This is a genomic window from Terrabacter terrigena, assembly GCF_042676085.1.
Classification (GTDB): Bacteria; Actinomycetota; Actinomycetes; order Actinomycetales; family Dermatophilaceae; genus Terrabacter; species Terrabacter terrigena.
In genome coordinates, this window is the sequence record NZ_JBHTKH010000021.1 from 1 (window position 1) to 56,148 (window position 56,148).

49 protein-coding genes and 4 tRNA genes are annotated in these 56,148 nt (G+C 71.4%); 32 read left to right on the forward strand and 21 right to left on the reverse strand.

The window, feature by feature from the left end:
• The first annotated feature begins 79 nt into the window (after positions 1-79).
• The 3 genes from rph to ACFQ2V_RS19800 are packed head-to-tail and all read left to right on the forward strand — an operon-like array spanning position 80 to position 3,035.
• Complete coding sequence (gene rph, locus ACFQ2V_RS19790; RefSeq protein ID WP_386054661.1) at positions 80-853, forward strand: ribonuclease PH; 774 nt, start codon at positions 80-82, stop codon at positions 851-853.
• Entirely contained in the window at positions 850-1,470 is a 621-nt protein-coding gene (rdgB, locus tag ACFQ2V_RS19795) for an RdgB/HAM1 family non-canonical purine NTP pyrophosphatase (RefSeq protein WP_386054662.1), read from the forward strand. Before rph ends, rdgB begins: the two co-directional genes overlap by 4 nt.
• Entirely contained in the window at positions 1,467-3,035 is a 1,569-nt protein-coding gene (locus ACFQ2V_RS19800; RefSeq protein ID WP_386054663.1) for a molybdopterin-dependent oxidoreductase, read from the forward strand. The genes rdgB and ACFQ2V_RS19800 overlap by 4 nt, the downstream gene beginning before the upstream one ends.
• Here the strand turns inward: ACFQ2V_RS19800 and ACFQ2V_RS19805 are convergent.
• The gene (locus ACFQ2V_RS19805) at positions 3,022-3,420 is read right to left on the reverse strand and encodes a RidA family protein (RefSeq protein ID WP_386054664.1); all 399 of its coding nucleotides are present in this window, start codon (positions 3,418-3,420) and stop codon (positions 3,022-3,024) included. The two genes, ACFQ2V_RS19800 and ACFQ2V_RS19805, sit on opposite strands and share 14 nt — an antisense overlap.
• A 73-nt stretch (positions 3,421-3,493) precedes the next feature.
• Between ACFQ2V_RS19805 and ACFQ2V_RS19810 the strand changes: the two genes are divergently transcribed.
• From ACFQ2V_RS19810 to ACFQ2V_RS19825, 4 genes are all read left to right on the forward strand, one after another.
• Positions 3,494-3,574: transfer RNA gene (locus ACFQ2V_RS19810), tRNA-Leu, on the forward strand.
• A 165-nt stretch (positions 3,575-3,739) separates the two neighbouring features.
• Positions 3,740-4,213 (forward strand): thioredoxin-dependent thiol peroxidase, encoded by a 474-nt coding sequence (gene bcp / locus ACFQ2V_RS19815; RefSeq protein ID WP_386054665.1) that lies wholly within the window; start codon positions 3,740-3,742, stop codon positions 4,211-4,213.
• Between the two features lie 27 nt (positions 4,214-4,240).
• A complete protein-coding gene (locus tag ACFQ2V_RS19820; protein ID WP_386054666.1) occupies positions 4,241-4,495 on the forward strand; it encodes a DUF3618 domain-containing protein in 255 nt (84 codons plus the stop codon).
• An 80-nt stretch (positions 4,496-4,575) separates the two neighbouring features.
• Positions 4,576-4,917, forward strand: coding sequence for a GroES family chaperonin (locus tag ACFQ2V_RS19825; RefSeq protein WP_449343050.1), 342 nt, complete (start codon positions 4,576-4,578; stop codon positions 4,915-4,917).
• Positions 4,918-4,936: 19 nt separating this feature from the next.
• Here ACFQ2V_RS19825 and ACFQ2V_RS19830 read toward each other — a convergent pair whose 3' ends face one another.
• From ACFQ2V_RS19830 to rhaI, 11 genes are all read right to left on the reverse strand, one after another.
• Positions 4,937-5,434, reverse strand: a complete 498-nt coding sequence (locus ACFQ2V_RS19830) for a VOC family protein (protein ID WP_386054667.1) — start codon at positions 5,432-5,434, stop codon at positions 4,937-4,939.
• A gap of 7 nt (positions 5,435-5,441) precedes the next feature.
• Positions 5,442-6,257, reverse strand: a complete 816-nt coding sequence (locus ACFQ2V_RS19835; protein WP_386054668.1) for a maleylpyruvate isomerase family mycothiol-dependent enzyme — start codon at positions 6,255-6,257, stop codon at positions 5,442-5,444.
• 37 nt (positions 6,258-6,294) lie between these two features.
• A complete protein-coding gene (locus ACFQ2V_RS19840) occupies positions 6,295-6,960 on the reverse strand; it encodes a nitroreductase family protein (RefSeq protein WP_386054669.1) in 666 nt (221 codons plus the stop codon).
• A gap of 89 nt (positions 6,961-7,049) precedes the next feature.
• Positions 7,050-7,122, reverse strand: a tRNA-Lys gene (locus ACFQ2V_RS19845).
• A 289-nt stretch (positions 7,123-7,411) separates the two neighbouring features.
• Positions 7,412-8,050, reverse strand: a complete 639-nt coding sequence (locus tag ACFQ2V_RS19850; protein ID WP_386054670.1) for a LutC/YkgG family protein — start codon at positions 8,048-8,050, stop codon at positions 7,412-7,414.
• Positions 8,047-9,552 carry a lactate utilization protein B gene (locus ACFQ2V_RS19855; protein WP_386054671.1) on the reverse strand — a complete coding sequence of 502 codons (1,506 nt, stop codon included), beginning with the start codon at positions 9,550-9,552 and terminating at the stop codon, positions 8,047-8,049. The genes ACFQ2V_RS19850 and ACFQ2V_RS19855 overlap by 4 nt, the downstream gene beginning before the upstream one ends.
• Before the next feature lie 10 nt (positions 9,553-9,562).
• A complete protein-coding gene (locus tag ACFQ2V_RS19860) occupies positions 9,563-10,306 on the reverse strand; it encodes a (Fe-S)-binding protein (protein WP_386054672.1) in 744 nt (247 codons plus the stop codon).
• On the reverse strand, positions 10,303-11,343 hold the full coding sequence (locus ACFQ2V_RS19865; protein ID WP_386054673.1) for a LacI family DNA-binding transcriptional regulator: 1,041 nt from the start codon (positions 11,341-11,343) through the stop codon (positions 10,303-10,305). Before ACFQ2V_RS19865 ends, ACFQ2V_RS19860 begins: the two co-directional genes overlap by 4 nt.
• A 59-nt stretch (positions 11,344-11,402) precedes the next feature.
• Positions 11,403-12,830 carry a rhamnulokinase gene (locus ACFQ2V_RS19870; RefSeq protein ID WP_386054674.1) on the reverse strand — a complete coding sequence of 476 codons (1,428 nt, stop codon included), beginning with the start codon at positions 12,828-12,830 and terminating at the stop codon, positions 11,403-11,405.
• Between the two features lie 4 nt (positions 12,831-12,834).
• Positions 12,835-14,871 carry a bifunctional aldolase/short-chain dehydrogenase gene (locus ACFQ2V_RS19875; protein ID WP_386054675.1) on the reverse strand — a complete coding sequence of 679 codons (2,037 nt, stop codon included), beginning with the start codon at positions 14,869-14,871 and terminating at the stop codon, positions 12,835-12,837.
• Between the two features lie 61 nt (positions 14,872-14,932).
• A complete protein-coding gene (gene rhaI, locus ACFQ2V_RS19880; protein ID WP_386054676.1) occupies positions 14,933-16,099 on the reverse strand; it encodes an L-rhamnose isomerase in 1,167 nt (388 codons plus the stop codon).
• A gap of 269 nt (positions 16,100-16,368) precedes the next feature.
• Between rhaI and ACFQ2V_RS19885 the strand changes: the two genes are divergently transcribed.
• Genes ACFQ2V_RS19885 through ACFQ2V_RS19905 form a run of 5 tightly spaced genes read left to right on the forward strand, consistent with a single transcriptional unit; the run spans position 16,369 to position 24,235 of the window.
• Positions 16,369-17,670, forward strand: a complete 1,302-nt coding sequence (locus tag ACFQ2V_RS19885) for an ABC transporter substrate-binding protein (protein ID WP_386054677.1) — start codon at positions 16,369-16,371, stop codon at positions 17,668-17,670.
• Positions 17,664-18,629 carry a carbohydrate ABC transporter permease gene (locus ACFQ2V_RS19890; protein ID WP_386054678.1) on the forward strand — a complete coding sequence of 322 codons (966 nt, stop codon included), beginning with the start codon at positions 17,664-17,666 and terminating at the stop codon, positions 18,627-18,629. Before ACFQ2V_RS19885 ends, ACFQ2V_RS19890 begins: the two co-directional genes overlap by 7 nt.
• Positions 18,626-19,459 (forward strand): carbohydrate ABC transporter permease, encoded by an 834-nt coding sequence (locus ACFQ2V_RS19895; protein ID WP_386054679.1) that lies wholly within the window; start codon positions 18,626-18,628, stop codon positions 19,457-19,459. The genes ACFQ2V_RS19890 and ACFQ2V_RS19895 overlap by 4 nt, the downstream gene beginning before the upstream one ends.
• A gap of 50 nt (positions 19,460-19,509) precedes the next feature.
• A complete protein-coding gene (locus ACFQ2V_RS19900) occupies positions 19,510-21,804 on the forward strand; it encodes an alpha-L-rhamnosidase (RefSeq protein WP_386054680.1) in 2,295 nt (764 codons plus the stop codon).
• Positions 21,797-24,235 carry a beta-glucosidase family protein gene (locus ACFQ2V_RS19905; protein ID WP_386054681.1) on the forward strand — a complete coding sequence of 813 codons (2,439 nt, stop codon included), beginning with the start codon at positions 21,797-21,799 and terminating at the stop codon, positions 24,233-24,235. Before ACFQ2V_RS19900 ends, ACFQ2V_RS19905 begins: the two co-directional genes overlap by 8 nt.
• A gap of 144 nt (positions 24,236-24,379) precedes the next feature.
• Here ACFQ2V_RS19905 and ACFQ2V_RS19910 read toward each other — a convergent pair.
• Positions 24,380-24,455 (reverse strand) — tRNA-His (locus ACFQ2V_RS19910).
• 166 nt (positions 24,456-24,621) lie between these two features.
• On the reverse strand, positions 24,622-25,188 hold the full coding sequence (gene orn / locus ACFQ2V_RS19915) for an oligoribonuclease (RefSeq protein WP_386054708.1): 567 nt from the start codon (positions 25,186-25,188) through the stop codon (positions 24,622-24,624).
• Positions 25,189-25,323: 135 nt separating this feature from the next.
• On the opposite strand from orn, the gene ACFQ2V_RS19920 reads away from it, so the two are divergent.
• From ACFQ2V_RS19920 to ettA, 6 genes are all read left to right on the forward strand, one after another.
• Entirely contained in the window at positions 25,324-26,514 is a 1,191-nt protein-coding gene (locus ACFQ2V_RS19920) for a PrsW family intramembrane metalloprotease (RefSeq protein WP_386054682.1), read from the forward strand.
• Between the two features lie 67 nt (positions 26,515-26,581).
• Positions 26,582-26,654, forward strand: a tRNA-Arg gene (locus tag ACFQ2V_RS19925).
• Between the two features lie 93 nt (positions 26,655-26,747).
• A complete protein-coding gene (locus ACFQ2V_RS19930; RefSeq protein WP_386054683.1) occupies positions 26,748-28,457 on the forward strand; it encodes a dynamin family protein in 1,710 nt (569 codons plus the stop codon).
• On the forward strand, positions 28,454-30,169 hold the full coding sequence (locus ACFQ2V_RS19935) for a GTPase (RefSeq protein ID WP_386054684.1): 1,716 nt from the start codon (positions 28,454-28,456) through the stop codon (positions 30,167-30,169). The genes ACFQ2V_RS19930 and ACFQ2V_RS19935 overlap by 4 nt, the downstream gene beginning before the upstream one ends.
• Positions 30,170-30,443: 274 nt before the next feature.
• Entirely contained in the window at positions 30,444-31,046 is a 603-nt protein-coding gene (locus ACFQ2V_RS19940; RefSeq protein WP_386054685.1) for a single-stranded DNA-binding protein, read from the forward strand.
• A gap of 104 nt (positions 31,047-31,150) precedes the next feature.
• Entirely contained in the window at positions 31,151-32,833 is a 1,683-nt protein-coding gene (gene ettA, locus ACFQ2V_RS19945) for an energy-dependent translational throttle protein EttA (RefSeq protein ID WP_386054686.1), read from the forward strand.
• An 89-nt stretch (positions 32,834-32,922) separates the two neighbouring features.
• On the opposite strand, the gene yczR is transcribed toward ettA, so the two are convergent.
• Positions 32,923-34,368 (reverse strand): MocR-like transcription factor YczR, encoded by a 1,446-nt coding sequence (gene yczR, locus ACFQ2V_RS19950; RefSeq protein ID WP_386054687.1) that lies wholly within the window; start codon positions 34,366-34,368, stop codon positions 32,923-32,925.
• Between the two features lie 61 nt (positions 34,369-34,429).
• Between yczR and yczE the strand changes: the two genes are divergently transcribed.
• Complete coding sequence (yczE, locus tag ACFQ2V_RS19955) at positions 34,430-35,143, forward strand: membrane protein YczE (protein WP_386054688.1); 714 nt, start codon at positions 34,430-34,432, stop codon at positions 35,141-35,143.
• A 16-nt stretch (positions 35,144-35,159) separates the two neighbouring features.
• Here yczE and ACFQ2V_RS19960 read toward each other — a convergent pair whose 3' ends face one another.
• A complete protein-coding gene (locus ACFQ2V_RS19960) occupies positions 35,160-35,663 on the reverse strand; it encodes a 2'-5' RNA ligase family protein (protein WP_386054689.1) in 504 nt (167 codons plus the stop codon).
• Positions 35,664-35,722: 59 nt separating this feature from the next.
• Entirely contained in the window at positions 35,723-36,346 is a 624-nt protein-coding gene (locus ACFQ2V_RS19965; protein ID WP_386054690.1) for a TetR/AcrR family transcriptional regulator, read from the reverse strand.
• A gap of 98 nt (positions 36,347-36,444) precedes the next feature.
• Here ACFQ2V_RS19965 and ACFQ2V_RS19970 point away from each other — a divergent pair, with 98 nt between their 5' ends.
• The 11 genes from ACFQ2V_RS19970 to ACFQ2V_RS20020 all read left to right on the forward strand — a co-directional run bounded on the left by ACFQ2V_RS19970 (position 36,445) and on the right by ACFQ2V_RS20020 (position 50,533).
• The gene (locus tag ACFQ2V_RS19970) at positions 36,445-37,590 is read left to right on the forward strand and encodes an acyl-CoA dehydrogenase family protein (protein WP_386054691.1); all 1,146 of its coding nucleotides are present in this window, start codon (positions 36,445-36,447) and stop codon (positions 37,588-37,590) included.
• Positions 37,590-38,348 carry an SDR family oxidoreductase gene (locus ACFQ2V_RS19975; protein ID WP_386054692.1) on the forward strand — a complete coding sequence of 253 codons (759 nt, stop codon included), beginning with the start codon at positions 37,590-37,592 and terminating at the stop codon, positions 38,346-38,348. The genes ACFQ2V_RS19970 and ACFQ2V_RS19975 overlap by 1 nt, the downstream gene beginning before the upstream one ends.
• A gap of 213 nt (positions 38,349-38,561) precedes the next feature.
• The gene (locus tag ACFQ2V_RS19980) at positions 38,562-39,632 is read left to right on the forward strand and encodes an iron-siderophore ABC transporter substrate-binding protein (RefSeq protein ID WP_386054693.1); all 1,071 of its coding nucleotides are present in this window, start codon (positions 38,562-38,564) and stop codon (positions 39,630-39,632) included.
• Entirely contained in the window at positions 39,629-40,681 is a 1,053-nt protein-coding gene (locus tag ACFQ2V_RS19985; protein ID WP_386054694.1) for a FecCD family ABC transporter permease, read from the forward strand. The genes ACFQ2V_RS19980 and ACFQ2V_RS19985 overlap by 4 nt, the downstream gene beginning before the upstream one ends.
• 86 nt (positions 40,682-40,767) lie before the next feature.
• A complete protein-coding gene (locus ACFQ2V_RS19990) occupies positions 40,768-41,781 on the forward strand; it encodes a FecCD family ABC transporter permease (protein ID WP_386054709.1) in 1,014 nt (337 codons plus the stop codon).
• A 1-nt stretch (position 41,782) separates the two neighbouring features.
• Positions 41,783-42,643, forward strand: a complete 861-nt coding sequence (locus tag ACFQ2V_RS19995) for an ABC transporter ATP-binding protein (protein ID WP_386054695.1) — start codon at positions 41,783-41,785, stop codon at positions 42,641-42,643.
• Positions 42,640-43,623: a siderophore-interacting protein gene (locus ACFQ2V_RS20000; protein ID WP_386054696.1), complete on the forward strand. Its 984-nt coding sequence runs from the start codon at positions 42,640-42,642 to the stop codon at positions 43,621-43,623. Before ACFQ2V_RS19995 ends, ACFQ2V_RS20000 begins: the two co-directional genes overlap by 4 nt.
• Positions 43,624-43,777: 154 nt before the next feature.
• Positions 43,778-45,949, forward strand: a complete 2,172-nt coding sequence (gene glgX / locus ACFQ2V_RS20005; RefSeq protein ID WP_386054697.1) for a glycogen debranching protein GlgX — start codon at positions 43,778-43,780, stop codon at positions 45,947-45,949.
• Positions 45,946-48,399, forward strand: a complete 2,454-nt coding sequence (treY, locus tag ACFQ2V_RS20010; protein WP_386054698.1) for a malto-oligosyltrehalose synthase — start codon at positions 45,946-45,948, stop codon at positions 48,397-48,399. The genes glgX and treY overlap by 4 nt, the downstream gene beginning before the upstream one ends.
• Positions 48,396-50,210, forward strand: a complete 1,815-nt coding sequence (gene treZ / locus ACFQ2V_RS20015) for a malto-oligosyltrehalose trehalohydrolase (protein WP_386054699.1) — start codon at positions 48,396-48,398, stop codon at positions 50,208-50,210. Before treY ends, treZ begins: the two co-directional genes overlap by 4 nt.
• Before the next feature lie 113 nt (positions 50,211-50,323).
• Positions 50,324-50,533, forward strand: a complete 210-nt coding sequence (locus ACFQ2V_RS20020) for a dodecin (RefSeq protein WP_386054700.1) — start codon at positions 50,324-50,326, stop codon at positions 50,531-50,533.
• Between the two features lie 51 nt (positions 50,534-50,584).
• On the opposite strand, the gene ACFQ2V_RS20025 is transcribed toward ACFQ2V_RS20020, so the two are convergent.
• The 3 genes from ACFQ2V_RS20025 to ACFQ2V_RS20035 all read right to left on the reverse strand — a co-directional run bounded on the left by ACFQ2V_RS20025 (position 50,585) and on the right by ACFQ2V_RS20035 (position 54,030).
• Complete coding sequence (locus tag ACFQ2V_RS20025) at positions 50,585-50,779, reverse strand: hypothetical protein (RefSeq protein ID WP_386054701.1); 195 nt, start codon at positions 50,777-50,779, stop codon at positions 50,585-50,587.
• Between the two features lie 88 nt (positions 50,780-50,867).
• Positions 50,868-51,836 carry an acyl-CoA thioesterase gene (locus tag ACFQ2V_RS20030; protein ID WP_386054702.1) on the reverse strand — a complete coding sequence of 323 codons (969 nt, stop codon included), beginning with the start codon at positions 51,834-51,836 and terminating at the stop codon, positions 50,868-50,870.
• 52 nt (positions 51,837-51,888) lie between these two features.
• Positions 51,889-54,030, reverse strand: coding sequence for a RecQ family ATP-dependent DNA helicase (locus ACFQ2V_RS20035; protein WP_386054703.1), 2,142 nt, complete (start codon positions 54,028-54,030; stop codon positions 51,889-51,891).
• A 121-nt stretch (positions 54,031-54,151) separates the two neighbouring features.
• Between ACFQ2V_RS20035 and ACFQ2V_RS20040 the strand changes: the two genes are divergently transcribed.
• Positions 54,152-54,646, forward strand: a complete 495-nt coding sequence (locus tag ACFQ2V_RS20040) for an acyl-CoA thioesterase (protein WP_386054704.1) — start codon at positions 54,152-54,154, stop codon at positions 54,644-54,646.
• Positions 54,643-55,281: a hypothetical protein gene (locus ACFQ2V_RS20045; protein WP_386054705.1), complete on the forward strand. Its 639-nt coding sequence runs from the start codon at positions 54,643-54,645 to the stop codon at positions 55,279-55,281. Before ACFQ2V_RS20040 ends, ACFQ2V_RS20045 begins: the two co-directional genes overlap by 4 nt.
• A gap of 2 nt (positions 55,282-55,283) precedes the next feature.
• Here ACFQ2V_RS20045 and ACFQ2V_RS20050 read toward each other — a convergent pair whose 3' ends face one another.
• On the reverse strand, positions 55,284-56,075 hold the full coding sequence (locus ACFQ2V_RS20050) for a glycerophosphodiester phosphodiesterase (protein ID WP_386054706.1): 792 nt from the start codon (positions 56,073-56,075) through the stop codon (positions 55,284-55,286).
• Between the last annotated feature and the right edge of the window lie 73 nt (positions 56,076-56,148).

Below are 56,148 nucleotides of genomic sequence, written 5' to 3' on the forward strand. Positions count from 1 at the left end.
TCTTCCACCTCCTGACCGCCGACCACCACAACCGTCAAACCTCTTGCCTGCCGGCAGCGGCTTGACATAGGAGAAACTCATGACCAACCGACATGACGGACGTGCCCCCGACCAGACGCGCGAGGTGCGGATCACGCGCAGCTGGCTCGACCATGCCGAGGGCAGCGTCCTCGTCGAGTTCGGTCGCACCCGGGTGCTCTGCGCGGCATCCTTCACCGAGGGCGTGCCCCGGTGGCTCAAGGGGAAGGGCACCGGCTGGGTCACGGCCGAGTACGCCATGCTGCCGCGTGCCACGAACACCCGCTCCGACCGTGAGAGCGTCAAGGGCCGCATCGGCGGTCGCACCCACGAGATCAGCAGGCTGATCGGCCGCAGCCTTCGTGCGGTCATCGACACGAAGGCCCTCGGCGAGAACACCATCGTCCTCGACTGCGACGTGCTCCAGGCCGACGGCGGCACGCGCACGGCCGCCATCACCGGTGCCTTCGTGGCGCTCGCCGACGCCATCGAGGACGCCCGCGCCAAGGGCCTCATCGGCAAGAAGGCCGAGCCGCTCACCGGTTCCGTCGCCGCCGTCTCCGTGGGTGTCGTCGGTGGACAGGCCGTCCTAGACCTCGACTACCCCGAGGACTCCACGGCCGAGACCGACATGAACGTCGTGATGACCGGCGACGGTCGCTTCATCGAGGTGCAGGGCACGGCCGAGGGTGAGCCGTTCGACCGCGACCTGCTCGGCCAGCTGCTCGACCTCGCGACGAAGGGGTGCGCCGACCTCACCGAGCGACAGCAGCTCGCCCTCGCCGACCCGAACCCGCGCTCTGCCGAGTCCGTCGACGGGGGGTCGGTCGCGTGACGAAGGTCGTCCTCGCCACCCGAAACGCCCACAAGGTCGAGGAGCTGCGCGAGATCCTCGCCGACGTCAGCGCCGAGCTGGGCCTCGAGATCGTGGGCCTCGACGAGTTCCCCGACGCCCCCGACGTCGTCGAGGACGGCGTCACGTTCGAGCAGAACGCCATCCTCAAGGCGGCCTCGGCCGCCCACGCCACCGGGATGCCCGCCCTGGCCGACGACTCCGGGCTCGCGGTCGACGTGCTGGGTGGGTCGCCGGGGATCTTCAGCGCCCGCTGGTCCGGCGGCCGCGGCGACCGGGCCAACCTCGAGCTGCTCCTGGCCCAGCTGGGCGACGTGCGCGACGAGCACCGGGCGGCGGCGTTCGTCTGCGCCGCTGCGATCGTGCTGCCCGACGGGCGGTCGGCCGCCGAGCTCGGGCGCTTCCCGGGAGTGGTCGGCCGCGAGCCCCGCGGCACGAATGGTTTCGGTTACGACCCGATCTTCGTGCCATCCGACCAACCGGAGGGCAACGAACGCACACTGGCGGAGTACGACAACGCCGAGAAGAACGACGTGTCGCACCGGTCGCTCGCCTTCCGAGCGCTCGTGCCACACCTGAAGGAGCACCTGAGGCCATGACCGCAACCAGCCCGGCCACCCGTCCCGAGACAGCTCAGGAGCCGGTGGCTCGCCCACTGTGGTGGGGAGCCGTCGACGGGGTGGTGGCCGGGCTGGTCACGGTCGGTCTCGCGACCCTCGCCGCGGCGGCCCTGGTCGCGCTCGGCCAGTCGTCCGGGCAGCCCGCCCCGATCGCCGCGGTCGGCGGCGCCTTCATCGACCGGACGCCCCCGTGGCTCAAGGACTTCGCGGTCTCCACGTTCGGCACGAACGACAAGCGGGCCCTGCTCGTCGGCACCGTCGTGGTGCTCGCGCTCGTCAGCGCCGCGATCGGCGGGCTCGCCGCGCGGCGCCTCGTCCCGGCCCTCGTCGCGTTCGCGCTGGTCGGTGTCATCGGCGCAGCAGCGGTCATGACGCGTCCGGGCGCCGGGCCTGCGGACGTCCTCCCGACGGTGCTCGGCACGGTCGCCGGACTCTGGTTCCTCAGCCGCGCCTCCGCCCCGGCAGGCGTCGGCGGGTCCGGTGCGGCCAACCCCGGCAGACGCTGGCTGCTCGGCGGGGCGGTCGGTGCCGTGACGGCATACCTCGGCAGCTATGTCGGCGGTGGCTCCTCGGCGGCCACGGTGTCCCGGGACGCCCTGAAGAGCGTGCCGGTCAAGGGCACCAAGCTCGCCGTCCCCGCCGGGGCCGACCTCGGCGTCCCGGGCCTCGCGCCCTACATCGTGCCCAACGCCGACTTCTATCGCATCGACACCGCCATCGTGGTGCCGCACATCGACGCCAACGACTGGAGGCTCAAGGTCACCGGCATGGTCGACCGTGAGGTCGAGCTCGACTGGAAAACCTTGCAGGGCAAGGAGATGCAGGAAGCGCTCGTGACCCTGACGTGCGTCTCGAACGAGGTCGGCGGCGACCTCATCGGCAACGCGGTCTGGACCGGGTGGCCGGTGCGCGAGCTGCTGGCGCTCGCGGGTCCCAGGTCCGGCGCCGACATGGTGCTCCAGACGAGCGTCGACGGCTTCACGGCCTCGACGCCGCTCGCCGCGCTCACCGACGACCGCAACGCGCTGCTCGCGATCCGCATGAACGGCGAACCGCTCCCCTTCGAGCACGGCTTCCCCGTACGCGTCGTCGTGCCGGGCCTCTACGGCTACGTGTCGGCGACGAAGTGGGTCACCGAGCTCAAGGTGACGACGTACGAGAAGGACGTCGCCTACTGGTCGACGCGGGGCTGGTCGGCGATGGGACCGATCAAGACCGCCTCACGCATCGACGTCCCGCGTGCCGGCGCCACCGTCAAGGCCGGCACCGTCGCCGTCGCCGGCGTCGCCTGGCACCAGCACACGGGCATCTCCAAGGTCGAGGTGCAGGTCGACCAGCAACCCTGGGCCGAGGCGCGGCTCGCCGTCGACGCGAGCATCGACACGTGGCGGCAGTGGGTCTACGAGTGGCAGGCGACGCCGGGAAGCCACGAGCTGCGCGTGCGTGCGTACGACGCCAAGGGCGAGCCGCAGTCGCCCCTGGAGGCGCCGCCGGCACCCGACGGGGCCACCGGCATCCACGTCGTCACCGTCAGGGTGGAGTGACACCGCTCCCCACGACCGCCTCGGCCTCGATCTCGACGAGCAGCCCGGGGTCGACGAGGGCGCCGACCTGCACCATCGTCGATGCCGGCCGGACGTCGGCGAACACCTCGCCGTGGGCGCGGCCGACGGCCTCCCAGTCGCGGATGTCGGTGACGTAGAGGCGGGTCCGCACGACGTCACCGGGTGAGGCGCCGCACTCGGCCAGAGCGGCCACGATGATCTCGAGGGCCACCCGGGCCTGCCGGTACGCGTCGCCCGGCGCCACGACCTGGCCGTCGCGCACCGCCGTCGTGCCGGCGACGTGCACGGTGTCGCCGACACGCACGGCGCGCGAGTACCCGACGACGCCCTCCCACGGGCTGCCGGTGCCGATGTTGCGTCTCATGCCCGCAGGGTAGCCACCGGGCCAGGGCCGCCCGGTCACGCGCGGCCAACTACAGTGGGCCGCGCAGCAGCGAGCGGACGTGGTGGAACTGGTAGACACGCAGGATTTAGGTTCCTGTGCCTCAGGTGTGCGGGTTCGAGTCCCGCCGTCCGCACCGACACGACGCCGGCCCACCTGCGGGGTGGCCGGGGGAGCGCCCGGGGTGGGTACGTGACCTACCGATACGATTCCTGAAAGCCATTCGTCCAGCGCGAGATTCGTGTGCGTCGAGACCGCAGGCCGCGGTCGCGAAGGCACGTCCCGACCAGGAGGAGCCCCCGTGACGTCCAGACTCGAGCCCGGCGAGCAGGCACCCGCCTTCGACCTTCCCGACGACGCCGGCGGCACGGTCGCCCTGCGCGACTTCGCCGGCCGCAAGGTCATCGTCTACTTCTACCCGGCGGCGATGACCCCGGGCTGCACCAAGCAGGCGTGCGACTTCAGCGAGTCGCTCGACTCCCTCAAGAAGGACGGCTACGAGGTCGTCGGCATCTCCAAGGACACGCCGGCCAAGCTCGCGAAGTTCCGCGAGCACGACCACCTGACCATCCCGCTGCTGAGCGACGAGGACCTCTCGGTGCACAACGCGTACGGCGCCTGGGGTGAGAAGAAGCTCTACGGCAAGACCGTCGAGGGCGTCATCCGGTCGACCTTCGTCGTCGACGAGGAGGGCAAGGTCAGCCACGCGTTCTACAACGTCAAGGCGACCGGCCACGTGGCCAAGCTCCGTCGCGACCTCGGCCTCGCCGACTAGAGTCGCACCGTCCCGAAAGGAAGCCAGATGACCGACACCGCACGCATCGAGCAGGACATCCAGGCCGCCCGCGCACGCCTCGAGGGCACGGTCAACGAGCTGGCCTACCGGGCCCAGCCGCAGGTCATCGCCGAGCGGCAGCTGCAGGGCCTTAGGCTGCGCATCGCCGCGGCAACCCACACCGAGGACGGCGAGCTGCGCATCGAGCGCATCGGCGCCGTCGTGGCCGCCGCGGTCGTGGTCGTCGTCGCGGTGGGGCTGCTCCGCCGCCGGCGGCGCTGAGCCGGCCGGGCGCTCACCGGTCCACCGGTCGACCGAGACACCGAGACACCGAGACACCGAAGAGGCACCGGCAGGTCATCATGGGCAAGAAGGACTCCGCCACGACGGCGCAGGAGCTGCCGGTGCGGATGCTGCACGACCGCGTGCTCGTCTCCCTCGAGAAGGAGGGTGACCGGCGCTCGGGCGGCGGCATCCTGATCCCCGCCACCGCCTCGGTCGGCAAGCGGCTGGCGTGGGCAGAGGTCGTGGCGACCGGGCCGAACGTACGCCAGGTCCAGCTCGGCGACCGGGTGCTCTTCGACCCCGAGGAGCGGGCCGAGGTCGAGCTCCAGGGCACCGACTACGTGCTGCTGCGTGAGCGTGACATCCACGCCGTGGCCGCCCAGCGCGTCGACGCCGGACAGACCGGCCTCTATCTCTGAGCGCTCGGGGCTCGCGGGCTCAGAGCACCCTGGAGCCGTACATCTCCCCGAGCGGGTCGGCGATCAGCTCGAGCCGGGCACCGTTGGGGTCGCGGAAGTAGATCGAGGTGCCGCTCTCCTCGACGTACTCGACGCCGGCCCCGTCGAGGCGCGCTCGCAGCTGCGCCCACGTGTCCGGCTCGACGGAGATGGCGATGTGGTGCAGGCCGCCGAGCACCTCTGCGTAGGGACCGACGTCGAGGCCCGGGAAGTCGAAGAAGGCGAGCAGGTTGCCGTTGCCGATGTCGAAGAAGAAGTGGTTCGAACCCTTGTAGTCGCGGTTCTCGAAGATCTCGGTGAGGGGGAAGCCGAGGACGCCCTGGTAGAACCGGATGGTCTCCTCGACGTCGCGGGCCACGATGGCGAAGTGGTGCAGGCCTCGCGCGGTCGAGGGCTGGCGGCTGTGGTCGGCCCGGAGGTATGTCTCGCGGATCCGTTCGCGCGCGGCGTCGATGGCGGACAGGTCGATCTCGGTCACGGGTGCCTCAGATCCTGAAGAAGATGTTGAGGAAGCGGTCCGCCACGGCGCGGTCGCCCCTGATGGTTCCGGCGTTGCTGCGCCCGAAGGCCGTGAGCACGAAGCTTCCCGGGTCGAACTCGAGGACGGTCCCGCCCTCCACCGCACCGGGGGAGTACGCGAAACCCTCCTCCGTGAGCGAGACATGGGTGTCGCCGGCGTTGGGCCCGGAGGTGATCCGGATGCCGATCTCGCACACGTCGTCGGGCGTGACCGGGTTGGTGGTGTACTGCCACAGCACGAACATGAACGGCGTCAGCAGGTCGGCTGCCTCGCCCGAGAGCCCGTGTGCGCGTCCGGTGCCCTGGCGCACGTCCCACGAGTGGACGCCGTAGTCCATGAGCTGGAAGGCCGGGAAGAAGAACGACGGGAGCGGCCCCATGTAGAAGTGCGGGACCATGAGGTCGGTCCAGTCGTCGTCGCTGAGCCCGTCGAAGATCTCCATCATCTTGGCGAAGTCGGCGCGTGCGCGGTCGAGGAGCGCCGCCTGCGGTTCGGACCGAAGGGCCTGGGCCATCGCGTCGGCCCGGGCCGCCATGCCGGGCAGGCCGTACGCCGGCTCCACCTCGCGCTGGTCGCGCACGGAGTCGAAGGCCCTGAAGTACGACTCGGTGGTGTCGACGAGGTGTGCGACCACGTCGCGGACCTGCCAGTGTCCGGCGCCGGTGGGTGCCTCCCAGGAGTCCTCCCGGTCGACCAGGTCGAAGAACTGGTCTGCTTCCTGTCGCACGACCCGCAGCATCGTGCTCTTGCCCTGCGGAGTCATGGCGTTCCAGCCGTCCATGCCCACACCTCCCGCCGAATCAGGGGTGCTGCTCAGGCTAGTCCGGCAGCGGCGGCCCGCTCCAGTGGTCGAGACGGGTCAACTCGGACACGGCGACCCGGCTCAGGCGCTTCACCTGCCTGACCGGCTTCCCCAACGGCACGACGGCAGCGACGGCGAACGGCTCGGGGATGCCGAGCAGCTCCTTCAGGGCGGGTTCCTCGGCGACGGCCATCGTCGTGATCGTGCCCCCGAAGCCCTCGTTCCGAGCGGCCAGCAGGATGTTCCAGACCAGGGGGTAGACCGACGCGCCCGCGACCACGCCAACCCGGTCGAGGTCCTTGTCGATGGCGGCCACGGCTCGCAGGTCCACGCAGACGACGAGCACTACCGGGGCCTGGCGCAGCGGCGTGGTGACCCACGACGGCACCTCGGTGCGCGCGACCTGCTCCTCGGTGACCGCGCTGGGGGTCCAGGCGCTCCACGGTGCCTCGCCGGCGGCGCGCTGGGCGAGGTAGCGCCGGGCACCCGGCCCGGTGACCTCGACCAGCCCCTCCCGGACTCCGGCGTCGCGGACCACGACGACCCGGGTGCCCTGGCGGTTGCCGCCGCTGGGCGCGAAGCGTGCGTTGTCGAGGATGCGGGCCAGGACGTCGTCGGGGAGGGGGTCATCGGTGAAGTCGCGCACCGCGGCCGTGGTTCGCATGACCTCGTACAGCTCCATGGGAGGCACAGTAGTCCGCACGGACCGGCGCACCCTGCCGTGGACGCAGAGGAGCCCGGCCGCCAGGCGGCCGGGCTCCTCATGAGAAGTGCGCCGTCAGGGACTCGAACCCCGAACCCAGTGATTAAGAGTCACTTGCTCTGCCAATTGAGCTAACGGCGCAACGAGGGGAAACGTTAGCAGTCGTCCCCGGCCGGTACAAAATCGAGGTGCTGCAAGCCCCGCGCGGGGGCGTCGACAGCTCGGGCAGCCCCGGCCGACGGGCGGATTCGCCGTTCCGCGTCGCCGGTCGAGGGCGCTGGTGGGCTCAGGGTGTCGCGCTCACCGTGGAAATCAGCGACAGCGCCAGGCTGACGACGATGACCCCGATGACGATGCCGACGGTGATCCGCTGCGTCTTCTTGTTTCCCATGAGCATGCGCCCATTGTCGGGCACGCTCGGGTGCGCGCCTCAGCCGGCCACGACGACGATGAGCGTGCGCGGCCCGTGAACGCCCTCGACCCGGCTGAGCTCGATGTCGCTCGTGGCGGAGGGTCCGCTGACCAGGGTGGTCGGCCGGGTCGGGTCGAGGCGGGCCAACCCCTCGGGCACGGTCTGCACGACGTCGGGCACGCGAACGACGCAGACGTGCGTGTCGGGCACGAGGGTCAGGGCGCGACGCCCGCACAGCGGGCTGCCGTCGAGGGCTATCGTGCCGGTCTCGGAGACGGCCACCACGCTCCCCGTGACGACCGCGGGCACCGCGTCCAGGTCACGGGCAGTCGCGACACCGTCGTCGGTGCGCGCGCCGTCGAGCGTGCCCACCCACGACTCGGGAACGCCCGGCGCCCGCATCACCTCGTGGATGCCGCGTTCGGCCAGTGCAGAGGCGACGGCGGCGCCGATGGAGGCGTCGTCGCCGGCGGCGCGGACCACGGTGGCTCGGTAGTCCTCGAGCCGGTCGACGAGCTCGGCCAACACGGCCCCGGAGCCCGGCGCGTGCTCGCCGGTGGAGCGGTAGCCGCGTGGCACGGGCAGTGCGTGGCCCGAGTCGGCGGCGTCGCCCCGCGCCAGCCGGATGCGCGCGAGCATCTCGTCACGCGCGCTCACGAGCGGTCACCTCGCGTACGCGTCCACCAGTCACGGAAGGTCTCGGCGGGCGGGCTCGGCACGTCGCGTGAGGAGGTCCAGCCGCTCAGGGGCGGAGGGAACGGCAGCACCGGCTTGCCCTGCCGTATGCCGTGTCGTCCGATGGTCGCAGCACGCCCGGCCCGCGCGAACCGCTTCGGGTCGGCCATCACCCAGGCGGCTGCCTTCATCGCGGCAGCCTCCGGCGTCGGGAGCCGGTGCTTGGCCGCACGGGCTTCGGTGTGCTCGGCGCGGAGCTGGACGAGCAGGTCGGGGATGTTGATCTTGACCGGGCACACGTCGTAGCAGGCGCCGCACAGGCTTGAGGCGTAGGGCAGCGAGTCGTTGGGGTCAGTGCCGCCGGTGACGCCGGTGAGGAAGGGGGTGAGCACCGCACCGATCGGGCCGGGGTAGACCGAGCCGTACGCGTGCCCGCCCGTGCGCTCGTACACCGGGCAGACGTTGAGGCAGGCGGAGCAGCGGATGCAGTGCAGCGCGGTGCGGCCGAGGTCGTCGGCGAGGGCCCGGGTGCGACCGTTGTCGAGCAGGACGAGGTGGAAGTCCTGCGGCCCGTCGCCGGGGGTGACGCCGGCCCACGTCGAGGTGTACGGGTTCATGCGCTCACCCGTCGAGCTGCGGGGGAGCAGCTGGAGGAACACCTCGAGGTCACGCCAGGTCGGCACGACCTTCTCGATGCCCATCACCGTGATGAGCGTCTCGGGCAGCGTGAGGCACATGCGGCCGTTGCCCTCGGACTCGACGACGGTCAGCGTGCCGGTCTCGGCCACGCCGAAGTTGGCGCCCGAGACGGCCACCCTGGCGCGGAGGAACACCTCGCGCAGGTGGGCCCGCGCGGCGGCGGCGAGCACGGCGGGCTCGTCGGTCAGGTCGGGGTCGACGCCCGGCATCTCACGGGTGAAGATCTCGCGGATCTCCGACCGGCCGCGGTGGATGGCGGGCACGAGGATGTGGCTGGGACGGTCGTGGCCGAGCTGGACGATGAGCTCGGCGAGGTCGGTCTCGTGAGCCATGACGCCGGCCCCCTCGAGGGCCTCGTTGAGCCCGATCTCCTGCGTGGCCATGGACTTGACCTTGACGACCTCGCTCTGGCCGGTGGCGGTCACGAGGTCGAGGACGATCCGGTTGGCCTCGGCGGCGTCGCGTGCCCAGTGCACGGTGCCGCCGCGTGCAGTGACGTTGGCCTCGAGCTGTTCGAGCAGCTCGGGCAGCCGCGCCATCGTGTCGGCCTTGATCGCCGAGCCCGCCTCGCGCAGCGCCTCCCAGTCGGGCACCTCGCCGACGACGGCGGCCCGCTTCGCGCGGATCGTCGACGTGGCGTGCGCGAGGTTGCGGCGCAGCCTGGTGTTGCCGAGCGCCTCGCGCGCGGCCTCCGGGAAGGGCCGGTCTCCGGTGAGCTGCCCCACCGAGGTGTCGGCGGCCGGGCCGGGAACCCGGCCCTGCGGCATACCCAGGAAGGTGGTCATCGCTCGGCCCTCACGAGGTGCTCGCGAGGATCTCGGCGAGGTGGACCGGCCGCACCCCGGTGCGAAGGCGGGCGAGGCCGCCGCCGATGTGCATGAGGCACGACGCGTCGCCGGCCGTGACGACCTCGGCGTCGGTCGCGAGCACGGCCGACATCTTGTCGGCGAGCATGGCCGTGGAGGTGTCGGCGTTCTTCACCGAGAACGTGCCTCCGAAACCGCAGCACGAGTCGGCGGCCGGGAGCTCGACGAGGTCGATGCCACGCACGGCCCGGAGCAGCTGCAGGGGGCGGTCGCCCACGCCGAGCAGCCGCAGCGAGTGGCACGTCGGGTGGTAGGTGACGCGGTGCGCGTAGGCGGCGCCGACGTCGGTGACCCCGAGCACGTCGACCAGGAGCTCGGACAGCTCGAACGTGCGTGCCGCGACGGCGTCGGCCCTGACGGCGAGCGCCTCGTCACCGCTGCGCCGTGCGACCGCGGCGTGCTGGTGGCGCACGGAGCCGACGCACGAACCCGACGGTGCGACGATCGCCTCGCAACCCTGCGCGAGGGCCTGCTCGAACACGTCGACGTGGTGGCGCACGAGGCCCACTGCGTCGTGCTGGTAGCCGGTGTTGGTGTGCATCTGGCCGCAGCAGGTCTGGGCCTCGGGAAAGACGACCTCGTGTCCGAGCCGCTCGAGGACGGCGACCGTGGCGCGCGCGACGTCGGGGTAGAGGACGTCGCCGAGGCACGTGACGAACAGGGCGACCCTCATGCGTGCCTCGCGCGTGCGGTCACGGCCGTCGATGCACGCGCCACGAGCTCGGGCGGGAAGACGACGTGCTGGTGCTGGTGCTGGCTGCCGCGCTCCGCCTCGTCGGCGAGCAGGCGCGCGGCCGTGCTGCCGAGAAGGTGGCGTGGCTGCGAGACGGAGGTGAGCGGCACCGCTGCGGCAGAAGCGAACTCGATGTCGTCGTAGCCCACGAGGGCGATGTCGTCTGGCACGGCGATGCCGTGCTGGGTGAGGTGCTGGAGCAGCCCGAGGGCAAGCAGGTCGTTGGCGCAGAACACGCCTGTGGGGCGGTTGCGTCGCGGCAGCCCGAGGAGTCGCTCACCCGCCCGGCGGCCCTCGGCGATCGTCAGGCCCGAGGTGCGGATCTGGGTCAGTGCCTTCTCTGGCAGGCCGGCCGCTGCCGTCGCCGCCGCGGCGCCGACGTGACGGTCGTGCACCTGCGGGATGTCCGCCGGGCCGCCGACGAAGGCGAGGCGCGTGTGGCCGGCCTCGACGAGGTGGGTGATGGCCAGCTCGCCCCCGGCGACGTCGTCGACGCCGACCGTGCACCACTCGCTGCTGCTCTGCTCCGGCGCCCGGTCGACGAGGACGACGGGCACGCCGGTGTCGCGAAGCCGCTGCAGCCGCGGGTTGGCGTAGTCCATCGCGGTGATGAGCACGCCACGGGCGCGCAGCTCGGTGAGCTGCTCGAGGTACTGGTCCTCGCGGTCGGCGTCCTGGTCGCTGTTGCAGATGAAGAGTGCGAGACCCTCGGCCTTGGCGACCTCCTCGATGCCACGTGCGACGTCGGTGAAGAAGGGGTTCGTGGCGTCGAGCACGAGGTAGGCGATGGTGCGCGAGCGTCCGGCAGCCAGCTGCCTGGCTGAGGCGTTGGGCACGAAGCCCAGCTCGGCGATGGCCAGCTCGACCCTGGCCCGGGTTGCGGCTCGCACCGCGGTGGGCCGGTTGAGGACGTTGGAGACGGTGCCGAGGGAGACGCCCGCGCGTGCGGCGACGTCCTTGATGCTCACCCTGGCCATGGACCCTCCTCTTGTCGGTGCAACGTATCGCGCCGGGACGGGTCGGCGCCGCACCTGGGTCACGATGGACGGTGCACGCGGAGCGGCTGCGTGGCGGCGAGGTCGGCGCGGATCTCCTCCAGCGTCGTCGGCGCGGCTCCCAGCGCCCGGGCCTGCACGAGGACGTTCCCGAGCGCCGTGGCCTCGACGGGGCCGGCGACGACCGGCACGCCGGTCAGGTTCGCCGTGACCTGGCAGAGCAGCCGGTTGCGCGAGCCGCCGCCGACGACGTGGATGACGTCCACGGCCGCCCCCGAGAGCTCCGTCGCGCGGCGGGTCGTCCTCGCGTATGCCGTCGCCAGCGAGTCGAGGATGCAGCGCACCGTGTGGGCGGGGTCCTGCAACGCCCCGGGTGCCCGGGTCCCGCCGGTCGCGGCTGCCGCGATCCGTCGGGGCATGTCGCCCGGGGCGATGAACGACTCGTCGTCGACGTCGATGAGGGGACCCCCGGACGGAAGTCGCTCGGCGTCGGCGAGCAGCGTGTCCAGGTCCGGGGTGAGCCCCTGCTCGCTCCAGTCGCGCATCGACTCCTGGAGCAGCCACAGGCCGCCGACGTTGCGCAGGAACCGGGTGCGCCCGTCGACGCCGCCCTCGTTGGTGAAGTTGGCCGCCCGGCTGTCCTGCGTGATGACCGGGGCCTGGAGCTCGAGGCCGGCGAGCGACCACGTGCCGCTCGAGACGTAGGCGAACCGGCCCGTCGTCGCAGGCACCGCCACGACGGCCGAGGCGGTGTCGTGGGAGCCGACCGCGGTGACGAGCGTCCCGGGTCGCAGCCCGGTCTGCTCGACGGCGGTGGTCGTCAGGGTCCCGACGACCTCGCCGGGGGCGATGAGTGGCGGCAGCCGGTCGGCCGGGAGGTCGAGCCGGTCGAGCAGGTCCTTGGCCCAGTCACCGGTGTGCGCGTCGATCAGTCCGGTGGTGGAGGCGTTGGTGGACTCGGTGCGCAGCTCGCCGGTGAGCTGCAGGGCGAGCCAGTCGGGAAGGAGCGCGACGTGGGCCGCCTTGTCCCACAGGCTCGCTGCCATCTCGGCCTCGAGCTGGTACACCGTGGTGAACGGCAGGAACTGGAGGCCGTTGACGGCATACAGCTGCTCTCGTGGGACGCGGCGGTGGACGAGGTCCACTGCCGCCGCGGAGCGCCCGTCGCGGTAGGAGACCGGCTCTGCGAGGAGACGGCGGTCCCTGTCGAGGAGGGCGTAGTCGACGGCCCACGTGTCGACGCCGACGGACTCGGTCTCGGGGAACTGCCGAGCGAGCAGGCGCAGTCCGGTGAGCACCTCGGCCCACAGCCGGGTCAGGTCCCACCGCAGGTGCCCGTCGCGCTGCACCGGGCCGTTGGGGAACCGGTGCAGCGTGTGCAGCGTGGTCTGCGGGCCGTCGACGACGCCGGCCATCACCCGACCGCCCGAGGCGCCGATGTCGACGGCGCCGAAGACGCGTGGACCCATGACGTCAGCGCAGGAACGCGGCGGCGACGCCGGCGTCGACGGGGACGTGGAGGCCGGTCGTGTGGCTCAGCTCGTCGGACGTCAGCACCGCGGCGGCGTTCGCGACGTGCTCGGGGAGCACCTCACGACCGAGCAGGGTGCGCTTGGCGTAGTACGCGCCGAGCTCCTCCTCCGGCACGCCGTAGACGGCTGCCCGCTTGGCCCCCCAACCGCCGGCGAAGATGCCGCTGCCGCGAACCACCCCGTCGGGGTTGATGCCGTTGACGCGGACGCCGTGCTCGCCCAGCTCGGCCGCGAGCAGCCTCACCTGGTGGGCCTGGTCGGCCTTGACGGCGCTGTAGGCGATGTTGTTGGGGCCGGCGAAGACGGAGTTCTTGCTCGAGATGTAGAGGATGTCGCCGCCGAGCTTCTGCGCGATCATCGCGCGTGCTGCGGCCTGGGACATCAGGAAGCTGCCCTTGGCCATGACGTCGTGCTGCAGGTCCCAGTCGGCCTCGGTCGTGTCGAGCAGCGGCTTGCTGATCGAGAGCCCGGCGTTGTTGACGAGCAGGTCGAGGCCCCCGAAGGCGAGCACGGCGGCGTCGACGGCGGCCTGCACCTGGATCGGGTCGGTGACGTCGGCCTGGACGCCGACGGCGACGTCCCTGCCCCCGATCTCCTTCGCCGCCGCCGACGCCTTGTCGAGCTCGAGGTCGGCGATCACCACGCAGGCCCCCTCGGCGGCGAGCCGGGTCGCGATCGCCTTGCCGATCCCCCCGGCTGCACCGGTGACGAGGGCGATGCGGCCGGCGTGGCTGAGGGGCTCGGGCATTCGCTGGAGCTTGGCCTCCTCGAGCGCCCAGTACTCGATGCGGAACTTCTCGCTCTCGTCGATCGGGGCGTAGGTGGAGACCGACTCGGCGCCGCGCATCACGTTGATGGCGTTGACGTAGAACTCGCCTGCGACGCGGGCGGTCTGCTTGTCCTTGCCGTAGGAGAACATCCCGACGCCGGGCACGAGGACGATCGCCGGGTCGGCGCCGCGGATGGCGGGGGAGTCGGGGGTGGCGTTGCGGTCGTAGTAGCCCTGGTAGTCGTCGCGGTAGGCGACGTGCAGCTCGGGCAGCCGGGCGATGACGTCGTCGAGCGAGGCATCGCTGGGAAGGTCGACGACGAGCGGCTTGACCTTGGTGCGCAGGAAGTGGTCGGGGCAGGACGTGCCGAGCTCGGCCAGGGCCGCCAGCTTCTCGCTCGCGAGGAACTCGAGCACCACGTCGGCGTCGGTGAAGTGGCCGACCATGGTCCTGTCCTGCGAGGCCAGTGCACGCAGGTGCGGCGCCAGTGCCGCAGCCTTCGCGTGCCGCTCCTGCGGCTCCAGCGGCGCACGCTCGGGCACCGCGGCGCCGAACGGCTCGGCCGCGCCGTGCTCGTCGAGGTAGGCCTGCGCCGTCTCGATGATCCACCTCGAGCTGGCCTCGGCCTCGGCGCTCGTGTCACCCCACGCGGTGATGCCGTGGCCGCCGAGGATCGTGCCGACGGCCTGCGGGTTGGCCTCCTTGATGGCGGAGATGTCGAGGCCCAGCTGGAAGCCGGGTCGGCGCCACGGCACCCAGACGACCCTCTCGCCGAAGATCTCCTTGGTCAGCCGCTCGCCGTCCTTCGCCGTCGCGACGGCGATGCCGCTGTCGGGGTGGAGGTGGTCGACGTGCGCCGAGCCGACGAGGCCGTGCATCGCGGTGTCGATCGAGGGTGCGGCGCCACCCTTGCCGTGGAGGCAGAAGTCGAAGGCTGCCACCATCTCGTCCTCGCGCTCGACGCCAGGGTAGACGTCGACGAGGCTGCGCAGGCGGTCGAGGCGCAGCACCGCGAGGCCCGGCTCCGTGAGCGTGCCGAGGTCGCCGCCGGATCCCTTGACCCAGAGCAGCTCGACCTGCTCACCGGTGACGGGGTCGGTCTCGGTGCCCTTGGCCGACGTGTTGCCGCCGGCGTAGTTGGTGTTGCGGGGGTCGGATCCCAGCCGGTTCGATCGGGCGAGCAGCTCGGCAACGGGGGTGTTGGTCATCTCGTGTCTTCCTCGGTGGCTCTGGTGCAGGTCGTGGTGAGTCGTCGTCGTGCGCAGGCGCTCAGGCTCCCCAGCCGGCCTGCGTCCCGCCGATGCGGTCGGCGGCGATCTGGTCCTGGTAGCCGCTGGCGATGTAGGCGGCCATGGGGTCGGTGGGCAGGCCGCGGTCGCCGCGCCACTGCGCGAGGTCGGCGCGCACGTCGGTGTAGAAGGCGTCCATGAGGATGCCGTTGGCACCGAGCACGTCACCCAAGCGCTCGGCCTCGGCCAGTGCGACGCGGTCGACGAGCAGGGCCCGGGCCGTCATCTCCTGGACGTTGAGCACCGAGCGGATCTGGCCGGGGATCTTGTCCTCGACGTTGTGGCACTGGTCGAGCATGAAGGCGACCTCGCTGTCCTCGTCGTAGCCGCCGCCCCGGATGACCTCGAAGAGGATCCGGAAGAGCTGGAACGGGTCGGCGGCACCGACGATGAGGTCGTCGTCGGCGTAGAAGCGCGAGTTGAAGTCGAACGAGCCGAGCCGCCCGGCCCGCAGCAGCTGCATGACGATGAACTCGATGTTCGTGCCGGGGGCGTGGTGCCCGGTGTCGAGGCAGACCATGGCCCGGTCGCCGAGGGCGAGGCAGTGCAGCAGCGACGTGCCCCAGTCAGGCACGTCGGTGGCGTAGAACGCCGGCTCGAAGAACTTGTACTCGAGGACGAGCCGCTGGTGGTCGCCGAGGCGCTCGTAGATCTGCCGGAGGCTGTCGGCGAGTCGGTCCTGTCGGCCCCGCAGGTCGCCCTGGCCCGGGTAGTTCGTGCCGTCGGCCAGCCAGATCTTGAGGTCGCGGCTGCCCGTCACGTCCATGATGTCGACGCACTCGAGGTGGTGGGCGACCGCCTTGGCGCGGATCCGCTCGTCGACGTGGGTCAGGCTGCCCAGCCTGTAGTCGTCGTCCTGGAACGTGTTGCTGTTGATGGTGCCCAGCCGGACCCCGAGGTCCTCGGCGACGCGGCCCAGCTTGTCGAAGTCGTCCACGCGGTCCCAGGGGATGTGCAGCGCGACGGAGGGCGCGAGCCCCGTGAGCGCGTGAACCTGCGCGGCGTCGGCGAGCTTCTCCTCCACCGAGCGCGGCGTGCCCTCGGAGCCGAACACCTTGAAGCGCGTGCCGGAGTTGCCGAAGGCCCACGAGGGCAGCTCGATCGCCTGGCGTCCGAGCTCGCTCGAGATGTCGCTGAAGTTCGTCATGGTGGTCCGATCCGTGAGAGTCGCATCGCTCCAATGAAGCGTTTCAGAAGTCTGGGCACGAGTAAAGCGCAGGGACATGGGCCGGTCAAGCCCCCGAGCTCTCACCTGTGTTAGAAGAAGATTCGTTCTGAGCGTGAAGGGTGGGAAAATGGCCGAACCTGTTGACAGTGTCCAGTGCGGACCTTACTTTGGTGCCGACCGAATGAAGCGATTCAAAAATCGGTGACCATCGAACGCGGATACGCGCCCCAACGTTGTGGAGGTACCCCATGAAGCACCCCCGGCCCAGTCTCGCGATCGCGGTTGTCGCGGCGAGCTCACTGGTTCCCCTCGCGGCCTGCTCGAGCTCCTCCGGCTCGGGCGACTCGGGCAGCGGGAAGACGGAGATCACCCTGCTGACCGACAACGCGGAGTCGACGGTCAAGCCCGCGAAGGCTGTCATCGCGGCGTTCGAGAAGGCCAACCCGACCATCACGGTCAACGCCGAGACCCGACCGGGTGGCGCCGAGGGCGACAACCTCGTGAAGACGAAGCTGTCGACCGGCGACATGGCCGACGTGTTCTGGTACAACTCCGGATCGCTGCTCCAGGCGCTGAGCCCCGAGAAGACGCTCGTCGACCTCACGAACGACCCCGCCCTCAAGGACACCGACCCCTCGTTCCTGCCGGCGGTGACGCAGAAGGGCAAGGTCTACGGCGCCCCGTGGGGCACCGCCATGGGTGGCGGCATCCTCTACAACAAGGACGTCTACTCCCAGCTGGGTCTCTCGGTGCCGAAGACGTGGGCCGAGTTCGAGTCGAACAGCGAGAAGATCAAGGGCGCCGGCATCACCCCGGTCCTCGGCACCCTCAAGGACACCTTCACCTCCCAGCTGTACGTTCTCGGCGACTTCCACAACGTCGCGAGCTCGAACCCCGAGTGGGCCGACGAGTACACGGCGAACAAGGTCAAGTACGCCACCGACCCGGTCGCCCTCAAGGGGTTCGAGAAGGCCGCCGAGCCCAAGCAGAAGGGCTGGCTCAACGACAGCGCCGGCTCGACGACGTTCGCGCAGGGCATCAAGCTGCTCGCCAAGGGCAAGGCCGCCCAGTATCCCATGCTGACGTTCCCCATCTCCACCCTGCCGGCGGAGGATGCCGCGAAGATCGGCTTCTTCGGGATCCCCGGTGACGACGCGAGCAAGGCCGGGGCGACCATCTGGGAGCCCGGCGGCCAGTACATCCCGAAGGCGAGCAAGAACATCGAGGCAGCCAAGAAGTTCGTCGCCTTCGTCGCCTCGGTCGCCGGAACGGAGGCCTTCTCGTCCGCGGTGCCGCCCACCGGTCCCTACCTCGTCAAGGGCTCCAAGCTGCCCGACAACGCCCCGCCCGTGGCCAAGGACATGCAGGCCTACATCGACTCCAAGACCTCTACCCCGGCGCTCGAGTTCATCTCGCCCGTCAAGGGCCCCTCGCTCGAGCAGATCATGGTCGCGATCATGACCGGTCAGACGCCGCCGCAGGAGGGCGCGGCCCAGTACGACGCCGACGTCACGAAGCAGGCCAAGCAGCTGGGACTGCCGGGATGGTGACCCAGACCGGTGCCCAGGCCCCACCGTCCGGCCCCCGCGCTGCCGCGGGGGCCGAGCGGCCCGGCCGGCCCCGGTCCGGCCGGGCGGGCGGCGTGCGGGGTCTGCAGGCGCAGACCTACCCCTTCTGGTTCTACGTGCCGGCAGGCGCCGTCTACGCCGTGGTCTTCATCATCCCGACGGTCATCTCGTTCTACTTCGCCTTCACCCGGTGGACCCTCTTCGAGTCCGAGTTCATCGGGCTCGACAACTTCCGCCAGTTCTTCTCGGAGCAGGCGCTCGTCAGCAGCCTGCGCAACACCCTCGTGTACGCCGTCGTGACCAGCGGGCTGAAAGTGGTGCTCGGGATGCTCTTCGCCGTGCTTCTCACCGGGCCGATCCGCACGCGTGGCCTGCTCCGCTCGGTCATCTTCTTCCCCGTGCTCGTCAGCACGGTCGCGGTCGGCATCACCTTCAGCGTGCTCCTCCAGCCGGACTTCGGGCTGGTGGCCACCGTGCTCGACAAGGTCGGCATCACCTCGCCCGACTGGCTCGGCAACCCGAGCACCGCGCTCCTGTCGGTGGCGCTCGTCGACGTCTGGAAGGGCGTCGGCCTCGCGACACTCATCTACATCGCCGGCATCCTGGCCATCTCGAAGGACTTCTACGAGGCCGTCGACGTCGACGGGGGCGGCGCGTGGACGAAGTTCCGCAACGTCACCCTGCCGCTCGCGGCCCCGGCGACCTTCACGGTCATCCTGCTCTCGCTCATCGGCGGCCTGCGCTCCTTCGACCTCATCTGGACGATGACCAAGGGCGGTCCCGGGTTCAGCAGCGACGTCATCGCCTCGACGATCTACAAGACGTACCAGGCCGGCTTCTTCGGGCTCTCCACCGCCGGCAACGGCGTGCTCTTCGTCCTGGTGACCCTGATCGTGTATCCGCTGTCGCGGTACTTCAACTCCCGGGAGGTGCACTCATGAGGACGCACCTGCTCCGACGCACCTCGCTCGAGGTCGTGGCCGTGCTCGTGGCGCTCGTCGTCTTCGTGGTGCCGTTCCTCTTCATGTTCCTCACCGCCTCCAAGGACGAGTCGGAGTCCGCCGACCTGACGTTCGCCCTGCCGACCGAGTGGAAGATCCTCGACAACATCAAGGGCGTCTTCGAGGCCCGCGACGGCATGCTGTTCACCGCGTTCCGCAACAGCATCGTCCTGACCGTCGTGTCGGTCACCATCCTCGTGGTGCTCTGCGCGATGGTCGGCTACGTCATCCAGCGGCGGCCCGGCCGTGCCGCCGACATCGCCAACGCCCTGGTCCTCTCGGGCCTCATCATCCCGCCGGCCGTCGTCCCCACGATCTGGGTGCTCCAGCAGCTGCACGTCTTCAAGACGCTGCCGGGGCTGATCCTCGTCGAGGTGGCCTTCAACATGTCGTTCTGCGTGCTGCTCTTCCGGGCCTTCGTCGCGGCGATCCCGCGCGAGCTCGACGAGGCCGCCATGATCGACGGCTGCACGGGGCTCTCACTCTTCTTCCGGGTGATCTTCCCGCTGCTGCGGCCGGTCACCATCACGGTCATCCTGACCTCGTCGGTCTTCATCTTCAACGACTTCGTCAACCCCCTCTACTTCCTGCCGGGCGACGAGAACGCCACCGTCCAGCTGACGCTCTACAACTTCACGAACCAGTTCGACACGCAGTACAACCTGCTCTTCATGAACATCGTGCTCGTGACCGTGCCACCGCTCGTCCTCTTCATCTTCTTCAACCGCAAGATCGTCGCCGGCATGACGTCCGGCGCGGTCAAGGGCTGACGCCCACTCACGCAGACCATCTCTCCCGAAGTCCCGCACGAAAGGCCGCCATGCCCTCCCACCACCACGCCTGGTCCGCAGACCTGATCGCCCCCGACGACGACTTCGCCGGAGCGCCCTTGCTGCGCAAGGAGTTCGCCCTCGACGACGGCCACGGAGCCGTCACCTCGGCCACCCTGTTCGTGACGGCCCACGGCATCGTCGAGCCGAGCATCAACGGCGTACCGGTGTCGGACGAGGTGCTCACGCCCGGCTGGAGCAGCTACGAGTGGCGTCTGCGCTACCGCACCCACGACGTCACCCGGCTGCTGTCGTCCGGCAGCTCGGTGCTGGGCCTGGCGCTCGGCAACGGCTGGTTCCGCGGCCGCCTCGGCTGGAGCGGGAAGGGCGCGTTCTACGGGTCCGAGCTGGCGGCCCTCGCCGAGCTGCACGTCACCTTCGAGGACGGCCACCGCCAGGTGGTCGGCACCGACTCCTCGTGGCGGTCGGGCCCCTCGGCGACGACCGCGAACGACCTCTACGACGGCCAGAGCATCGACGCCCGGCTCGAGAGCCGGGCCTGGACCGTGCCCGGCGCGGAGCTCACGGGCTGGGTGGGCGTGCACAGTGTCGAGCACGACCCCGCGAGGCTCCAGCCGTATGCCGGGCCAGCCGTCCGTCGACAGGAGGTGCTGAAGCCGGTCCGGGTCTGGACCTCACCGGCCGGCGCCACGCTCGTGGACTTCGGCCAGAACCTCGTCGGCTGGCTGCGCTTCACCGTGCAGGGCCCGGCCGGCACGGAGATCGTCGTCCGCCACGCGGAGGTGCTCGAGAACGACGAGCTCGGCACCCGGCCGCTGCGCTCCGCCGCCGCGACCGACCGGTTCGTCCTCAGCGGCGACCAGGACTCCTTCGAGCCCACCAAGACCTTCCACGGCTTCCGCTACGCGGAGGTCACGGGGTGGCCCGGCGAGCTGGCGGCCGACTCGCTCGAGGCCGTGGTCGTGCACTCCGAGCTGCGCCGCACCGGCACCTTCGAGTGCTCCGACGACCTGCTCAACCAGCTGCACCGCAACGTCGTCTGGGGTCTCAAGGGCAACTTCCTCGACGTGCCCACCGACTGCCCGCAGCGTGACGAGCGGCTCGGCTGGACCGGTGACATCGCGGCCTTCGCGCCCACTGCCGCCTACCTCTACGACGTCTCGGGTTTCCTGGACGACTGGCTGGCCGACGTCGACGCCGAGCAGCAGCACGCCGACGGCCTGGTGCCCTTCGTCGTGCCGGACGTGCTCAAGTACGTCGACGCGCCCTCGTCGTTCCCGGCGCCCGAGAGCACCGCCATCTGGAGCGATGCCGCGGCGTGGGTGCCGTGGGCGCTCTGGCGGGCGTACGGCGACCGCGACGCCCTGGCGCGGCACTATCCCGCCATGACGGCCCACGCCCGACGCGTCGAGTCGCTCCTGTCGGAGACCGACCTGTGGGACACCGGCTTCCAGTTCGGTGACTGGCTCGACCCGCAGGCGCCGCCGGACGACCCCATCAAGGCCAAGGCCGACAACGGCGTCGTGGCGACCGCCTGCTACCACCGCACGCTGCGCCAGGTCGCCGCTGCGGCAGAGGTGCTCGGCAGGCCCGACGACGCCGGCTACTTCTCCGCCCTGGCCGACCGGGTCCGCTCGGCCTTCCGCAAGCACTACGTCTCCGACGGCCGCATCACGAGCGACTGCGCGACGGTGTACGCCCTCGCCATCGAGTTCGACCTGCTCGAGGGCCAGGACCGGCAGGACGCCGGCGACCGGCTGGCGCAGCTGGCGCAGGAGAACGGCTGGCGCGTCTCGACCGGGTTCGCCGGCACGCCGTTCGTCACCGGCGCGCTCAGCTCGACCGGGCACCTCGACGCCGCGTACAACCTCCTGCTCGAGCGGCAGTGCCCGTCGTGGCTCTACCCCGTGACGATGGGCGCCACCACGGTCTGGGAGCGCTGGGACTCGATGCTGCCCGACGGCACGATCAACCCCGGCGAGATGACGAGCTTCAACCACTACGCGCTGGGGGCCGTTGCCGACTGGATGCACCGCACCATCGGCGGCATCGCACCGCTCGAGCCCGGCTACTCGCGTGTGCTCGTCGAGGCCCGCCCCGGCGGCGGGCTCACCTGGGCCCGCTCAGGGCTGGACACCCCGCACGGGCGCGTCGAGACGTCGTGGACCGTCGACGGCGACGCGTTCGCGCTCGAGGTCACCGTCCCCGAGGGCGTCTCCGCCTCGGTGCGACTGCCGGGGCCGGACGGCGACTCCGCCGCGGAGGTCGGGGCGGGCACCCACCGCTACACCGCGACGATCGCCGGCGGACCCGAGCATGGCTGACGACGCCGACCTCGACGAGAGGATCGCGCGACTCGACCTGGCCTCCAAGGTGCGCCTGCTCACGGGCGCCACCATGTTCACCCTGCACACTGCGGACTCGGTCGCGCTCGGTGAGATGGCCTTCTCCGACGGCCCCACCGGCGTCCGCGGCCTGAAGTTCATCGGGGGAGACGAGGTGGCGCTGCTGCCCAACGCGACCCTGATCGCCTCCGCCTGGGACGAGGACGTGGCGCACGAGGTGGGCGAGATCCTCGCCGACGAGGCCGAGCGCCAGCACATCCACGTCGTGCTGGGCCCGACGATCAACCTGCACCGCTCGCCCCTCGGGGGCCGGCTCTTCGAGGCGTACTCCGAAGACCCGCTGCTGACGGGACGGCTGGCAGCGGCATACGTGAAGGGTCTGCAGGGCAAGGGAATCGGAGCCTGCCTCAAGCACCTGGTGGCCAACGAGGCGGAGACCGAACGGCACACTGTCGACAACGTCGTCGACGAGGCGACGCTGCGTGAGCTCTACCTGCTCCCGTTCGAGATCGCGGTCGAGGACTCCGCGCCGTGGTCGATCATGGCGGCCTACAACGACGTCAACGGTGTGCCGGCGACCGAGCACGACGCCGTCAACAACGGCATCGTCAAGCGGGAGTGGGGCTGGGACGGCCTGCTCATGTCCGACTGGTTCGCCACGAAGTCTGCCGCGGCCGCGGCCAACGGCGGCCTCGACCTCGTGATGCCCGGCCCCGACGGGCCATGGGGTGACGCGCTCGTCTCCGCCGTCGAAGCCGGCGACGTCCCCGAGGCGGCTGTCGACGAGCACGTGCGCCGGCTGCTCCGGCTCGCCGACCGCGTCGGCGCCCTCGACGGACCCCGGGCCTGGCGCGAGGACGTGCCCGGCCCCACCGACGCAGCCCGGCGCGAGCAGCTGGTGCGCATCGCCGCGACCGGCATGACGGTCCTGCACAACCACGGCACCCTGCCGCTCCCCGCGGGCGGCACCATCGCGCTCGTCGGTCGGCACGCTGTCGAGACGGTCGACATGGGTGGCGGGTCGGCGCAGGTGCGTCCGCCGCACCAGGTCAGCGTCGCCGAGGGCCTGGCGGAGCTCATCGGGCCGGGGCTGACGGTCGTCGACGGCGTCGACGTCCGCAGCAGGCCGGTGCCCGCGGCGGCCGAGATGGTCACGCACCCCGAGACGGGCGAAGCCGGCATACGCTGCGTCGCCCTCGGCGCCGACGGCAACGTCGTCGCCGACCAGCAGGTGCCCCACAGCAAGGTCTCGTTCGGCGCCGACGACGACCTCCCGGAGCGGCCGGCCCGCGCGCGCCTCAGCGCCCGGGTCCAAGGATCGGGACGGCGCGAGGTGGGCGTCGTCGGGGTCGGCGACTGGACCGTCACCGTGGCCGGGGCGCGCCACGAGCTCACGCTGCGCCTCGAGACCGACGACGTCGGCGAGGCCATCCTCCGGCCGCCGGGCTGGACGACGACCGTCGACGCCGACGGGCCGGTGGACCTCGAGGCCGAGGTCGACCTCACCCACGTGCGGTTCGGCCGTTTCGGCCTGATGGCCCGTCCGGCGTCCGGCCCGGTCGAGACCGTCATCGCCTCGGCCGTCGGTGCGGCCGCGGCGGCCGATGTCGCCGTGGTCGTCGTCGGCCTCACCGAGGAGCAGGAGACCGAGGCGGCCGACAAGTCCACCCTGGCGCTGCCCGGTGCGCAGGACGCCCTCGTGTCGGCCGTGGCCGCCGCAGCGCGCCGCACGGTCGTGGTCGTCAACGCCGCGACTCCCGTGCTGATGCCGTGGCTCGACGAGGTCGACGCCGTGCTCTGGGCGGGCATCCCCGGGCAGGAGGGCGGCCACGCCGTCGCCGCCGCGCTGCTCGGTCTCGTCGAGCCGGCCGGTCGCCTCGTGACGTCGTTCCCGGCAGGCGACGGCGGCTCTCCCGCCTGGCAGGTCGTGCCGCAGGACGGCGTGCTGCCGTATGCCGAGGGTCCCTTCGTCGGCTACCGCGGGCACCGCTCGGGTGCCGCCCCCGACCCGGCCTTCTGGTTCGGGCACGGGCTCGGCTACGGGTCGTGGAGCTACGGGATCCCAGAGGTGGCGGCGGACGACGAGAGCGTCCGTGTCGCAGTGCCCGTCGAGAACATTTCCGACCGTCCGTCGCGCGAGGTGGTGCAGGTGTACCTCGAGCCGGACGAGGGCGAGCATCCGGTGCGCCTCGTCGGCTGGGCGACGCAGCTGGTCGCCCCCGGCGAGACCCAGACCGTCGTGGTCGAGTGCGACGCGCGCCTGTGGCGACGCTGGGACGTCGCCCGCCACGCATGGGTGCGGCTCGAGGGCGGCACCCTGCTCGTCGCGCGGGGGCTCGGCGACGTGCGAGCGAGCATCCCGCTCGACGCCGTGGCTGCCACGCCCGAAGGCGCCGCGCTGGCTCAGTAGGACAGCGCGCCTCCGGCAGTGCGTAGAACGGGGCACGGGGCGGCCCGACGACGTGGCCGCTCTGCGTCGGCTCTGCGCTACTGACGCGTCGGGCCTTCTGAGGCGACGAAGGCCCCGCACCGCTGGTGCGAGGCCTTCGCCGACTGGGGTGAGTGACGGGACTTGAACCCGCGGCCACCTGGACCACAACCAGGTGCTCTACCAGCTGAGCTACACCCACCATGCACAGCACGAGCCGGGCCCTGGGGCTCGGCGTCGTGGGACGGCGTCGCCAATCGTACAGGTTCCCGACGAGTGCTCGTGACCACCCGGCGTCGCGGCGCGCACGACTTCGCGCGGCGGCATACGCAAGCTGCTCGCGTATGCCGTCAGCCCCGTCGCGCGGGTCAGTGCTCGATGACGTGCGGCGTCGCGAGCGCCTTGGCGGTGGCCGAGTCGGGCCCGGGCTGGGGCACGAAGACGGCCTCGCGGTAGTAGCGCAGCTCGGCGATCGACTCGCGGATGTCGGCGAGGGCGCGGTGGCCGCCCGACTTCTTCGGCGCGTTGAAGTAGACGCGGGGGTACCAGCGGCGCGACAGCTCCTTGATCGAGCTGACGTCGATGATGCGGTAGTGCAGGTAGGACTCGAGCACCGGCATGTCGCGCGAGAGGAAGCCCCGGTCGGTGGCGACCGTGTTGCCGCCGAGCGGCGCCTTGCGCGGCTCGGGCACGAACGTGCGGATGTAGTCGAGGACGATGTGCTCGGCCTCCTGCAGCGTCACACCGGAGTCGAGCTCGTCGATGAGGCCGGAGGTCGTGTGCATGTCGCGAACGAAGTCGTCCATCTGCTCGAGCGCCTCGGCCGGGGGCTTCACGACGACGTCGATGCCGTCACCGAGCTGGTTCAGCTCGAAGTCGGTCACGAGAGCGGCGACCTCGACGAGGGCGTCCGACTTCAGCGATAGGCCCGTCATCTCGCAGTCGATCCAGATGATCCGGTCGGCGATGGCTCGGTGGTTGGTGTCGCTCACCGCTCCACCATAGTGTTCGCGCTCCGGGGCCCGGGCCATGGACGGGCCGCGGCAAGCGGGCTGCACTAGCCTGCCTGCATGACCTCAGGGGACGTGACGACCCAGCACCCGGGCGGTGGCGCGGGCAACCAGGCGCAGCAGTGGAGCCCGGTGCGCAACCCGACGCGGCGCCCGCTGCTCAGGACCGCCCTCACGATCGGGATCGCGGCCTCGGTCTTCCTCGTGTGCCTGCTGATCCTCCTCGGCATCCTCGGTGAGCGGCTCAGCTCGCAGACCATCGTCACCTCGGCCCTCATGGCGATCATCCCGCTGCTCATCATCGTGCCCACGTTCCTCTGGCTCGACCGCTACGAGGCGGAACCCGTTCGCTACCAGCTGTTCTCGTTCCTCTGGGGTGCGCTGGTCGCCGTCGTTGGTGCGTTCTTCCTCAACACCTTCGGTCTCAAGCTGCTCGTCGAGGCGAGCTGGACCGACCCGCTCCAGACGGGTGCGGTGTACCTCGCCCCCGTCACCGAGGAGACGCTCAAGGGCCTCGGCATCCTGCTCATCTACCAGCTGCGGCGACGAGAGTTCGACGGCATCGTCGACGGCATCGTCTACGCCGGCCTCATCGGGGCGGGTTTCGCCTTCAGCGAGAACATCCTCTACCTGGGCCAGGCCTACAACGAGTACGGCAACGAGGGCCTCACCTCGACGTTCCTCGTGCGGGGGCTGATGGGCCCGTTCGGACACCCGCTCTTCACATCGTTGACGGGCGTCGGCATCGGCATCGCGGTGTCGGCGCGTCGACCGCTCGTCCGTGTCCTGGCCGTCCTCGCCGGCTGGGTCTGCGCGATGATCCTCCACGGCCTCTGGAACCTCTCGGCCCTCGCCGGCATGGACGGCTTCTTCGAGGCGTACGTGACCTACCAGGTGCCGCTCTTCCTCGCCTTCGTGGCCTTCCTGTTCTGGCTGCGTCGGCGTGAGGGCCGGCTCATCGGCCGCTACCTGTCGCCCTACGCCGACGCCGGCTGGCTGACCCACGCCGAGGTCACGATGCTCTCGCAGCTGCGGCTGCGCCGGGCGGCGCGGGCGTGGGCGCGGCGCACGGGCGGCCGCGCGGCGAAGCGGTCGATGGACGCCTTCCAGGACAGCGCCAGCGACCTGGCCCTGCTCCGCTCGAGGCTCGTCCACGGCACCGCCGAGGACGGCGCGTCGGAGCGCGAGATGGTGCTGCTCGAGGCGATCACGGCGCATCGCCGCGACTTCGTCGGGTCGCCGGTCACCTGACCCGGGCGGTCGGTCCGGCGCGTCGCAACCGGTGCCTATCATTGGACGGCGCCCGCTTCGGGCGACCGCCCCTGTAGCTCAGCGGATAGAGCAAGAGCCTTCTAATCTCTTGGTCGCAGGTTCGAGTCCTGCCGGGGGCGCCTCGCCATGGACGGCGCCACGACTGGGTACGTGTTCACGGCACGCCCGCCGATGGGTTTGGTTGTGCCGACGCAACACGGAAGGATTCAGGCGTGGACGGTGATACAGGGGTGGGCAATGCCCGTCTCCTCTCGGCGGTGCAGGCTCTGCGAGCCGCCGTCTCCGGTGCCACCCTCCCGCTCGACCTACCCGGCGCCCCGGCCGCTCGGCTCGCGCGCACCCGGCTCCTCGACCAGCTCGACGACTACGTCATCCCGCGACTCACCTCGCTCGACGCCCCGTTGCTCGCCGTCGTCGGGGGCTCGACCGGGGCCGGCAAGTCGACCCTCGTCAACTCGGTCGTCGGCCGCGAGGTGACCCTCCCGGGCGTGCTGCGTCCGACCACGCGTTCGCCGGTGCTCATCCACCACCCCTCCGACGCCGCCTGGTTCTCCGGTCCCCGCGTCCTCCCCGGCCTGGCCCGCATCACGGGTCGTCACTCGGCGTCCGACGGCCCCGGCGCCGTGCGCCTCGTGCCGAGCGACGAGGTGGCGGCCGGCCTGGCCCTGCTCGACGCGCCCGACATCGACAGCGTCGTCGAGGCCAACCGTGAGCTCGCGGCCCAGCTGCTCGCCGCCGCCGACCTCTGGGTCTTCGTCACCACGGCCGCGCGATATGCCGACGCGGTGCCGTGGGAGCTGCTGCGCGAGGCCTCCGAGCGGGGCACGGCGCTCGCGGTCGTCCTCGACCGGGTGCCCCCGGGGGCCGTCGACGACATCCGCACCCACCTCGCCGGGATGCTGCGCGAGCAGGGTCTCGACCAGGCGCCGATCTTCACGGTCGTCGAGTCGGAGCTCGTCGACGGCCTGCTGCCCGACGACCAGACGCAGCAGCTGCGCGGCTGGCTCGCTGCCCTCGCGGGTGACGCCCAGGCGCGGGCCGACGTCGTCCGGCAGACGCTCGAGGGGGCACTCGTCTCGCTGGACGCCCGTGCCACGTCGCTCGTCGCCGCATCCGAGGAGCAGACGGCAGCGGGCCGCACGCTCGTGGGCGCTGCCGAGGCGGCGTACGCGGAGGCCGCTGCACAGGTTCGCGAGGGGATGGCCGACGGAACGCTGCTGCGCGGTGAGGTGCTCGCCCGCTGGCAGGAGTTCGTCGGCACCGGCGAGTTCTTCCGCCAGGTCGAGTCGACGGTCTCCCGCGTGCGCGACCGCTTCACCTCGTTCCTCCGGGGCGAGCCCGCCCGCGCCGACCACTTGGGCGAAGCGCTCCAGTCGGGCGTCGAGTCGCTCGTCGTCAACCGCGCCGAGCTCGCGGCCAGCTCCATCGCGCGCGTCTGGCGCACCCTGCCCGGCGGCGACCAGCTCATCGTGGCCAACCCCGGTCTGGCCCGTTCGAGCAGCGACCTGGAGGCCCGCATCCAGCGCCTCGTGCGCGACTGGCAGGGCGACATCCTCCAGATGGTGCGCGACGAGGGCAAGGACCGTCGCACCACCGCCCGCATCATGGCCTACGGCGTCAACGGCCTCGGCGTCGTGCTCATGCTCGTCACGTTCGCCAGCACGGCGGGCATCACCGGAGCCGAGGTCGGCATCGCCGGCGGCACCGCCGTCGTCGGCCAGAAGCTGCTCGAGGCTGTGTTCGGCGACCAGGCCGTCCGTGAGCTCGCACGCAAGGCCCGAGAGCTGCTGACCACCCGCGTCGACGAGCTGTATGCCGTCGAGCTCGCCCGCTACGAAGGAGCTGTCTCGACGTTGCAGGTCGACACCGACCAGACCGACCGCCTGGCCGCGGCCGCCGTCGCCGTCGAGGACGCCCGATGAGCCCGGTCAGGATGGGCCGGGCCGCCGTGAAGAGTGTCTCGGCGGCTGAGCTCGGCGCGCGCACCACCGAGCTGTCCATGGCCCTCGTGTCGGGCGCCGACCAGCTCGACCCCACCCAGGTCCAGCTGGCCCGCCGTGTCGTCGACAAGGCGGTGGAGCGTTCGGGCATCGGCGGCGAGCACACCGTCGTCGCGCTCGCGGGTGCCACGGGCAGCGGCAAGTCGTCGCTCTTCAACGCACTCGTGGGGGCGGACGTCGCGACCATCGGTGCCCGTCGCCCGACCACCTCCCGTCCGACGGCAGGCATCTGGGGCGACGCCGACGCCTCAGAGCTGCTCGACTGGCTCGGGGTCGACGAGCGTCACGTCGTGGAGACGGGCGCCCCGAGCGGCAGCGCCGGCGCGGGCCCTTCCCGGGCGCCGGCAGCGGTCGAGGTCGTCGGGTCGCTCGACGGCCTCGTGCTGCTCGACCTGCCCGACTTCGACTCGCGCGAGCTGTCGCACCGTCGTGAGGCGGAGCGGGTCCTCGAGCTCGTCGACGTCTTCGTGTGGGTGACCGACCCCCAGAAGTACGCCGACGCCCGCCTGCACGACGAGTTCGTCAGCATGCTGTCGCAGCACGACGCCGTGACCCTCGCGGTCCTCAACCAGTCCGACCGGCTGACGAGCGAGGGCGTCACGACACTGAGCAAGGACCTCGCGCGTCTCCTCGTCGCCGACGGAGTGACCGACGCGAAGGTGCTCGCCACCTCGACGGTGACCGGCAACGGCATCCCCGAGCTCAAGCAGCGGCTGGCCAATGCCGTTGCAGGACACGCAGCTTCGCGTCAGCGGCTCAAGGCTGACGTCGTCGGCGCCGCCGTTCGGCTGCGGCCCGGCGTGGCCGATGGCGAGGCCGATGTCGGCGCCATCCCGCGCGACGAGCTCGACACCTCGCTGGCGCGCGCCGCGGGCGTGCCGATCGTCCTGGACGCCGTGGCCCGGGACTACCGGCGAGAGGCCTTCGCCCACACCGGTTGGCTGTTCGCCCGCTGGACCAAGGGTTTCGCGGCAGACCCGCTGCGCCGGCTCCGCCTCGACCGCACGGGCGGCCGGCCGCCGATCCCGGTCGCCATCGACGGGGCCGACGTGCGCGCCGTCCTCGGACGCTCGTCCATCCCGGCACCCACCGTGTCGACGGTGTCGGCCGTCGACGTGGCGACCCGCGCCTTCGTGCGCGACGCATCGCAGTCGCTGCCGGTGCGGTGGGCGCAGACCGTCGAGGACGCCGTCGACCGCGGCGAGGGCAACCTCACCGACGCCCTCGACCGCGCCGTCATCGGCACGTCGCTGCGCGCCCGGCGGCCGGTGTGGTGGTTCAGCGTCAACATCATCCAGTGGCTCCTCGGGCTCGTCGCGTTGGTCGGCCTGGTCTGGTACGCCGTGCTGTGGGGTTTCGCGCTGCTCCAGCTGCCGCGACCCGAGACTCCGGCGGTCGGCATCCTTCCGCTGCCGCTCGTGCTGCTGGTCGTCGGCGTGCTGCTGGGTCTCGGGCTCGGGGTGCTGGCCCGCTTCTGGGCCCGCGTCGGGGCGCGGCACCGGCGCGCGGTCGTCGGCAAGCGGCTCTCCGAGTCGGTCGCGGCCGTGGCCGACGAGCACATCCTCGTGCCGATCGACGAGGTGCTCATGCGCCATCGCGAGACCCGCGAGCACCTCGACGCCGCAGCAGGCTGACCCGCCTCGCCTCGCGCTGGGTCGAGGCGTGCCGTCGCGCTCGTTCGCGAGGGATCACCTCGAGCCGCGGTGGGCTGCGCGCGTCGAGGTGTGCCGTCGCGCCCGTTCGCGAGGGATCACTTCGACCCGGGCCCGGCTGGGCTCGTCCACATCCCCTCGAGCAGGAGGGCGACTGTCCACAGTCCTGTCGTCGGGGCTGTCCCAGGACCTCGACTGACCCGAGGGTGGCTTCAGGCGGCGCCGGGCCGCCATGCACCAGCCAAGGAGCCCACGAATGAACGAGATCCGTATCACCGTCCACGGCAACGTCGTCAGCGACCCCGTCGAGCGGGTCGCCCGCAACGGCACGCCCTTCACGACCTTCCGCATCGCGACGACGCCCTACCGACGCACCGCCGACGGGAAGTTCGTCGACGGCGACACGAGCTTCTACAGCGTGATCGCCTTCAACGCGCTCGCGGCCAACACGGCGTCCGCGCTCCACAAGGGCCAGCCGGTCCTCGTCGAGGGCAAGCTCGCGATCAAGACCTATCTCGGCAACGACGGCCTGTCGCACACCGGACCCGAGATCGACGCCGACCACATCGGACACGACTTCTCGTGGGGGCGCGCGAGCTTCGAGCGGGTCAGCCGCGCAGCCGCCCTGGGCCACGACCGCACCTCCGACCCGGTCGTCCAGGAGTCGGTGCGGGCCCTCTCCGATGCAGGCACGCCGGGTGGGCGGCCGTCGTACGTCGACGCCGACGGTGTCGTCGACGACGACTACGACGCCGAGGGCGCGACGGCCGCGACGGAGGACGGTCAGCGCGTCGACGTCCTCCCGACGGGTGACCCCGAGACCGACGACTACGAGGTCGTCGGGCGCGCCTCGGCGTGAGGTGGGCGCGCCGCGTCGGCGGGGCTCGTCCCCGGCGGCGGCCGCCGGGCCTCGCGGCCGGACGCCGATTCGGTGACGCGTGCGCAGACAGATAGCGTGTGCGCATGGCCGAGTACATCTACACCATGACCCGTGCGCGCAAGGCACACAACGAGAAGGTCATCCTCGACGACGTCTCGATGTCGTTCTACCCGGGCGCGAAGATCGGGATGGTCGGCCCCAACGGCGCCGGCAAGTCCACGATCCTCAAGATCATGGCCGGACTCGACCAGCCGAGCAACGGCGAGGCCCGGCTCGCGACGGGCGCGAGCGTCGGCATCCTGCTCCAGGAGCCGCCGCTCAACGAGGAGAAGACCGTCCTCGGCAACGTCGAGGAGGGCGCGGGCGAGATCAAGGCGAAGCTCGACCGCTACAACGAGATCTCCGCCGAGATGGCCGACCCCGACGCCGACTACGACGCGCTGCTCGCCGAGATGGGCAAGCTGCAGGAGGACATCGACCACGCCGACGCGTGGGACCTCGACAGCCAGCTCGAGCAGGCGATGGACGCCCTGCGCTGCCCGCCCGCCGACTCACCCGTCACCAACCTGTCCGGTGGTGAGCGCCGCCGCGTGGCGCTCTGCAAGCTGCTGCTGCAGAAGCCCGACCTGCTCCTTCTCGACGAGCCCACCAACCACCTCGACGCCGAGTCGGTGCTGTGGCTCGAGCAGCACCTCGAGTCCTACCACGGCGCCGTCATCGCGGTCACCCACGACCGTTACTTCCTCGACAACGTCGCGCAGTGGATCGCCGAGGTCGACCGCGGCCGCCTCTACCCCTACGAGGGCAACTACTCGACCTACCTGGAGAAGAAGGCCGAGCGCCTGCAGATCCAGGGCAAGAAGGACGCCAAGCTCGCCAAGCGACTCAAGACCGAGCTCGAGTGGGTGCGCAGCAACGCGAAGGGTCGTCAGGTCAAGAGCAAGGCCCGACTCGCACGCTACGAGGAGATGGCGGCCGAGGCCGAGCGCACCCGCAAGCTCGACTTCGAGGAGCTGCAGATCCCGCCGGGCCCGCGCCTCGGCTCGACGGTCATCGAGGTCAAGAACCTCAAGAAGGGCTTCGGCGACCGCGTCCTCATCGACAACCTGTCGTTCTCGCTGCCCCGCAACGGCATCGTGGGCGTGATCGGTCCCAACGGTGTCGGCAAGTCGACGCTCTTCAAGACGATCGTCGGCTTCGAGCAGCCCGACTCGGGCGAGGTCAAGATCGGTGAGACCGTCAAGATCTCCTACGTCGACCAGGGCCGCGAGGGCCTCGACCCGAAGAAGAACCTCTGGGAGATCGTCTCCGACGGCCTCGACTACATGAAGGTCGGCAACGTCGAGATCCCCTCCCGGGCCTACGTCTCGCAGTTCGGCTTCAAGGGTCCTGACCAGCAGAAGCTCTCGGGCGTGCTCTCCGGTGGCGAGCGCAACCGCCTCAACCTCGCGCTCACCCTGAAGCAGGGCGGCAACCTGCTCCTGCTCGACGAGCCCACCAACGACCTCGACGTCGAGACGCTCGGCTCCCTCGAGAACGCTCTGCTCGACTTCCCGGGCTGCGCCGTCGTCATCACCCACGACCGGTGGTTCCTCGACCGCATCGCGACGCACATCCTCGCCTACGAGGGCACCGACGAGGACCCGGCCAAGTGGTACTGGTTCGAGGGCAACTTCGAGTCCTACGAGGCCAACAAGATCGAGCGGCTCGGCCCCGAGGCCGCGCGCCCGCACCGCGTCACCTACCGCAAGCTCACGCGCGACTGACCTCGTGACGGCCACGTGTCGCAGGCCACGGGCCGGGCACCTCGGTGCCCGGCCCGTCGTCGTCCCACCCGCCGCAGGGCCGGCACCGCTCACGCGATGAGCGGCGTGACCTCGCGCGACGTCGGGCGCTCTCCGAGGGCCAGCTCCCACGCCACGGCGAGTCGGCGGCCGACCTCGTCCGCCTCGTCGGCGGCCACGCAGAAGGGCACGCGCACCCAGCGGGAGAGTCCTCCCTCGACGCCGAACTGGCCGCCCCGGGCGAGCCGGATGCCCGCGGTCTCGGCGACCCGCGCCAGCTCGTCGCCCCGGGCTGCGGGGAGCTCGCACCAGAGGTTGAGCCCACCGCTGGGGACGCCGAAGCGCCAGTCGGGCACGTGCCGGTGCAGTGCCGCCACGAGCGCATCGCGGCGCGCCCGAGCCTCGCGGCGACGTTCGACGAGGAGCGCTTCTCCCTGTCGCAGCAGGTCGGCGACGACGAGCTGCTCGAGGATCGCGGTGCCGAGGTCGAGACTGTGCCGGGCCTCGATGACCGCCTCCGCGGCGCCGGCAGGGGCCCGCACCCAGCCGACCCGCAGGCCACCCCACCACGTCTTGCCGGCGCTGCCCAGCGTGTGCGTGTCGGGGGAGGTGAGGGCGAAGGGGGACGGCAGGGCGAGGGGGGCGGGGTCGTCGAGGCCCAGCTCGACGAAGGTCTCGTCGACGACGGGGATGGTGCTCGACCGGGCCAACACGGGCGCCAGGGCCTCGCGGGTGGGGCCGTCCATCACGAGTCCGGTCGGGTTCTGGTGGTCGGGGATGAGGTATGCCGCCCGCGCCCCGCTCTGACGAAGCCCCACGTCGATGGCCTCGACGTCCCACCCCGTCGGGGTGAGCTGGGCGGGCACCGCGCGGAACGACGAACGCCGCACTCCCACAATGGCATTCGGGTACGTGGGGCTCTCGACGAGCACGCGGTCGCCAGGCTCGAGGCAGGCGCGCAGGACAGCCGAGAGGCCGCCGTGGGCTCCGGAGGTGATGACGACCTGGTCTGGCGACGTGGGCAGACCGCGCCCCTCGAACCAGGCCGCTACCGCGGCCCGTGTCTCCGGCAGCCCGCGCGGGTCGTAGCCGGCGGTCGCGAGGTGGCGCGGCAGCTCCGTCAGGGCCCGCTCGTAGGCGGCGGTGACCCCCGCGGCGGCCGGGAGGGCGGCATACGTGAGGTCGATGACGTCCGGCGGGACGTCGGTGGGGATGAGGCCGGCCTGTGACAGCGCGAGCCCCGAGGGGCCGGCGGGCAGGCACACGACGCTGCCCGACCCCCGGCGGGTGACGACGAACCCCTCGTCGCGCAGGGCGTCGAGGGCGGCGCCGACCGTGGTGCGGCTCAGGCCCAGCTCGCCCGAGAGCGTGCGCTCGCTCGGCAGTCGGGTGCCGACGAGGACCCGCCCGTCGGCGACGAGGCGGCGGATGCCGTCGGCCAGACCGCGGTACGTGGGTCGGGGCAGGGGATCGGTCCCGAGAAGCAGGGCCAGTGAGCGGGCCGAGAGGGTGCGCATCGGGCCACTGTCCCACGATTGGCCCTTAAAAGTCAGGCCAGTGGGTGTCAGCATCGGGACCATGAGACGCCACGTCCCCCTCGCGAACCTCTCGCCGCGCCAGCAGCTGCGCGCCGGCCGCCTACCGCGCCGCGTGCTCCAGCTCCTCGTCGGGCTGACGCTCTACGGCGTCTCGATGGCCATGATGATCCGCTCGACCCTCGGCCTCGACCCGTGGGACGTCTTCCACGCGGGCATCGCCACGCACGTGCCCCTGACCTTCGGCCAGGTCACGATCGTCGTCGGGGCGCTCGTGCTGCTCCTCTGGGTGCCACTGCGGCAGTGGCCCGGTCTCGGCACCGTCGCCAACGTCGTCGTCATCGGCCTCGCTGCGGACGCCGGACTGGCCCTCCTGACGCCGCCCGAGTCGCTCTGGGCCCGCATCGTGCTCCTCACGTCCGGCATCGTGCTCAACGGTGTCGCGGGCGGGCTCTACATCGGCAGTCAGCTCGGCCCGGGACCGCGCGACGGGCTGATGACGGGGTTCGCCCGCCGCACCGGCCTGTCGATCCGCCTCGTGCGCACCAGCATCGAGGTCGTCGTCCTGTCGGTCGGATGGCTGCTCGGCGGGCCCGTGGGGCTCGGCACCGTGCTGTATGCCGTGTCGATCGGCCCCCTCGTCCAGTTCTTCCTCCCGCGACTCACCGTCGAGCTCGCGCCGGCGGCCGGGTTGCGCGCGGCACCGGCCGCCGCCCCGGTCACCCCCACGGGCGCGACCGGGTCGACGCCGAGCTGAGCGGCCCGGTCGGGCCTCAGGCGGTGAGCCGCCACGAGTGCAGCACCCGACAGGCGTCCGGCTCGTACCACGCGAGGTGGAGCTGCTCGGCGCGGCAGCGCGCGGGCAGACCGGGCCCGACGTCGCGGGTGGTCGATGCCTCGGTGACCTCGCCCGAGACTGCGTCGAGGGTCAGGTGCGGCACGACGTCGTCGAAGGCGCCGGCATACGGCGGGCACTGCGGGAAGGCGTCCCACAGCCGCTGCGTCAGCCCCGCGAACGGCTCCGCCGGCTCGGGGAGGAGATGGACGATGCCGTTCGGGAAGGTGTCGACGCGCTTGAGGATGAAGTCGAACGGCGCTGTGCTCGAAGCGATCCCGGCCACTGTGGCCAGCGCTTCGGGCGTGATCGATGCGACGGGCAGGAACGGGCCCAGTGCCGTGACGTGGGCGTGCACGAACGCAGGGTCGCTCGAGACGTACGCGCCGTCGTAGTGCGCGTGGCGAGCGCGGACGAAGGGCTCGAGCTGCGGCACCGGCACCTGCAGGACGCTGTGCCCGGAGGAGAGCACCCGGTCGGCGTCGTCGACGTGTCGGGTGCTCAGCGCTCGGCGCCCACGAGGCGCAGGGCGAGCGCGGCGTTCGTCGAGCCGATCTCGGTCGGGGTGCGCCGGATCGTCGGGGAGTACCACCGCGCGACGTCCACGACGATGGACAGCAGCGCGAGCGCGGTGTCTGCGCTGTCGTCGACCGTGAAGGCGCCGTCCGTGACGCCGCGGTCGAGGACGTCGCGCACGAGAGAGTCCATCTCCTTGCGCAGGGCCAGCACCTCGGCGTGGTGGTCGGGCGTGAGGTGGTGGTGCTCGTACTGCACGACCCTCGCCACCTGGTACTGCTCGACGTGCCACTCGGAGAAGCGCGCCATGATGTTGGCGAGCTGGTCGGCCGGGGTGGGGCCGTCGGCGATGGCCGAGCGCAGCAGCCGCAGGGCCGACTCGTGGCCGCTGCGGCTGAGGTTGAAGAGCAGCTCCTCCTTCGACCCGAAGTGGACGTAGACGCCGGCGGGGGAGAGGCCGGCGCCGGACGCGATGTCACGCGTGGTCGTGGCGTGGAAGCCCTTGTCGGCGAACGCGTGGGCTGCGGCCTGCAGCAGCCGGTCGACGGTCGTCGCGTCGGGGTCCGACGTCGGCGGGGTCGTCGCGGGCGGTGTGGTGGGCTGCGGCACGTTGACAGCATGCCCCAGCGGAGTCAGACTAAGCAAGCGCTTAGTTACCGATCGGTACCTGCGCGCCGCACCCGTGAGCACGCCCGATGGAGGACGCCATGCCCCGCAACATCTACGACGAGGACCACGAGGCGATGCGCGCGTCGGCGCGCGAGTTCGTCGCCCGCACGCTCGCCCCCCGCGCCGAGGAGATGGTCGAGCTCAAGTCGATCCCGCGCGACATCTGGCTCGCTGCGGGCAAGCAGGGCTTCTTCGGCTTCGACATCCCCGAGGAGTTCGGCGGCGCCGGGGTCGACGACTACCGCTTCAACGCCGTCGTCGCCGAGGAGATGTCGCGCTTCAACGCGGCGACGAGCTCGTGCTTCGGCATCCACTCCGACGTCTGCCCGCCCTACATCGTGGACCTCGGCACCGACGCGCAGAAGCAGCGATGGCTGCCCGGCATGGCGAGCGGCGACCTGATCTGCGCCATCGCGATGACCGAGCCCTCCGGCGGCTCCGACCTCGCCGCCCTCAAGACCACCGCCGTGCGCGACGGCGACGGCTGGCTGCTCAACGGCTCGAAGACCTTCATCACCAACGGCTACCAGGCCGACCTCGTCATCGTCGCGGCCCGCACCGACCCGTCCAAGGGCGCCAAGGGCATCACCCTCTTCATGGTCGAGCGAGGCATGGCGGGCTTCAACAACGGGCGCAAGCTCGACAAGGTCGGCATGGACGAGTCCGACACCGCCGAGCTCTTCTTCGAGAACGTGCGTGTGCCCGACGAGAACCGCCTCGGCGCGGAGGGCATGGGCTTCATCGCGATGATGCAGCGCCTCCCGCAGGAGCGCATCGGGGCCGCCGTGTCCAACGTCGCCCACGCGAAGAAGATCCTCGAGGAGACGATCCAGTACGCCAAGGACCGCAAGGCCTTCGGCCAGCCGATCGGCGCGTTCCAGCACAACAAGTTCCTCATGGCCGAGCTCGTGACGAAGATCGAGGTCGCCGAGGCCTACGTCGACGACTGCGTCGCCGCGCACGCCGAGGGCAGGCTCACGGCCGTCGACGCCGCCAAGGCCAAGTGGTGGAGCTCGCAGGTGCAGAACGACGTGCTCGACCACTGCGTGCAGCTCCACGGCGGCTACGGCTTCATGAACGAGTACCGCGTCGCGCGGGCCTGGCGTGACGCCCGCGTGACGAAGATCTGGGCCGGCTCCAACGAGATCATGAAGGAGCTCATCGGCCGGGACCTCGGCTTCTGATGGGGGTCCACTCCGGAGCGGTCGCCGTCGTCACGGGGGCGAGCCGTGGCATCGGCCTCGGCATCGCCGAGCGGCTCGTCGCCGACGGTGCCAAGGTGGTCATCACCGCACGCAAGCCCGAGGCGCTGGCCGATGCGGTCGAGCAGCTCGGCGGCCCCGAGCACGCGATCGGCATCGCGGGCAACGCCGCCGACGAGGCGCACCAGGACGAGGTCGTCGCCGCGGCCCACAACGCGTTCGGCGGCCTGCACCTGCTCGTCAACAACACCGGCATCAACCCTGCCTACGGGCCCATGCTCGACAGTGGTCTCGACATCGCCCGGAAGGTGCTCGACGTCAACGTCGTCGCCGCGTTCTCGTGGATCAAGAAGGCGGTGGCGGCGGGGCTCGGCGACGCCGACCACCCGGGGGCCGTCGTCAACCTCGCATCGGTCGCCGGGCAGGGAGCCAGCGGCGTCATCGGCTGGTACGGCGTGTCCAAGGCGGCACTCATCCACCTGACGACCGAGCTCGGATACGAGCTCGGCCCGGACGTGCGCGTCAACGCGGTCGCGCCGGCCGTCGTCAAGACGAAGTTCGCCGAGGCGCTCTACGAGGGGCGCGAGGAGAAGGTCGTCCGCGCGTACCCGATGAAGCGTCTGGGCCTGCCGGAGGACGTCGCCGGGGCGGTCAGCTTCCTGCTCAGCCGCGACGCGTCCTGGATCACCGGCCAGACGCTGACCATCGACGGCGGTGTCACCCTGGGCGGTGCGCTCTGACGCGCGTTCCTCAAGTGCTTGTGCGACAAGCGGATTCGTCGCACCACCAACACTCCGGCCCCCTGCGCACGCACGGGGCCGGACGCATGTCGAGTCGGGTTTGACACAGCTGAGGTAAGCCTTACTAAGGTAAGGCTTACCTAAAGTCGCCCTGCCTGGAGTCTCCGGCAGAGGCGGCCTGGGTCCCGTCCCCTGACAGAGAGACCAGCTCACGTGTCCCGCCTGAGATCCGCCATCGTCACTGCCACCTCGATCGCCGCTGCAGCGGCGCTCGTCCTCGCGGGCTGCACCACCGGTCCGACGGACGGCAGCGCTGCACAGACCCCCGCGGGGGCCGAGACCGCTGCAGGCGCAGCCGATGCGGCGGCATACCCGGTCACCCTCACCGACGCCTTCGGCAGCGCCACCATCGCCAAGGAGCCGAAGCGCGTCGTCACGCTCGGGTGGTCGGACGCCGACCACGTCGCGGCCCTCGGCGTCGCCCCCGTGGGCGCGCCCAAGGTCACCTGGGGTGGCAACAAGAACCTCTCGACCGACTGGTTCGACGAGCAGCTCGCCACGATCGGCGGGACGCAGCCGGCTCGCTTCGACGACGCCGACGGCAACCCGGTCGAGGAGATCGCCAAGCTGCAGCCCGACCTCATCCTCGCGACGAACTCCGGCATCACGAAGGACGAGTACGACAAGCTGAGCAAGCTCGCGCCCGTCGTGGCGTACCCGAAGGTCGCCTACGGCACCGCCTGGCAGGACTCGCTCGAGACCATCGGCAAGGCCCTCGGCCGCTCGAAGCAGGCGGCAGAGGTGGAGAAGAGGACCGTCGCGGCGATCGACGCGGCGAAGGCGAAGTACCCGCAGCTCGCCGGGAAGACCTTCATCTACGGCTACATCGCGCCGACCGACCTGTCGCAGATCGGCTTCTACACCCCGAGCGACCTGCGCCCGCAGATGCTCACCCAGCTCGGCATGAGGAACGCACCGTTCGTCGAGCAGCGCGCCAGGAGCTCCAAGGAGTTCTACCTGAGCGTCAGCTCCGAGCAGGCGGCGTCGCTCACGGCCGACGTGTTCCTCACCTACGTCACCGCGGACTCCGAGGTTCCGGCCATGAGGAAGGACCCGCTCGTCGGGCAGGTGCCGGCCATCAGGTCGGGCGCCCTCGTCGCGACCAAGGACCAGAAGGTCGGCCTGACGATGAGCTCCCCGACGCCGCTGTCCATCCCCTACATGACCGAGCTCTTCGTGCCGCTCGTCGCAGCTGCCGCCGACAAAGCCGACGCCGCGCGATGACCGGCACATCGACTGCCGACCGGACCGGTGTCACGGCCACGGCCGCCGCCCGCTCCGGCGGTGCGTCGCGCGTCCCCGTCGTCGTGCTCGTCGTCCTCCTGGTCGCCGCAGTGCTCGCGTCGATCGCCTTCGGTTCCAAGGCGACGGGGCTCGGTGACGTCCTGCAGGTGCTCACCGGACGCGGCGACGCCGTTGCCGACCGAGGCATCATCGAGGCACGCGTGGCGCGCACGGCGGTCGGCTTCGTCGTCGGGGCGGCCCTGGCCGTCGCGGGTGCCGCCATGCAGGGCCTGACCCGCAACCCCCTCGCCGACCCGGGGCTGCTGGGTGTCAACGCCGGCGCCGCCCTCGCCGTCGTCGTCGCCATCGCGGTCTTCGGGGTGGGCTCGCTCACGGGCTACGTGTGGTGGGCCATGGGTGGCGCCGGGCTCGCTGCCGTGCTCGTGCACGCCCTGGCGGCACTGGCGGGCCGAGGCATGACACCGTTGCGGCTCACGCTCGCCGGTGCCGCGGTCACCGCCGGGCTCGCGAGCTGGTCGTCGGGTCTGCTCGTCTCGAGCAAGCAGTCCTTCGACTCCTTCCGCTTCTGGCAGGTCGGCACCATCGGCGGTCGCGGCATCGACCTCGTCAGCACGGTGCTGCCGTTCTTGGTCGTCGGTCTCGTCGTCGTGCTCCTCACGGTCCGACAGCTGAACGCCCTGGCCCTCGGCGACGACCTCGCGCGCGGTCTCGGCGAGAACGTCGTGCTGGCGCGCGCCGCGGTCGCGGTCGGCGTCGCGGTCCTCTGCGGCACCGCGACCGCCCTCGCCGGGCCGATCGGCTTCCTCGGCCTGGTCGTGCCCCACGTCGCCCGCCTCGTCGTCGGCCCCGACCACCGCCGCATCGTGCCCGTGTGCCTCGTCGCCGGCCCGACGCTGCTGCTCCTGGCGGACACGGTCGGGCGCCTCGTCGCCCCGCCCGGCGAGGTGCAGGCCGGCATCATGACAGCCGTCATCGGCGTCCCGTTCTTCGTGCTGCTCGTGCGTCGCGGACGGATGGCGAGCCTGTGACCGCCACCCCTTCTGCCACTGCCACTGCCTTCCCCTCCGTCCGGCCTACCGTCCGGTATGCGCCCCTGCCGGCCGACCTCGACCGCGTGCGTCGCGCCCGGCGCCGCCCGACCCGGCGCGTGCGGCTCGTCATCGGGCTCCTCGCCGTCGCCGCGCTGGGGGCGGTACTCGTTCGGGTGCTCCTCGGCGACTACGTCGTCGCGCTCGCCGACCTCGTCCCGATCCTGCGCGGTGAGACCCTTCCGGACGCCCCCGGCGCCTCGTTCATCGTCAGGGAGGCCAAGCTGCCGCGCGCCCTCATCGGGGCCCTCGCGGGCCTCGCGTTCGGCGCGTCAGGCGCGATGTTCCAGACGACCCTGCGCAACCCGCTGGCCAGCCCCGACATCATCGGCATCAGCCTCGGCGCCTCGGCGGCCGCCGTCGTCGCTCTCACCTTCCTCGACGCACAGGGCATCTGGCTGCCGGCGGCGGCGCTCGCGGGGGCGCTCGCGGTGAGCCTGCTCATGTATGCCGTCGGGCGCGGGACCACGCTCGCCGGCCAGCGCATGGTGCTCGTGGGGATCGGCATCGCGGCCCTGCTCTCCAGCGTGATCCAGCTCGTCATGACCCGCACGTCGATCCAGGACGCCCAGGCCGCCCTCGTCTGGCTCACCGGCTCGCTCGCGAGAGCCAGCTGGTCCGTGATCGGGCTGCTCACCGCCGCCCTGCTGGTGCTCGCACCGCTCCTGGCGGTCTGCGCCCGGTGGATGCGCCTGGCCGAGCTCGGTGACGACCTTTCGACGACCCTCGGGGCGCCCGCCGCTCGAGCCCGGCTGGGCCTCCTCGTGGCGGTCGCGATGGCTGCCGTGGCGACGAGTGCGACCGGGCCCGTCGCGTTCGTCGCCTTCCTCGCCGGACCGACAGCCCGCCGGCTGTGCGGCCGACGGCCCTCGCTCTGGGCGGCCGCACTCGTCGGCGCCGCCGTCGTCGTGCTGTCCGACTTCGCTGGCGACTACCTCATCCCCGACGTCAACCTGCCGGTCGGCGTCGTGACGGGCGCCCTCGGTGCCCCCCTCATGCTCGTGGTCCTCATCGCCGCGGGTCGAGCCGGAAAGGCGTGACATGACCACCACCCTCAGCACCGCGCCGCCTGCCGCGGGGACGCGCACCCACGCCATCAGCGCGCGGGGTCTCACCCTCTCCTACGACGGCCGCAGGGTCGTCGAGGGCCTCGATCTCGACGTGCCCGCCGGCATGGTGACGGTGGTCGTCGGGCCGAACGGCTGCGGCAAGTCCACCGTGCTGCGCGGCCTCTCCCGGCTGCTCAAGCCGGCCGCGGGACACGTGCGCCTGACGACGGACGGGGCCGAGCACGACGTGTGGTCCTTGCGCCCGAAGGACTTCGCGCGCCGCGTCGCGCTGCTGCCACAGAGTCCGCCGCTGCCGGAGGGCATCACCGTCGTCGACCTCGTCGGTCGTGGCCGCCACCCCCACCACACGCTCGTGCGCCGCTGGTCCGCCGCCGACGACGAGGCCGTCGCCCGTGCGATGCAGGCAACCGGAACCCTCGACCTCGCCGACCGCCACGTCGACGAGCTGTCCGGCGGGCAACGCCAGCGGGTCTGGATCGCGCTCACCCTGGCGCAGAAGACCGAGGTCGTCCTGCTCGACGAGCCGACCACGTTCCTCGACGTCGCGCACCAGATCGACGTGCTCGACCTGCTGCGGGACCTCAACCAGCGCAACGGCACCACCGTCGTCATGGTGCTGCACGACCTCAACCTCGCGGCGCGGTACGCCGACCACGTCGTCGCCCTGCGCGACGGGTGCCTCGTCGGCTGCGGCGCCCCGGCAGACCTCGTCGACGAGGACTTCGTCGACCGGGTCTTCGGCCTCGGCAGCCGTGTCATCGCCGACCCCGTGACGGGCTCACCGCTCGTCGTGCCCACCTCGACCCGCCAGCAGACCGGAGCCACCTCGTGACCACGACCGCCGTCAACCCCGTCCTGCTGCTCGCAGCCGTGGTGCGCCGCATCGAGCGCCTCAGCCCCTCCTTCGTGCGAATCTGCTTCGGGGGAGACGGTTTCGAGCACCTGGGCCCCGAGGCTCCGACGCTCGACCAGCGCGTCAAGCTGCTCATCCCCAGACCGGGACGGCAGGTGCCCCAGCTCGACGCCGACGGCTGGTACGCGGCGTGGCTCGCCCTGCCGGAGGAGGAGCGAGGCTTCGTGCGCACCTACACCGCGCGCGCCGTCGTGGGCGAGGGTGACGACCGGCAGCTCGTCGTCGACTTCGTGCTGCACGGCTCTCCCGCAAACGGTGCTGCAGAGAACGGTGCCGCCGGGCCGGCCGGTACGTGGGCCGAAGGAGCGAGGGTCGGTGACGAGATCGGGCTCCTCGCCCCCCGCCGCGGCCACGAGCGCACGTTCGGCGGCGTCGAGTTCGCCCCTGCCGGCGCCCGACGTCTCATCCTGGTGGCCGACGAGACGGCCGTGCCGGCCCTCGCGTCGATCGCCGAGGCCCTGCCGGCCGACACCGACGGCATCGCCGTCGTCGAGGTGCCCGATGCCACCGACTTCCTCGACGTGCGCTTCCCGCCCGGCATCGAGGCGCACTGGATCGCCCGCGGCGACCGCGACCGTGGCACGCAGGCGCTCGCGACCCTGCGTTCCTGCCTGCGCCTCGACACCGACGGCCGGCCCGTCAACGAGCTCCCGTCGCTCGGGCGGGCGGCCGACCTCGACGACGACGTCTGGGAGACGGCGATGTACAGCTCGTCGGGCGACGACGTGACCGGCGCCCTCGAGGACGCGGCGCACCTCGGGCCTCACGACACGTACGCCTGGGTGGCGGGAGACTCCGACACCGTCAAGGCGTGCCGGCGCCTCCTCGTGGGCGATGCGGGCCTGCCGCGTCACCAAGTGGCCTTCATGGGGTACTGGAAGCAGGGACGCGCGAGCTGACCCCGACCACGCGACGCGCCGACCGGCATACGGCCGGTGTTGCGTGGCCCCGGGGCGGGCAGGCAAGAATGGCGCCTGCGGCCACCGTCGTCCGCCCAGTGCCACACGGTGGCACCGCGGCCACCCGGTCGCGACCGACGACGGAAGAAGTTGCATGGAGATCTGGCCCGGCAAGCCCTACCCCCTGGGGGCCACCTACGACGGCACGGGCGTGAACTTCGCCGTCTTCTCCGAGGCGGCCGATCGCGTCGAGCTGTGCCTCGTCGACGACGAGCTGAACGAGACCCGCCTCGACCTGCCCGAGGTCGACGGCTTCGTCTGGCACGGCTACGTGCCCTACGTGCAGCCCGGTCAGCGCTACGGCTTCCGCGTGCACGGGCCCTACGAGCCCGAGCACGGCCACCGGTGCAACCCGAGCAAGTTCCTCCTCGACCCCTACGCGAAGGCGATCGAGGGGCAGGCCGAGAACGACCAGTCGCTCTACTCGTACACCTTCGGCGACGCGAAGGCCGCGACGACGACGAAGATCAACACCGACGACAGCCTGCGGCACACGATGCACTCGGTCGTCATCAACCCGTTCTTCGACTGGGGCGACGACCGGCCGCCGCGGCACGAGTACCACGAGAGCGTCATCTACGAGGCCCACGTCAAGGGCCTCACGATGCTGCACCCCGAGATCCCCGAGGAGATCCGCGGCACCTACGCCGGCATCGCCCACCCGGCGATGATCAACCACCTGCACGACCTCGGCATCACCGCCATCGAGCTCATGCCGGTCCACCAGTTCGTGCAGGACGCGCCGCTCGTCGAGCGGGGGCTGTCGAACTACTGGGGCTACAACACGATCGGCTTCCTGGCCCCGCACAACGGGTACGCCGCCGGCGGGCAGCGCGGCCAGCAGGTGCTCGAGTTCAAGGGCATGGTCCGGGCGCTGCACGCGGCCGGCATCGAGGTCATCCTCGACGTCGTCTACAACCACACGGCCGAGGGCAACCACATGGGCCCGACGTTGGCTTTCCGGGGGCTCGACAACAACAGCTACTACCGCCTGGTCAGCGACGACCTGAGCCACTACTACGACACGACCGGCACCGGCAACAGCCTGCTCATGCGCAGCCCGCACGTGCTGCAGCTCATCATGGACTCGCTTCGCTACTGGGTCACCGAGATGCACGTCGACGGCTTCCGCTTCGACCTCGCGGCCACGCTGGCCCGCCAGTTCCATGAGGTCGACAAGCTGTCGGCCTTCTTCGACCTCATCCAGCAGGACCCGGTCGTCAGCCAGGTCAAGCTCATCGCCGAGCCGTGGGACGTCGGCGAAGGTGGCTACCAGGTCGGCGGGTTCCCGCCCCTGTGGACCGAGTGGAACGGGCAGTACCGCGACACGGTGCGCGACTTCTGGCGCGGCGAGGGCGGCGCGCTCGGCGAGTTCGCCTCTCGCTTCACCGGATCCAGCGACCTCTACGAGCACTCCGGCCGCAAGCCCATCGCGTCGATCAACTTCGTCACCGCTCACGACGGCTTCACGCTGCGCGACCTCGTGTCCTACAACGAGAAGCACAACGAGGCCAACGGCGAGGGCAACAACGACGGAGAGAGCCACAACCGCTCGTGGAACTGCGGCGTCGAGGGGCCGACCGACGACCCGGCGATCCGCGACCTGCGACTGCGCCAGCAGCGCAACTTCCTGACGACGCTGCTCTTCTCCCAGGGTGTGCCGATGCTGCTGCACGGTGACGAGCTCGGTCGCACCCAGCAGGGCAACAACAACGGCTACTGCCAGGACAACGACATCTCGTGGATCCAGTGGATCCTCGACGAGGACGACCAGAAGCTGCTCGCGTTCACGCAGTCGCTCGTCAAGCTGCGGCGCGAGCACCCGGTCTTCCGCCGTCGCCGCTTCTTCGCCGGCAACGCCGACCACGGTGGTGAGAGCGAGCTCGGCGACATCGCCTGGCTCATGCCCAACGCCGCCCACATGGACGACGAGGCGTGGAGCAACGGCCTCGCGAAGTCGCTCATGGTGTTCCTCAACGGGTCGGCCATCCCCGAGCCCGACCCCCGCGGCCAGCAGATCTTCGACGACTCGTTCCTCGTCATGTTCAACGCGCACGACGAGGCGCTGACCTTCACGCTGCCCGACGAGGAGTACGGCCCGCGCTGGGTGCCCGTCATCGACACGGCGCTGCACGAGGTCGAGGAGAACGTCCTCGAGCCGACGTGGGAGATCCAGGTCCAGCCGCGGAGCATCGTCGTGCTGAGGTGCCCCCGTGAGGTGGCGTCGCCGATCGTGCCCGGACTGGCGGAGGAGGCCATCGCGTGAGGTATGCCAGCGCGCCCCTCTCGACCCACCGGTTCCAGCTCGAGCCGGACTTCACCCTCGACGACGCGGCAGCGACGGTCGACCACCTCGCGAACCTCGGCGTCACCCACCTCTACCTGTCACCGATCCTCCAGGCGACCGTCGGCTCCAAGCACGGCTACGACGTCACCGACCACTCACGGGTGGCCGAGGGGCTCGGCGGCGACCCGGCATACGCCCGGCTCGTCGAGCGCGCCCACGAGGCGGGCCTCGGGATCGTCGTCGACGTCGTGCCCAACCACATGACCACGCCGACTCCCTTGTCGCTCAACGTCCCCCTGTGGTCGGTGCTCCGCGAGGGTCGCGAGTCGCCGTATGCCGTGTGGTTCGACGTCGACTGGGACGCCCAGGGCGGGCGCCTCCTCCTGCCGGTGCTCGGCGGCCCGCTCGACGAGGTGCTGGCCGCGGGCGAGATCACGTTGGGGGAGTCCGAGGGCGAGTCGGTCGTGCGCTACTACGACCACGTCTTCCCGGTCTCGCCCGGCACCGACCTCGCGCTCCCGCTCGGGGAGCTGCTCGACGCGCAGCACTACCGTCTGGCGTCGTGGACGGTCGGGGACTCCGAGCTCAACTACCGGCGCTTCTTCGACGTGACCTCGCTCATCGCGGTGCGCGTGGAGGAGCCGGAGGTGTTCGACGCGACGCACGAGCTGCTCGTCGAGGGGGTGCGGTCGGGGTCGATCGACGGCCTGCGCATCGACCACCCCGACGGGCTCGCCGACCCCGAGGGGTACCTCGAGCGGCTCGCCGACCAGACCGGTGGGGCGTGGGTCGTCGTGGAGAAGATCCTCGAGGGTGACGAGCCGCTTCCCCGGGCCTGGAAGACGGCGGGGACGACGGGATACGACGCGCTGCTGCGCGTCGGCGGCCTCTTCGTCGACCCGGCTGGAGCGGAGCCGCTCAGCCGGCTCTCGGACGAGGTCCTCGGGCAGCGGCAGGACCTCGACGCGATCATCGAGGAGTCCAAGCGGTGGGTCGTGACAGTCATGCTCGCCGCCGAGGTGAGCCGCCTCGTGCGGCTCGTCGCTCGTGCGCGTCCCGATCTCGACGAGGCGTCGGTGCGTGAGGTGCTCGAGGCGATGCTCTTGGGGATGGACCGCTACCGGGTCTACGTCCGGCCCGGTCACCCACGCAGTGGCCTGTCGGCCGAGCCTCTCGAGCTCGCGTTGCGACGTGGCGCCGGTGACGCCTACGGGAGCCTCGACCGCGCGTGCGCAGAAGGCCTCGTCGACCTCGCCCTGGGCGAGGGGACGGTGCAGGACGACGCGGCGCGCGACGAGTTCGTGGTGCGCTTCCAGCAGACCTGCGGGCCGGCGATGGCGAAGGCGATCGAGGACACCGCCTACTACCGCTACGTGCGCCTCGTGGGCCTCAACGAGGTCGGCGGAGACCCGCGAGAGGTGGGCGTCCCGGCCGGGGAGTTCCACCGCTTCGCCGCGCACCTCCTCGACACCTGGCCGCAGACGATGACCACGCTTTCGACCCACGACACGAAGCGGTCCGAGGACGTGCGGGCGCGGCTCTTCGTGCTCGCCGAACGCCCCGAGGCCTGGGCCGACTGGGTGCGCACCGCGCGCGAGCTGGCCACCCCCTGCCGCACCGACGAGCTCGACGCGCTGACCGAGTACTTCCTCTGGCAGACCGTCGTCGGTGCCTGGCCGATAAGTCAGGAACGCCTCCAGGCCTACGCGCTCAAGGCGATTCGCGAGTCGAAGCTGCATACGCGGTGGACCGAGCCGAACGAGGCCTACGAGTCGGCGGTCGAGCGGTTCCTGGCCGGAGTGGTCGCCACCCCCGAGATCGTGTCGCACGTGGAGACGTGGGTGGCCCACACCGCTGCCGAGACCCGCGCCAACGTGCTGGGGCAGAAGCTCGTCCAGCTCACGATGCCCGGGGTCCCCGACGTCTACCAGGGCACCGACCTCGTCGACCTCTCGCTGGTCGACCCCGACAACCGGCGCCTCGTCGACTACGACGAGCGACGCGGCCGGCTGGCCCGGCTCGACGGGGGAGCGGCGCCAGCGGACCTCTCTGACGAGAAGCTGCTCGTCACCGCTGCGGCGCTGCGAACGCGCCGCGGCTGGGCCGAGTGCTTCACCGGGGAGGACGCGACCTACGCCCCTGTCGCGACCACCTCGGAGCACGCCGTCGCATTCGGTCGAGGCAGCTCGTCCGGTGTCGAGGTCGTCACGGTGGTGACCCGCCTTGCCGGGCGTCTCGCTGACTCAGGCGGATTCGGCGAAGCGACCATCGACCTGCCCGAGGGAGAGTGGTCCGATGCCATCTCGGCGCGCACCTTCCCGGGCGGCTCCGTCAGGCTCGCCGAGCTGGTCGGCGGTGACGCCGCCGGTGACGGTGGACGAGGCGCCCTGCCCGTGGCGCTGCTCGTGCGGGTACGTGACGACGCATGACCGCAGACCCGATCCGCGTCTGGGCTCCCTCGGCCCGCAGCGTCGACATTCTCGTCAGCCCGGTCGCCGAGGGTGACGCAGACAGCGGTCCTGACCGCCACGCCATGGAGTCCGTCGATGGCGGCTGGTGGTCCTGGACCCCTCCCTCCGACGGATCGCTCGACTACGCGTTCAGTCTCGACGGCGGCGACCCCAGACCCGACCCACGCAGCGCCTGGCAGCCCAACGGCGTGCACGGACCCAGCCGTACCTTCGACCCGGCGGCCCATGCGTGGGCCGACGAGGGCTGGCGCGGCACGAGGGAGGGCCGCGGTGTGCTGGGTGCGGTCGTCTACGAGCTCCACCTCGGCACCTTCACGCCGGAGGGCACGCTCGATGCGGCCATCGGCCACCTCCGGCACCTGGTCGAGCTCGGCGTCGACGTCGTCGAGGTCATGCCCGTATCGGCGTTCGGGGGCACGCACGGCTGGGGCTACGACGGCGTTGCCCCGTATGCCGTGCACCACGCCTACGGGGGGCCTGCGGCCTTCCAGCGCTTCGTCGACGCGTGCCACGCCCAGGGGCTCGGCGTCTGCCTCGACGTCGTCTACAACCACCTCGGCCCCACCGGCAACTACCTCGCCGACTTCGGCCCCTACTTCACCGACACCCACACGACGCCGTGGGGTCCAGCCGTGAACCTCGACGCCGAGGGCAGCCACGAGGTGCGCCGCTGGGTCGTCGACAACGCCCTGCGGTGGTTCCGCGACTTCCATGTCGACGCGCTGCGGCTCGACGCCGTCCACGAGCTGCGAGACGGCTCCGAGCCGCACGTCCTCGCACAGCTGTCCGACGAGACCGCCTCTCTCGCGGAGGAGCTCGGCCGACCGCTCGACCTCATCGCAGAGAGCGACCTCAACGACGCGATCATGGTCACGCCCACCGCCGAGGGCGGCCGCGGCATGACGGCGCAGTGGGACGACGACGTCCACCACGCCCTGCACGTCGCGCTGACGCATGAGTCGCAGGGCTACTACGCCGACTTCGCCGGTGGCACGGAGGCGTGGCCGCACGGTGGGCCGGTCTCCGTGCTGGCGAAGACCCTGACCGACGCCTTCCTGCACGACGGCCGTTACTCGACGTTCCGCGGCACCGTCTGGGGAGCCAAGGTGGACACCGCGGCCCGTTCGGGGCACCAGTTCCTCGCCTACCTGCAGACGCACGACCAGGTCGGCAACCGGGCCACCGGAGACCGGATCAGCGACCAGGTCTCGCCGGGGCAGCAGGCGGTCGGAGCGGCGCTCTACCTGCTGTCGCCCTTCACCGTGATGGTGTTCATGGGTGAGGAGTGGCGAGCGAGTACGCCATTCGCCTTCTTCACCTCGTTCGAGGAGGAGTGGCTCGCCGACGCGGTGCGCTCCGGGAGGCGTGGGGAGTTCGCGGCGCACGGCTGGGACGAGGCAGACGTGCCGGACCCGCAGGACCCTGCCACGCGGGACCAGAGCGTGCTCGACTGGAGCGAACCCACCGCTCCGGGCCACATCGAGATGCTGCACTTCTACCGCGAGCTGATCCGGGTCCGTCGCACCCAGCCCGACGTGGCCTCGGGTGACCTGCGTGCGACCTCGGTGGCGTACGACGAGGGTGACGGCTGGATCATCCTCTCGCGCGGCTCGGTGCACGTCGTCTGCAACCTGGCGAGCCGGAGCCAGGTCGTGCCGTTCGACGGCGACGTGCGGCACGTGCTGGCCTCGTGGGGCCGGCCGCCGATCGTCGACGAGCGGGGCGTGTGGCTCGACGGACACGACGTCGCCGTCGTGCGCACCGGCTGAGCCCTCGCCGCTGGGAGGGTCGGCTCGGAACCCGGGCCGTGCCCGGGCGCGCGGGTCTAGTTTGGTTCGAGGCGGCTCGGAGAGCCCGGGTGCCTTGAGCGAATCGAGAAGACATGGCCAACCACGTGTATTCGATCTCCGAGGTCGTCGGGTCGTCGCCGGAGGGCATCGAGGCCGCCGTCGGCAACGCGGTCGCCAAAGCCAGCTCGACGCTGCGCAACCTCGACTGGTTCGAGGTGACCGACATCCGCGGCCAGCTCGCCGATGGGGCCGTCGCCCACTGGCAGGTCACCGTCAAGCTCGGGTTCCGGCTCGAGGACTGAGGGAGCGACAGCGCCCGGTCGTTGCCGCCCGCCCCGGCTCGGCCGGCGCGGTCAGGGGGCCATGCCCGGGCCGACCGCGACGTCTCGCTGCTTGCCGCAGTCGAGGCACTCCTGGTAGCGAGCACCGGGGTCGCTGCTGTTGGGGTAGCGCCGGGTGCGCCAGCGGTGCCAGACGTGCAGGCGGCACCACCACCGTCCGCGCCGTCGTTGTTCCTGCCCAGGCTCTCGGTGCGTGCTCTCACCCATGGACCCATCCTCCTCGCCGTCCGCCGGTAGCGTTGCCGGAACGCAGGCATCACGGCGGGCGGACGGCCCGACTGGTGGGTCTGCGGCGTCAGGCGTCCTTGACCCGGACCATGCCCTCCTGGGCGGTCGTGGCGACGAGCGTGCCGTCCTGCGTGTACATCTCGCCGATCGACAGGCCACGCCCGCTGACGGCCGACGGCGACTGCTGGGCGTAGAGCAGCCATTCGTCGGCCCGGGCGTCGCGGTGGAACCACATGGAGTGGTCGAGACTCGCCACGCGCAGCCGCGGGTCGGTCCAGACCATCCCGTGGCGGCGGAGCACCGGCTCGAGCAGGGAGTAGTCGCTGGAGTATGCAAGGACCGCCGCGTGGAGCAGCGGGTCGTCGGGCAACCGGTCGATCGCCCGCATCCAGACGTGGTTCGTGGCGACCTGCTGCTCGCCCGCGTCGACGAACATGTTGCTCTCGACGGGCCGCATCTCGATGGGCCGCGACTCCGCGAGGTGCTTGGCGCCGGGGTGGTCGATTCCACGGAACGCGTCGGCGAGCGAGGCCAGACCGTCGGGGCCGGGGACGGCGGGCATGGCGTCCTGGTGGTCGAGCCCGCCGGCCCGCTCCTGGAAGGAGCACACCATCGACATGATGGGGGCGCCCTTCTGCACCGCGTGGACGCGCCGGGTCGAGAACGAGTTGCCGTCGCGCATCTCCTCCACGGCGAAGCGGATCGGGAGGGTGTCGTCGCCGGGCCGCATGAAGTAGCCGTGGAGCGAGTGGATCGGCCTCGTCCCGTCACCGTCGTTGACGTCGCGCACGGTGATGCCGGCGGCCATGACGCACTGCGCGAGGACCTGGCCGCCGAAGACACGACCGTGCGGCATCTTCTGGCTGCGGCCCTCGAAGACCCGCGCCGACGTCGCCCCGATCGACTCGGCGGCGTCGCGCCCGAGCACGTCGGTGACGGCGATCCTGGCCGTCCCGATGTCGCGGAGGGTCAGCACGTCGAGGAGGTCCTCGAGCGGTGGCAGCGGGCGCGGCTCAGCGGGGGCGTCGGCACTCACACGTCGACCCTACTGGCCGCCCGGGTCTTGTCAGTCGGGGCCGCGACGCGTGTCACGCCTCCAGCGCGAGGGCCAGGGGGAGCACGGCAGGGGCCCCGGCCTCGCGCAGGAGGCCGGCGCAGACGGTGAGGGTCCAGCGCGAGTCACTGACGTCGTCGACGAGCAGGACCGGGCCCGGCACACCGGCGAGCGAGGCCGCGAGCTCGGACCCCACCGCCAGCCGGCCCCACACGTTGGCGAGGCGGAACGCGCTGTTGCCACCGGGGTCTCCCACGGGGCCGCCCTCGACGAGGTCCAGCGCGCCGAGATACGGCAGACGCCCGAGCTGGCCGAGACCCGCGGCGAGCGACCCGACGAGCTGGGGGCGACGCCGGGACGGCACCGAGACGATGGCAGCCGGACGATCTGCCCAGCCCCAGCCGGCGAGCACGTCGACGCAGGCCCGGACGACCTCCGGCGGGACCTCGCGGTCGTCGCCCCGGAGCAGCTCGCGCAGGCGTTGTCCCCAGCCGAGGTCGCTGAGGCGCGCCACGGCGCGACCCTCGCCCATCGCGATCGCGGGCGCGATCTTGCCCTTGAGCGGCACGCCGAGGCGCTCCATGCCGCTCGGCCACTGCGCGCGCGACTCCAGCACCACGCCGGGGCGTTCGAGCCGGGACCGCGCCGTGTTGACGGCCGCCTCGGGGATCGTCGTGTCGAACCATGGTCCGGCGCACCGGTCGCAGCGACCGCACGCCTCTGCGGACTCGTCGTCGAGGCACTCCTGCAGGAACGCCATGCGGCAGCGGTCGGTGCGCTCGTAGTCGACCATGAGCTGCTGCTCGCGCTCGCGCGCCTCGGAGACCCGGCCGTAGCGTTCCTCGTCGTAGGCCCAGGGCTCGCCGGTGGCGGTCCAGCCGCCGGGGACGCGGTGCACGGCGCCGTCTACGTCGAGCACCTTGAGGAGCAGCTCGAGTCGGGTGCGGCGAACGTCGACGATCGTCTCGAGCGCCATGGTCGACAGGGGCCGTTCGGACTCGGTGAGGGCGCGAACGACCGCGTCGGCTTGGTCCTGCCGCGGCATCGACGCGGACGCGAAGTAGCGCCAGATGTCCTTGTCCTCCGGGCCGGGCATCAGGAGCACGTCGGCCCGGTCGGTGGCGCGGCCGGCTCGGCCGACCTGCTGGTAGTAGGCGACCGGCGACGACGGCGCGCCGAGATGCAGCACGAAGCCGAGGTCGGGCTTGTCGAAACCCATGCCGAGGGCCGACGTCGCGACGAGGGCCTTGACCTGGTTGTCGCGGAGGGCCTCCTCGAGGCGGATGCGCTCGGACGGCTCGGTGCGTCCGGTGTAGGCGGCGACCTCATGGCCGGCCTCGCGCAGGGCGACCGCGACGTCCTCGGCCGCGGCCACGGTCAGGGCGTACACGATGCCCGAACCGGGCAGCTCGCCCAGGTGGGCGATGAGCCAGGCCAGTCGCTGCTCGGGGGCCGCGAGGGGCAGCACGCCGAGGCGTAGCGACGCGCGGGCCAGGGGGCCGCGCAGGGTGAGTACGTCACGGCCGCCGGCGCCGAGCTGCTCGACGACGTCGGTGACGACGCGGGCGTTCGCCGTGGCCGTGGTGGCCAGCACCGGGGTGCTCTCGGGGAGCGTGGTGAGCAGGTCGCGGATGCGGCGGTAGTCGGGCCGGAAGTCGTGGCCCCAGTCGCTGATGCAGTGGGCCTCGTCGACGACGAGCAGGCCGCAGGACTCGGCGAGCGCCGGAAGCTGCTCGTCGCGGAACCGTGGGTTGTTGAGGCGTTCAGGGCTGACGAGCAGCACGTCGACCTCGCCGCGTGCGAGCGCACCCGAGACCGCACCCCACTCGTCGGCGTTGGTCGAGTTGAGGGTCACGGCCCGGATGCCGGCGCGCTCCGCGGCGGCGATCTGGTCGCGCATGAGCGCCAGGAGGGGGCTGACGATCACCGTGGGGCCGGCGCCCTCCGCGCGGCGCAGTGCCGTCGCCACGAAGTAGACCGCGGACTTGCCCCACCCCGTGCGCTGGACGACCAGCACGCGGCGCCGACCGGCAACGAGCTCGTTGATCGCCTCGAGCTGGCCGTCGCGGAAGTCGACGTCGTCACGACCCACCAGCCGGCGCACTGCGGTCGTCGCGCGCTCGCGCAGCCCGGGGTCGACGTCGGCTGCAGACAGGGCGGCGGGTGAGGTCGACATGGCACCCAACCTACGTGGCCGTGCCGGCTGCGCCGACCGGCACACCCGACCTGTGGACGGGTGTCCGGTCCGCAGGGGGATGGGGACGAGCCCGCGCGCCCGCGGCTGGAAGGATGGGGCCATGACGCAGACGAGCGAACCGAAGGCGAGGCCCTACGCGGCGCAGGTGTCGCTGCGCTGGTCCGACATGGACGCGTACGCCCACATCAACAACGTGCAGTTCCTGCGCCTGCTCGAGGACGCCCGCGTCATCGCGTTCCGCGACTGGTTCGACGGTGGCGGCGCCGGTGACAAGTCGCTCCTCGACGAGGGCGTGCTCGTGTCGCGTCACGAGATCGAGTACCGCCGACCCCTGGGTTTCCGGCACGAGCCGGTGGAGATCCAGATGTGGGTCTCACGCGTGGGTGGTGCGGGCTTCGACGTCGCCTACATCGTCACCGACCCCGACGGCGTGGACGCGCCCGACGGCGAGCGGCGCGTCTACGCCGTCGCCGAGACCGAGCTGGCCCTCTACGACTTCACGAGCGAGTCGCCGCGGCGCATGCGTCCCGAGGAGCGCGCCTCGCTGCGCACGCACGAGGGCGAGCCGGCGCCGTTCCGCCGGCGGCGCCGGTGACCGGCACCCCGCAGATCGACTTCGGCGACCCGCGCGGCCTCGCCGACCTCGGCACGTACCTCGGGCGTGCCCGCAAGGCCAACCCCGACGGTGCCGTGCGCCTGCAGGTGCTGGGCACCCTGCTGGTGACGACGGTCGCCGTGATCGAGGGGAGCGGCCTGATGGGCGAGGGGACCGTGCTCGGCATGCGCGTGGTGTCGATCGCGCCGTCCGGCTCGGTCGATGCGACGGTGTCGTTCGCGGCCGTGTCCGACCGGCTGGCCCGAGACGACGGTGGCTCGGTCCTCAGCGTGCCTCCGACGACGGTGCGTGCCCCATGGAGCGGTCTGACGCCTCCGCGCGACGGGTGGGAGCCCGTGGGTCAGATCGATGGCGAGGCGGTGGACTCCATCGCGCGGCAAGGGATCGCACAGGTCGCTGAGGGAACCCCGGACGGTGCCGGGTCGCACGCGGTCGACGCCTTGCGACGTCGCACGTGGGCGGCGATGAGTGACACCGTGCCGCCGATCGCCGCGGGGCTTGCCTTCGGCGCCCACGTCCTCGGTTTCACGGCGGCCGGTGAGCCCGCCTCCATCTCGGCCCACGGCCGGTGGACGCGGCTCAGCACGGCCCGGGGGCACGTGCTCGTCCGCTGAGGTCAGGTTCGCCCGGTCCACACCCCGCGCTCGACGAGAACGTCCTTGAGCACGTCGATGCGGTCACTGACGAGCCCGTCGACGCCGAGGTCGAGCAGACGGTGCATCTCGTCCGCCTCGTCGATCGTCCACACGTGCACCTGCTTGCCGTGGCGGTGCGCCGCGTCGACGAGGCCACGGGTGACGACCTGCACCGACCGACCGCGTAGCGGCAGGCTCGGCGGGACCTGGAAGACGTCGGCCGGGGTGCGCAGCAGGGCGGTCAGCCAACGCGGACCGAACCGGGCCAGCGCCGTGCCCACCTCGGCCGCGGCGGTGGCCACACGGCCCCGTGAGAGGCGCCGGAACTGGGAGATGTTGCGCTGCGAGAACGAGCCGACGCACACCTGGTCGTGCAGGCCACGCTTCTCGATGAGCTGCCACAGCGGGAGGGCCGTGCCGGGCGCCTTGAGGTCGATGTTGAGGTTGATGTCGGGCCAGGCGTCCAGCACGTCCGTGAGCAGCGGGACGTGCTCGCCGTCGCCGATGACGGCATACGAGACCTGCGACCAGGGCAGTTCGCGGATCAGCCCCCGGGCGTTGCTCACGCGGTCGAGCCGCGTGTCGTGGAAGGCGACGAGCATCCCGTCGTGCGTCACGTGCACGTCGGTCTCGAGGTGGGTGTAGCCGAGGGCCACGGCGTTGCCGAAGGCGGTCATGGTGTTCTCGAGGCCGACGTTGGGCGGGTAGAGCGAGCCACCCCGGTGGGCGAGCGCCACCGGCGTCCGGTCGAGATACGGCCTGCTCGTCACCATGCGTTTCTCCTATGTCAAGCCGCTGCCGGCAGGCAAGAGGTTTGACGGTTGTGGTGGTCGGCGGTCAGGAGGT

Bases quoted from the DNA above. Each gene is read 5' to 3' on its own strand.
- rph (WP_386054661.1), top strand. From the start codon at position 80: ATGACCAACCGACATGACGGACGTGCCCCCGACCAGACGCGCGAGGTG.
- ACFQ2V_RS19800 (WP_386054663.1), top strand. From the start codon at position 1,467: ATGACCGCAACCAGCCCGGCCACCCGTCCCGAGACAGCTCAGGAGCCG.
- ACFQ2V_RS19805 (WP_386054664.1), bottom strand. From the start codon at position 3,420: ATGAGACGCAACATCGGCACCGGCAGCCCGTGGGAGGGCGTCGTCGGG.
- ACFQ2V_RS19820 (WP_386054666.1), top strand. From the start codon at position 4,241: ATGACCGACACCGCACGCATCGAGCAGGACATCCAGGCCGCCCGCGCA.
- ACFQ2V_RS19825 (WP_449343050.1), top strand. From the start codon at position 4,576: ATGGGCAAGAAGGACTCCGCCACGACGGCGCAGGAGCTGCCGGTGCGG.
- ACFQ2V_RS19835 (WP_386054668.1), bottom strand. From the start codon at position 6,257: ATGGACGGCTGGAACGCCATGACTCCGCAGGGCAAGAGCACGATGCTG.
- ACFQ2V_RS19840 (WP_386054669.1), bottom strand. From the start codon at position 6,960: ATGGAGCTGTACGAGGTCATGCGAACCACGGCCGCGGTGCGCGACTTC.
- ACFQ2V_RS19855 (WP_386054671.1), bottom strand. From the start codon at position 9,552: ATGACCACCTTCCTGGGTATGCCGCAGGGCCGGGTTCCCGGCCCGGCC.
- ACFQ2V_RS19860 (WP_386054672.1), bottom strand. From the start codon at position 10,306: ATGAGGGTCGCCCTGTTCGTCACGTGCCTCGGCGACGTCCTCTACCCC.
- ACFQ2V_RS19865 (WP_386054673.1), bottom strand. From the start codon at position 11,343: ATGGCCAGGGTGAGCATCAAGGACGTCGCCGCACGCGCGGGCGTCTCC.
- ACFQ2V_RS19870 (WP_386054674.1), bottom strand. From the start codon at position 12,830: ATGGGTCCACGCGTCTTCGGCGCCGTCGACATCGGCGCCTCGGGCGGT.
- ACFQ2V_RS19875 (WP_386054675.1), bottom strand. From the start codon at position 14,871: ATGACCAACACCCCCGTTGCCGAGCTGCTCGCCCGATCGAACCGGCTG.
- rhaI (WP_386054676.1), bottom strand. From the start codon at position 16,099: ATGACGAACTTCAGCGACATCTCGAGCGAGCTCGGACGCCAGGCGATC.
- ACFQ2V_RS19885 (WP_386054677.1), top strand. From the start codon at position 16,369: ATGAAGCACCCCCGGCCCAGTCTCGCGATCGCGGTTGTCGCGGCGAGC.
- ACFQ2V_RS19890 (WP_386054678.1), top strand. From the start codon at position 17,664: ATGGTGACCCAGACCGGTGCCCAGGCCCCACCGTCCGGCCCCCGCGCT.
- ACFQ2V_RS19895 (WP_386054679.1), top strand. From the start codon at position 18,626: ATGAGGACGCACCTGCTCCGACGCACCTCGCTCGAGGTCGTGGCCGTG.
- ACFQ2V_RS19900 (WP_386054680.1), top strand. From the start codon at position 19,510: ATGCCCTCCCACCACCACGCCTGGTCCGCAGACCTGATCGCCCCCGAC.
- ACFQ2V_RS19905 (WP_386054681.1), top strand. From the start codon at position 21,797: ATGGCTGACGACGCCGACCTCGACGAGAGGATCGCGCGACTCGACCTG.
- orn (WP_386054708.1), bottom strand. From the start codon at position 25,188: ATGACGGGCCTATCGCTGAAGTCGGACGCCCTCGTCGAGGTCGCCGCT.
- ACFQ2V_RS19920 (WP_386054682.1), top strand. From the start codon at position 25,324: ATGACCTCAGGGGACGTGACGACCCAGCACCCGGGCGGTGGCGCGGGC.
- ACFQ2V_RS19935 (WP_386054684.1), top strand. From the start codon at position 28,454: ATGAGCCCGGTCAGGATGGGCCGGGCCGCCGTGAAGAGTGTCTCGGCG.
- ACFQ2V_RS19940 (WP_386054685.1), top strand. From the start codon at position 30,444: ATGAACGAGATCCGTATCACCGTCCACGGCAACGTCGTCAGCGACCCC.
- ettA (WP_386054686.1), top strand. From the start codon at position 31,151: ATGGCCGAGTACATCTACACCATGACCCGTGCGCGCAAGGCACACAAC.
- yczR (WP_386054687.1), bottom strand. From the start codon at position 34,368: ATGCGCACCCTCTCGGCCCGCTCACTGGCCCTGCTTCTCGGGACCGAT.
- yczE (WP_386054688.1), top strand. From the start codon at position 34,430: ATGAGACGCCACGTCCCCCTCGCGAACCTCTCGCCGCGCCAGCAGCTG.
- ACFQ2V_RS19970 (WP_386054691.1), top strand. From the start codon at position 36,445: ATGCCCCGCAACATCTACGACGAGGACCACGAGGCGATGCGCGCGTCG.
- ACFQ2V_RS19975 (WP_386054692.1), top strand. From the start codon at position 37,590: ATGGGGGTCCACTCCGGAGCGGTCGCCGTCGTCACGGGGGCGAGCCGT.
- ACFQ2V_RS19985 (WP_386054694.1), top strand. From the start codon at position 39,629: ATGACCGGCACATCGACTGCCGACCGGACCGGTGTCACGGCCACGGCC.
- ACFQ2V_RS19995 (WP_386054695.1), top strand. From the start codon at position 41,783: ATGACCACCACCCTCAGCACCGCGCCGCCTGCCGCGGGGACGCGCACC.
- glgX (WP_386054697.1), top strand. From the start codon at position 43,778: ATGGAGATCTGGCCCGGCAAGCCCTACCCCCTGGGGGCCACCTACGAC.
- treZ (WP_386054699.1), top strand. From the start codon at position 48,396: ATGACCGCAGACCCGATCCGCGTCTGGGCTCCCTCGGCCCGCAGCGTC.
- ACFQ2V_RS20020 (WP_386054700.1), top strand. From the start codon at position 50,324: ATGGCCAACCACGTGTATTCGATCTCCGAGGTCGTCGGGTCGTCGCCG.
- ACFQ2V_RS20025 (WP_386054701.1), bottom strand. From the start codon at position 50,779: ATGGGTGAGAGCACGCACCGAGAGCCTGGGCAGGAACAACGACGGCGC.
- ACFQ2V_RS20035 (WP_386054703.1), bottom strand. From the start codon at position 54,030: ATGTCGACCTCACCCGCCGCCCTGTCTGCAGCCGACGTCGACCCCGGG.
- ACFQ2V_RS20040 (WP_386054704.1), top strand. From the start codon at position 54,152: ATGACGCAGACGAGCGAACCGAAGGCGAGGCCCTACGCGGCGCAGGTG.
- ACFQ2V_RS20050 (WP_386054706.1), bottom strand. From the start codon at position 56,075: ATGGTGACGAGCAGGCCGTATCTCGACCGGACGCCGGTGGCGCTCGCC.